The sequence below is a fragment of the Candidatus Viridilinea mediisalina genome (genome assembly GCF_002532535.1).
In the GTDB taxonomy this organism is placed as follows: Bacteria; Chloroflexota; Chloroflexia; order Chloroflexales; family Chloroflexaceae; genus Viridilinea; species Viridilinea mediisalina.
Genome location: NZ_NQWI01000027.1, coordinates 1 through 54,929 on the forward strand (window position 1 = coordinate 1; position 54,929 = coordinate 54,929).

At 57.8% G+C, this 54,929-nt stretch carries 57 protein-coding genes and 3 tRNA genes; 35 read left to right on the forward strand and 25 right to left on the reverse strand.

Annotated elements, in window-relative coordinates; translation table 11 throughout:
* Positions 1 to 122 precede the first annotated feature (122 nt).
* The 4 genes from CJ255_RS08100 to CJ255_RS08115 all read right to left on the reverse strand — a co-directional run bounded on the left by CJ255_RS08100 (position 123) and on the right by CJ255_RS08115 (position 2,888).
* Positions 123 to 1,094, reverse strand: a complete 972-nt coding sequence (locus CJ255_RS08100; protein ID WP_097643581.1) for a PrsW family intramembrane metalloprotease — start codon at positions 1,092 to 1,094, stop codon at positions 123 to 125.
* Positions 1,094 to 1,687, reverse strand: coding sequence for an imidazoleglycerol-phosphate dehydratase HisB (hisB, locus tag CJ255_RS08105; RefSeq protein WP_097643582.1), 594 nt, complete (start codon positions 1,685 to 1,687; stop codon positions 1,094 to 1,096). The genes CJ255_RS08100 and hisB overlap by 1 nt, the downstream gene beginning before the upstream one ends.
* A gap of 104 nt (positions 1,688 to 1,791) precedes the next feature.
* Positions 1,792 to 2,130, reverse strand: a complete 339-nt coding sequence (locus CJ255_RS08110) for a nucleoside triphosphate pyrophosphohydrolase family protein (protein ID WP_245863259.1) — start codon at positions 2,128 to 2,130, stop codon at positions 1,792 to 1,794.
* Positions 2,115 to 2,888 (reverse strand): inositol monophosphatase family protein, encoded by a 774-nt coding sequence (locus CJ255_RS08115; protein ID WP_097643584.1) that lies wholly within the window; start codon positions 2,886 to 2,888, stop codon positions 2,115 to 2,117. Before CJ255_RS08115 ends, CJ255_RS08110 begins: the two co-directional genes overlap by 16 nt.
* 294 nt (positions 2,889 to 3,182) lie before the next feature.
* Here CJ255_RS08115 and CJ255_RS08120 point away from each other — a divergent pair, with 294 nt between their 5' ends.
* On the forward strand, positions 3,183 to 3,836 hold the full coding sequence (locus tag CJ255_RS08120) for an FHA domain-containing protein (protein ID WP_097643585.1): 654 nt from the start codon (positions 3,183 to 3,185) through the stop codon (positions 3,834 to 3,836).
* The gene (locus CJ255_RS08125; RefSeq protein WP_217352426.1) at positions 3,833 to 4,426 is read left to right on the forward strand and encodes a Uma2 family endonuclease; all 594 of its coding nucleotides are present in this window, start codon (positions 3,833 to 3,835) and stop codon (positions 4,424 to 4,426) included. Before CJ255_RS08120 ends, CJ255_RS08125 begins: the two co-directional genes overlap by 4 nt.
* A 147-nt stretch (positions 4,427 to 4,573) precedes the next feature.
* Here CJ255_RS08125 and CJ255_RS08130 read toward each other — a convergent pair.
* A tRNA-Gln gene (locus CJ255_RS08130) sits at positions 4,574 to 4,647 on the reverse strand.
* A 13-nt stretch (positions 4,648 to 4,660) separates the two neighbouring features.
* Positions 4,661 to 4,747: transfer RNA gene (locus CJ255_RS08135), tRNA-Leu, on the reverse strand.
* 192 nt (positions 4,748 to 4,939) lie between these two features.
* Between CJ255_RS08135 and CJ255_RS24650 the strand changes: the two genes are divergently transcribed.
* The 3 genes from CJ255_RS24650 (at position 4,940) to rsgA (ending at position 6,438) form a co-directional block, all read left to right on the forward strand.
* Positions 4,940 to 5,065, forward strand: a complete 126-nt coding sequence (locus tag CJ255_RS24650) for a hypothetical protein (protein ID WP_281257197.1) — start codon at positions 4,940 to 4,942, stop codon at positions 5,063 to 5,065.
* A 139-nt stretch (positions 5,066 to 5,204) separates the two neighbouring features.
* On the forward strand, positions 5,205 to 5,501 hold the full coding sequence (locus CJ255_RS08140; RefSeq protein ID WP_124681860.1) for a hypothetical protein: 297 nt from the start codon (positions 5,205 to 5,207) through the stop codon (positions 5,499 to 5,501).
* A complete protein-coding gene (gene rsgA, locus CJ255_RS08145; protein WP_097643587.1) occupies positions 5,482 to 6,438 on the forward strand; it encodes a ribosome small subunit-dependent GTPase A in 957 nt (318 codons plus the stop codon). Before CJ255_RS08140 ends, rsgA begins: the two co-directional genes overlap by 20 nt.
* A gap of 234 nt (positions 6,439 to 6,672) precedes the next feature.
* Here the strand turns inward: rsgA and CJ255_RS08150 are convergent, their stop codons facing one another.
* Positions 6,673 to 7,515 (reverse strand): MBL fold metallo-hydrolase, encoded by an 843-nt coding sequence (locus tag CJ255_RS08150; protein WP_097643588.1) that lies wholly within the window; start codon positions 7,513 to 7,515, stop codon positions 6,673 to 6,675.
* A 2-nt stretch (positions 7,516 to 7,517) separates the two neighbouring features.
* Positions 7,518 to 8,426 carry an MBL fold metallo-hydrolase gene (locus CJ255_RS08155; RefSeq protein WP_097643589.1) on the reverse strand — a complete coding sequence of 303 codons (909 nt, stop codon included), beginning with the start codon at positions 8,424 to 8,426 and terminating at the stop codon, positions 7,518 to 7,520.
* A gap of 228 nt (positions 8,427 to 8,654) precedes the next feature.
* Here CJ255_RS08155 and CJ255_RS08160 point away from each other — a divergent pair, with 228 nt between their 5' ends.
* Entirely contained in the window at positions 8,655 to 9,419 is a 765-nt protein-coding gene (locus CJ255_RS08160; protein ID WP_097643590.1) for an LLM class F420-dependent oxidoreductase, read from the forward strand.
* Between the two features lie 94 nt (positions 9,420 to 9,513).
* Here CJ255_RS08160 and CJ255_RS08165 read toward each other — a convergent pair whose 3' ends face one another.
* Positions 9,514 to 11,772 (reverse strand): ATP-binding protein, encoded by a 2,259-nt coding sequence (locus tag CJ255_RS08165; protein ID WP_097643591.1) that lies wholly within the window; start codon positions 11,770 to 11,772, stop codon positions 9,514 to 9,516.
* Positions 11,773 to 12,003: 231 nt separating this feature from the next.
* Between CJ255_RS08165 and thrC the strand changes: the two genes are divergently transcribed.
* The 13 genes from thrC to CJ255_RS08225 all read left to right on the forward strand — a co-directional run bounded on the left by thrC (position 12,004) and on the right by CJ255_RS08225 (position 25,003).
* Positions 12,004 to 13,323 carry a threonine synthase gene (thrC, locus tag CJ255_RS08170; protein ID WP_097643592.1) on the forward strand — a complete coding sequence of 440 codons (1,320 nt, stop codon included), beginning with the start codon at positions 12,004 to 12,006 and terminating at the stop codon, positions 13,321 to 13,323.
* Positions 13,324 to 13,562: 239 nt separating this feature from the next.
* The gene (locus CJ255_RS08175; protein WP_097643593.1) at positions 13,563 to 14,759 is read left to right on the forward strand and encodes a class I SAM-dependent RNA methyltransferase; all 1,197 of its coding nucleotides are present in this window, start codon (positions 13,563 to 13,565) and stop codon (positions 14,757 to 14,759) included.
* 70 nt (positions 14,760 to 14,829) lie between these two features.
* The gene (locus tag CJ255_RS08180; RefSeq protein ID WP_097643594.1) at positions 14,830 to 15,336 is read left to right on the forward strand and encodes a hypothetical protein; all 507 of its coding nucleotides are present in this window, start codon (positions 14,830 to 14,832) and stop codon (positions 15,334 to 15,336) included.
* 5 nt (positions 15,337 to 15,341) lie between these two features.
* Positions 15,342 to 16,397 (forward strand): glucosaminidase domain-containing protein, encoded by a 1,056-nt coding sequence (locus CJ255_RS08185; protein WP_245863260.1) that lies wholly within the window; start codon positions 15,342 to 15,344, stop codon positions 16,395 to 16,397.
* Entirely contained in the window at positions 16,397 to 17,071 is a 675-nt protein-coding gene (locus CJ255_RS08190; RefSeq protein WP_165774618.1) for a M23 family metallopeptidase, read from the forward strand. Before CJ255_RS08185 ends, CJ255_RS08190 begins: the two co-directional genes overlap by 1 nt.
* Entirely contained in the window at positions 17,058 to 17,198 is a 141-nt protein-coding gene (locus CJ255_RS23445; RefSeq protein ID WP_165774619.1) for a hypothetical protein, read from the forward strand. Before CJ255_RS08190 ends, CJ255_RS23445 begins: the two co-directional genes overlap by 14 nt.
* Positions 17,199 to 17,468: 270 nt before the next feature.
* The gene (locus CJ255_RS08195) at positions 17,469 to 18,056 is read left to right on the forward strand and encodes a PspC domain-containing protein (RefSeq protein WP_097643595.1); all 588 of its coding nucleotides are present in this window, start codon (positions 17,469 to 17,471) and stop codon (positions 18,054 to 18,056) included.
* 59 nt (positions 18,057 to 18,115) lie between these two features.
* Entirely contained in the window at positions 18,116 to 18,484 is a 369-nt protein-coding gene (rsfS, locus tag CJ255_RS08200; RefSeq protein WP_097643596.1) for a ribosome silencing factor, read from the forward strand.
* 150 nt (positions 18,485 to 18,634) lie between these two features.
* Positions 18,635 to 19,345 carry an SDR family NAD(P)-dependent oxidoreductase gene (locus CJ255_RS08205; RefSeq protein ID WP_097643597.1) on the forward strand — a complete coding sequence of 237 codons (711 nt, stop codon included), beginning with the start codon at positions 18,635 to 18,637 and terminating at the stop codon, positions 19,343 to 19,345.
* A complete protein-coding gene (locus CJ255_RS08210) occupies positions 19,332 to 20,660 on the forward strand; it encodes a tRNA nucleotidyltransferase/poly(A) polymerase family protein (RefSeq protein WP_097643598.1) in 1,329 nt (442 codons plus the stop codon). Before CJ255_RS08205 ends, CJ255_RS08210 begins: the two co-directional genes overlap by 14 nt.
* A complete protein-coding gene (locus tag CJ255_RS08215; protein ID WP_097643599.1) occupies positions 20,623 to 21,693 on the forward strand; it encodes a M42 family metallopeptidase in 1,071 nt (356 codons plus the stop codon). The genes CJ255_RS08210 and CJ255_RS08215 overlap by 38 nt, the downstream gene beginning before the upstream one ends.
* A gap of 3 nt (positions 21,694 to 21,696) precedes the next feature.
* Positions 21,697 to 22,983, forward strand: a complete 1,287-nt coding sequence (locus tag CJ255_RS08220) for a S41 family peptidase (protein WP_097643600.1) — start codon at positions 21,697 to 21,699, stop codon at positions 22,981 to 22,983.
* A gap of 4 nt (positions 22,984 to 22,987) precedes the next feature.
* Positions 22,988 to 25,003: a PP2C family protein-serine/threonine phosphatase gene (locus tag CJ255_RS08225; RefSeq protein ID WP_097643601.1), complete on the forward strand. Its 2,016-nt coding sequence runs from the start codon at positions 22,988 to 22,990 to the stop codon at positions 25,001 to 25,003.
* Between the two features lie 128 nt (positions 25,004 to 25,131).
* On the opposite strand, the gene CJ255_RS08230 is transcribed toward CJ255_RS08225, so the two are convergent.
* The 8 genes from CJ255_RS08230 to mtnA form a co-directional block, all read right to left on the reverse strand.
* Complete coding sequence (locus tag CJ255_RS08230) at positions 25,132 to 25,797, reverse strand: hypothetical protein (RefSeq protein WP_097643602.1); 666 nt, start codon at positions 25,795 to 25,797, stop codon at positions 25,132 to 25,134.
* Complete coding sequence (locus CJ255_RS25070; RefSeq protein WP_124681861.1) at positions 25,794 to 26,183, reverse strand: Eco57I restriction-modification methylase domain-containing protein; 390 nt, start codon at positions 26,181 to 26,183, stop codon at positions 25,794 to 25,796. Before CJ255_RS25070 ends, CJ255_RS08230 begins: the two co-directional genes overlap by 4 nt.
* A complete protein-coding gene (locus tag CJ255_RS08240; protein WP_124681862.1) occupies positions 26,114 to 26,602 on the reverse strand; it encodes a hypothetical protein in 489 nt (162 codons plus the stop codon). Before CJ255_RS08240 ends, CJ255_RS25070 begins: the two co-directional genes overlap by 70 nt.
* A gap of 239 nt (positions 26,603 to 26,841) precedes the next feature.
* Positions 26,842 to 28,056 carry a methionine adenosyltransferase gene (gene metK, locus CJ255_RS08245; RefSeq protein WP_097643605.1) on the reverse strand — a complete coding sequence of 405 codons (1,215 nt, stop codon included), beginning with the start codon at positions 28,054 to 28,056 and terminating at the stop codon, positions 26,842 to 26,844.
* Between the two features lie 3 nt (positions 28,057 to 28,059).
* Positions 28,060 to 29,325, reverse strand: coding sequence for an adenosylhomocysteinase (gene ahcY / locus CJ255_RS08250; RefSeq protein WP_097643606.1), 1,266 nt, complete (start codon positions 29,323 to 29,325; stop codon positions 28,060 to 28,062).
* Positions 29,326 to 29,478: 153 nt separating this feature from the next.
* A complete protein-coding gene (locus CJ255_RS08255; protein ID WP_097643608.1) occupies positions 29,479 to 30,447 on the reverse strand; it encodes a carbohydrate kinase family protein in 969 nt (322 codons plus the stop codon).
* A gap of 2 nt (positions 30,448 to 30,449) precedes the next feature.
* The gene (locus tag CJ255_RS08260; protein ID WP_097643609.1) at positions 30,450 to 31,505 is read right to left on the reverse strand and encodes a uroporphyrinogen decarboxylase/cobalamine-independent methonine synthase family protein; all 1,056 of its coding nucleotides are present in this window, start codon (positions 31,503 to 31,505) and stop codon (positions 30,450 to 30,452) included.
* 20 nt (positions 31,506 to 31,525) lie between these two features.
* On the reverse strand, positions 31,526 to 32,575 hold the full coding sequence (mtnA, locus tag CJ255_RS08265) for an S-methyl-5-thioribose-1-phosphate isomerase (RefSeq protein ID WP_097643610.1): 1,050 nt from the start codon (positions 32,573 to 32,575) through the stop codon (positions 31,526 to 31,528).
* Positions 32,576 to 32,851: 276 nt separating this feature from the next.
* Between mtnA and CJ255_RS08270 the strand changes: the two genes are divergently transcribed.
* Positions 32,852 to 34,090 carry an aminopeptidase gene (locus tag CJ255_RS08270; protein ID WP_097643611.1) on the forward strand — a complete coding sequence of 413 codons (1,239 nt, stop codon included), beginning with the start codon at positions 32,852 to 32,854 and terminating at the stop codon, positions 34,088 to 34,090.
* 224 nt (positions 34,091 to 34,314) lie between these two features.
* The gene (locus CJ255_RS24845) at positions 34,315 to 34,521 is read left to right on the forward strand and encodes a DUF454 family protein (RefSeq protein WP_124681863.1); all 207 of its coding nucleotides are present in this window, start codon (positions 34,315 to 34,317) and stop codon (positions 34,519 to 34,521) included.
* Here the strand turns inward: CJ255_RS24845 and CJ255_RS08275 are convergent.
* Positions 34,490 to 37,021 carry a carboxypeptidase regulatory-like domain-containing protein gene (locus tag CJ255_RS08275; RefSeq protein ID WP_124681864.1) on the reverse strand — a complete coding sequence of 844 codons (2,532 nt, stop codon included), beginning with the start codon at positions 37,019 to 37,021 and terminating at the stop codon, positions 34,490 to 34,492. The genes CJ255_RS24845 and CJ255_RS08275 overlap by 32 nt on opposite strands.
* Positions 37,022 to 37,507: 486 nt before the next feature.
* On the opposite strand from CJ255_RS08275, the gene CJ255_RS08280 reads away from it, so the two are divergent.
* The 4 genes from CJ255_RS08280 to hemW all read left to right on the forward strand — a co-directional run bounded on the left by CJ255_RS08280 (position 37,508) and on the right by hemW (position 41,415).
* Positions 37,508 to 38,209 carry an FHA domain-containing protein gene (locus CJ255_RS08280; RefSeq protein ID WP_097643614.1) on the forward strand — a complete coding sequence of 234 codons (702 nt, stop codon included), beginning with the start codon at positions 37,508 to 37,510 and terminating at the stop codon, positions 38,207 to 38,209.
* The gene (locus CJ255_RS08285) at positions 38,206 to 39,192 is read left to right on the forward strand and encodes a serine/threonine-protein kinase (RefSeq protein ID WP_097643616.1); all 987 of its coding nucleotides are present in this window, start codon (positions 38,206 to 38,208) and stop codon (positions 39,190 to 39,192) included. The genes CJ255_RS08280 and CJ255_RS08285 overlap by 4 nt, the downstream gene beginning before the upstream one ends.
* A gap of 252 nt (positions 39,193 to 39,444) precedes the next feature.
* Positions 39,445 to 40,107: a Crp/Fnr family transcriptional regulator gene (locus CJ255_RS08290; protein WP_097643618.1), complete on the forward strand. Its 663-nt coding sequence runs from the start codon at positions 39,445 to 39,447 to the stop codon at positions 40,105 to 40,107.
* A 42-nt stretch (positions 40,108 to 40,149) separates the two neighbouring features.
* Positions 40,150 to 41,415 carry a radical SAM family heme chaperone HemW gene (hemW, locus tag CJ255_RS08295; protein ID WP_097643620.1) on the forward strand — a complete coding sequence of 422 codons (1,266 nt, stop codon included), beginning with the start codon at positions 40,150 to 40,152 and terminating at the stop codon, positions 41,413 to 41,415.
* Between the two features lie 97 nt (positions 41,416 to 41,512).
* On the opposite strand, the gene htpX is transcribed toward hemW, so the two are convergent.
* The 3 genes from htpX to scpB form a co-directional block, all read right to left on the reverse strand.
* On the reverse strand, positions 41,513 to 42,373 hold the full coding sequence (htpX, locus tag CJ255_RS08300) for a zinc metalloprotease HtpX (protein WP_097643622.1): 861 nt from the start codon (positions 42,371 to 42,373) through the stop codon (positions 41,513 to 41,515).
* Positions 42,374 to 42,554: 181 nt separating this feature from the next.
* Positions 42,555 to 43,214, reverse strand: coding sequence for a response regulator (locus tag CJ255_RS08305; RefSeq protein WP_097643624.1), 660 nt, complete (start codon positions 43,212 to 43,214; stop codon positions 42,555 to 42,557).
* A gap of 99 nt (positions 43,215 to 43,313) precedes the next feature.
* Complete coding sequence (gene scpB, locus CJ255_RS08310) at positions 43,314 to 43,889, reverse strand: SMC-Scp complex subunit ScpB (RefSeq protein WP_245863262.1); 576 nt, start codon at positions 43,887 to 43,889, stop codon at positions 43,314 to 43,316.
* A gap of 307 nt (positions 43,890 to 44,196) precedes the next feature.
* Between scpB and CJ255_RS08315 the strand changes: the two genes are divergently transcribed.
* The gene (locus CJ255_RS08315; RefSeq protein WP_097643628.1) at positions 44,197 to 45,438 is read left to right on the forward strand and encodes an ABC transporter permease; all 1,242 of its coding nucleotides are present in this window, start codon (positions 44,197 to 44,199) and stop codon (positions 45,436 to 45,438) included.
* A 58-nt stretch (positions 45,439 to 45,496) separates the two neighbouring features.
* Here CJ255_RS08315 and CJ255_RS08320 read toward each other — a convergent pair whose 3' ends face one another.
* Positions 45,497 to 45,781, reverse strand: a complete 285-nt coding sequence (locus CJ255_RS08320) for a UPF0158 family protein (protein WP_245863264.1) — start codon at positions 45,779 to 45,781, stop codon at positions 45,497 to 45,499.
* Between the two features lie 141 nt (positions 45,782 to 45,922).
* On the opposite strand from CJ255_RS08320, the gene CJ255_RS08325 reads away from it, so the two are divergent.
* A complete protein-coding gene (locus tag CJ255_RS08325; RefSeq protein WP_097643630.1) occupies positions 45,923 to 46,477 on the forward strand; it encodes an RNA polymerase sigma factor in 555 nt (184 codons plus the stop codon).
* A complete protein-coding gene (locus CJ255_RS08330; protein WP_097643631.1) occupies positions 46,474 to 47,304 on the forward strand; it encodes a hypothetical protein in 831 nt (276 codons plus the stop codon). Before CJ255_RS08325 ends, CJ255_RS08330 begins: the two co-directional genes overlap by 4 nt.
* A gap of 410 nt (positions 47,305 to 47,714) precedes the next feature.
* On the opposite strand, the gene CJ255_RS08335 is transcribed toward CJ255_RS08330, so the two are convergent.
* Both CJ255_RS08335 and CJ255_RS08340 read right to left on the reverse strand, forming a co-directional pair.
* Complete coding sequence (locus CJ255_RS08335; RefSeq protein ID WP_097643632.1) at positions 47,715 to 48,929, reverse strand: acyl-CoA dehydrogenase family protein; 1,215 nt, start codon at positions 48,927 to 48,929, stop codon at positions 47,715 to 47,717.
* Positions 48,930 to 49,032: 103 nt separating this feature from the next.
* Positions 49,033 to 50,796 (reverse strand): CocE/NonD family hydrolase, encoded by a 1,764-nt coding sequence (locus tag CJ255_RS08340; RefSeq protein ID WP_097643633.1) that lies wholly within the window; start codon positions 50,794 to 50,796, stop codon positions 49,033 to 49,035.
* Between the two features lie 354 nt (positions 50,797 to 51,150).
* On the opposite strand from CJ255_RS08340, the gene CJ255_RS08345 reads away from it, so the two are divergent.
* Positions 51,151 to 52,227: a 3-deoxy-7-phosphoheptulonate synthase gene (locus CJ255_RS08345; RefSeq protein WP_097643634.1), complete on the forward strand. Its 1,077-nt coding sequence runs from the start codon at positions 51,151 to 51,153 to the stop codon at positions 52,225 to 52,227.
* Positions 52,228 to 52,545: 318 nt separating this feature from the next.
* Here the strand turns inward: CJ255_RS08345 and CJ255_RS08350 are convergent, their stop codons facing one another.
* Complete coding sequence (locus CJ255_RS08350) at positions 52,546 to 52,986, reverse strand: tetratricopeptide repeat protein (protein WP_097643635.1); 441 nt, start codon at positions 52,984 to 52,986, stop codon at positions 52,546 to 52,548.
* Positions 52,987 to 53,182: 196 nt separating this feature from the next.
* Here CJ255_RS08350 and CJ255_RS08355 point away from each other — a divergent pair.
* The 6 genes from CJ255_RS08355 to CJ255_RS08370 form a co-directional block, all read left to right on the forward strand.
* Positions 53,183 to 53,257, forward strand: a tRNA-Gly gene (locus CJ255_RS08355).
* A gap of 154 nt (positions 53,258 to 53,411) precedes the next feature.
* Complete coding sequence (locus CJ255_RS23450) at positions 53,412 to 53,582, forward strand: hypothetical protein (RefSeq protein ID WP_165774620.1); 171 nt, start codon at positions 53,412 to 53,414, stop codon at positions 53,580 to 53,582.
* A 5-nt stretch (positions 53,583 to 53,587) separates the two neighbouring features.
* Complete coding sequence (locus CJ255_RS23455) at positions 53,588 to 53,767, forward strand: hypothetical protein (RefSeq protein ID WP_165774621.1); 180 nt, start codon at positions 53,588 to 53,590, stop codon at positions 53,765 to 53,767.
* A 61-nt stretch (positions 53,768 to 53,828) separates the two neighbouring features.
* Positions 53,829 to 54,179 carry a helix-turn-helix domain-containing protein gene (locus CJ255_RS08360; RefSeq protein WP_097643637.1) on the forward strand — a complete coding sequence of 117 codons (351 nt, stop codon included), beginning with the start codon at positions 53,829 to 53,831 and terminating at the stop codon, positions 54,177 to 54,179.
* On the forward strand, positions 54,176 to 54,448 hold the full coding sequence (locus CJ255_RS08365; RefSeq protein WP_097643639.1) for a hypothetical protein: 273 nt from the start codon (positions 54,176 to 54,178) through the stop codon (positions 54,446 to 54,448). The genes CJ255_RS08360 and CJ255_RS08365 overlap by 4 nt, the downstream gene beginning before the upstream one ends.
* Before the next feature lie 164 nt (positions 54,449 to 54,612).
* Positions 54,613 to 54,929: hypothetical protein (locus CJ255_RS08370; RefSeq protein WP_133117002.1), on the forward strand; the 317-nt coding region annotated here is incomplete at its 3' end.

Sequence of the window (54,929 nt, forward strand, 5' to 3'; positions counted from 1 at the left end):
GAAGCCAGCTTGTCGAAGCCAGCTTGTCGAAGCCAGCTTGTCGAAGCCAGCTTGTCGAAGCCAGCTTGTCGAAGCCAAGCGGCGCGGCCCAGAACTTCTTCGCGCTAACGAAGTTTTTTTATTTATACTAATGGCGATAACTGAGCTACTTCGTTGCGCCACTTGGCCACACGGGCGCTGTTGCCGCTCTCTTCGCCGAAGCGAGCGAGTTGATGCTTCTTTTGGGCCAGATTGGCGCAGGCATTGTAGAAACGACGGGCGTTGCGCCCCTGCAAGCGCGCACGGGTTTGGCCCATAATTGAGCATGCAGTCTCGTATTGAGCTTGGCTGAGTACCCCCATGGCCACTTCGTCACGCAGTTGATCCTGCATCCAGCGCTGTTCGCGGCGGATCGCCCAAATGGCCACGCCCAGCGCAACAAGCCAGGTAAGCCAGTCCACCAGCATCATCGCAACAAAGCCACTCAACCCAGCAGTCCCCACCAAGAAGACCGCCATGCCATTGTGCAGGGCGTGCAGGAAGATGGCGATGGCTAAACCGATGATGGGAAACATGAATTTGGCAATCGGGTTGGGGTTGAGCCGCGCAGCCGCGAGGCCAATGCCAATAAAGGCCGTGTAGACCGCATGACCCCAGCCGCCCAAAATGACGCGCAGGAAGAAGAGGACGAACATATCGGGGTAGCCGCCAACTTGGTACGCGAGGAAGTAGAGGTAGAGCACGTTTTCAGTAGCGGCAAAGCCCAAGGCGGTAATCGCGGCATAGACCATCCCGTCAAGGATCGAGTCAAACTCATGGGGGAAAATGAGGAAGATGAGGGCAACTGCCAGCCCCTTGAGTACCTCCTCGACAATGGGGGCAACAATTGTCGGACCAGCAAGATCGGCGGCCACGTCGCCAACCAGCAAACCAATGCCCAACTGGAACACAGAGGACCAGATAATTGCCCCCATTGTGGCCACGAAGGCCCCCCAGATGAAGGCTCCCACCAGGAGTTTCAACGGCTCCTTCTCGAAGCGGTCGAGCCAGTAGACAATCGCGGCATAGAAGAAGGCCGGGACGAAACTGATAACCACAGCAATAAAAAAGGCCATTAGAGTACCCCCTTTGTGCTGGGAACACTATCGGCTTGACGTGGATCATGGCGTGTGGCGGCATCGAGGGCGCGCCCAAGGGCTTTGAAGATCGCTTCAACCTTATGGTGATCGTTGCGTCCATAGAGGACTTGGGCGTGCAGATTGAGGCGTCCGTGGAAGGCAAGGCTTTCGAGCAGGTGGAAGATTAGGTCGGTACCCAACTGGCCCAAACGTGGCGTTACAAACTCGGCCTGAACGACACAGTAGGGGCGGCCACCAAGATCAACGGCAACCAGCGCCAGCGCTTCGTCCATCGGCACAAAACTATGGGCCGTCCGCACAATCCCACGACGCTCATCAAGCGCCTGATCGAGGGCGCGGCCCAGGCAGATGCAGACATCTTCGGCGGTGTGGTGTTCATCTACATGCAGGTCACCGTGGGCTTGAACCTCCAGATCAAAGAGGCCATGACGCGCCCACAGAGTGAGCATGTGATCAAGGAAGCCAATGCCGGTACTGATCGAGGCTTGGCCGCTGCCGTCAAGATCGAGGCTAAGCACGATGCTCGTTTCGCCGGTGGTGCGGCTAATAGTGGCTTTGCGATGATTCATAGCGTATTCTACCAATTAGCATTGAGCATGACCAATGGCAATCTAGCGCATTGAGATGCCATGCTCGGCTTTCAGCTATCGGCTATCGGCTATCGGATTTGGTATTACTCAGCACGGTGCAGACTTCGTTCAGCCGAGAAGCCATCGGGGTAGCGTTGGCGTAATTTGGCGATATTCTCGGCCATCACGTCGCTCATCTCCAACTCAAGCGCATCACAGGCGATCGCAACATACCAGAGGATATCGCCCAATTCTTTGCTTAGAGCCGCCGTATCGAGGGGATGATCGTGGAAGACATGCTTTTTGAGCGTATCGGCCCATTCACCCGCTTCACCACAAAGGCCAAGGGCGGCATTGAGCAACCGTTCGTTGCGGGTGCGCTGGGGCGCTTCGCTGCGTAGGGCGAGGCGCTGGTAGTCATTGACATTCATCGGTTGATGCACCTCAATACTTCATCAAATACGAGTCCATTGGTACTCATCCCCTCTTCGTTCTCAATCGTCGCATTGCCCTGCCAATCGGTGAAGGTTCCACCGGCTTCACTGAGGATCGGCAAGAGCGCAGCGGCGTCCCAAACACTCATAATGGGATCGAGTGCAACCTCGGCGCGCCCGGTAGCGACAAGCAGGTGGCCATAGCAATCGCCCCAGGTACGGAAGAGTCCACATGTTGCGATGATGCGCTGGAAGGCATCGGCTCTGTTGTAGCGTTCGTAGCCGTGGGCAATCGTAGCAACCACAAGGCTGGTATTGAGGCTTGTCACGGGTGAGACGCGGCAGGGGCGGCCATTCCACCAGCAACCGAGCCCTTGGGCCGCATAGACGATCTCGTTGAGGGCGGGCATATTGACCACCCCAAGGATGGGTTGGCCCTCACGCAGCAGCCCGATCATGACCCCATAGAGCGGCATACCGCGCACAAAAGTTTTGGTACCATCAATCGGATCAAGAATCCAGCGATAGGTAGCCCCGGCCCCACCACTCAACCCCTCCTCTTCACCAAGGATCGCGTGGTCGGGATAGCGCTCTTGCAGTGCCGCCCGCAAAAAAGCCTCAGCCTCACGGTCGGCAATGGTCACAGGCGAAGCATCGGCTTTATGTTCAATGGCGAGATCGCTCTGAAAGTAGCGCAGGGTAATCTTACCAGCCTGCCATGCAAGTTGATGGGTAAAAGCAAGTAGCGAGGATAACTCTGTAGTCATGGGCACTCCGTATTACCGTTTGCGAGGACGCGAGGACGCGAGAACGCGAGGACGCGAGGACGTGAGGACGCGAGGACGTGAGGACGCGAGGACGCGAGGACGTGAGGACGTGAGGACGCGAGGACGCGAGGACGTGAGGACGCGAGGACGCGAGGACGCGAGGACGCGAGGACGCGAGAACGCGAAGCCTTCGCCTCTTCGCCTCTTCGCCTCTTTATCTGAAACCTTCCTCCAGGGCTATGATACACTACATGCAGTCCGAAAGGAAAACCCAACTCTTCCCATGGTAGCCATATGCAACACGAAGCACCTCTTGCCCGTTTAGTGGCACTCAGCGATGACGTTGTACCGAGCGAGTTTGCGCTGTTGGGCGAGGAACATAGTATTGGGCGGGCAGCGCTCTGCGACATCGTGATCAACCGGCAGACCGTATCGCGCTTGCATGCGCGGGTTCTGCGAGAAGGGCCACGGCATTTGTTGCAGGATGCAGGCAGCGCGAATGGCACCTTCATCAACGGGGTGCAGATCAACGCGCCACACCTCTTGAGCAACCGCGACACGATTGGTTTAGGCGCGGCGGGCGAGCTCTTACGCTTCATTGATCCCGATCCCACCGTGGTGCCCACCACGCGCCTACGGCTTGACGAGCGGATGCAGATCTTTTATCTAGGCAGCCAAGCGCTCGAACTGACGCCGAGTCAACAGCGGCTCTTGACCCATCTTTACCGCCATGTGGGTGAACTGGTGACCCGCGAAGCGTGTGCCGAGGCGATCTGGGGGCGCGACTATGATCCTGGCTTAGACGCGGAGGCGCTCGATCGCGCCATCAGCAACCTACGGGGCGTATTGCGGCGCAGCGAGCATGGGGCAGAGTTGTTGCAGACCCGGCGAGGCTTGGGGTACATCCTGTTGGCACAACCACCACAACGCGAGGGAGAGGCGCAATGAGTGTACCTACCGCAGTCAGCATGAGCGAAGCGGACTACCTTGCCTTTGAGCGGGCTAGTGCCCAGAAGCATGAATACTACAATGGGCAGGTCTATGCAATGACCGGCGCTAAGGCAACCCACAACCTGATTGTAGGCAACACCTTAGCGGCACTCCACCGACAGTTGCGAACCAAACCTTGCCAAGTCTACCCAAGCGACATGCGGGTCAAAATAAGCCAAACCGGCCTGCACACCTACCCTGACATCGTTGTCGTCTGCGGCACACCCATGTTTAGCGACAAGAGCCAAGATACGCTCTTAAACCCCCTCATGATCGTAGAGGTTCTCTCAGCATCTACAGAGCGTTATGATCGAGGCATGAAATTTCAGCACTACCGCACCCTTGAGAGCCTTACCGTATACCTCTTGATTGCCCACGATCACCCTCATCTGGAATATTTTGCACGCCAAGAGCAAGGCTTGTGGATGTTACGAGAAGCAACTGAGTTAACCCAGACCCTAGAGATCGAAGCGCTTGGTTGTAGCCTGAGTGTCGCGGATGTCTATGAAAAAGTGGTCTTTGAGGGCGAGGGATCGGTGCCGTCGTAGTGCCGATTTTAGTCGGCATCTAACGGCAACCTGCGGTCTCAGCCGACTAAAGTCGGCACTCCGTCGGAGACCAAACTGTAAAGTAATCCTAAAACCTTGTCTAAACAAAAAATCCGACGCCTGCATGAGACGTCGGAACAACAAGTTTGGCTGGGGCACAGGGACTCGAACCCCAACTACCTGATCCAGAGTCAGGCGTTCTACCGTTAAACTATGCCCCACTATGATCTGAGTTGGTGCCGAAGGTGGGACTCGAACCCACACGAGGTTGCCCCCACTACGCCCTGAACGTAGCGCGTCTGCCAGTTCCGCCACTTCGGCAGGCACACAGCAACTCAACGGGTTGTATGGTACACCCTTTGGGGTATTTTGTCAAATGCTTTGCCATGGAGGGGTGAATAGGATGATTGACAAGCTTCCTTCTGCGTGGTATGCTGCTCTCGGCTGATGGAGCTATCCATCAGTACGCAGGAAGTGGCCGCTTTGGAACGGATTGGAAAGGAGCGAAGCGCTATGTTCAAGCTATTATGTGTGACTATTGTCGGCTTCGCTACGTTGGATCTGCTGGTTCGGGCCGTTGTTGCTCGTGCTGCCGTTGATCCGCGTCCACCCACGTTCCATCTGCTCAGGGGCGCATAAGGCCCTGCTTCATCCGAGCATATGGCTGTGGGTTGCAAACAGAGCACCCACAGCCTTTTTGATTCTGCAAAGGGTCGTGGTGTGCTGCGCCACGCCCCTTTTTGGGCATGTCGATTTTTTAACTGAAAGGAACCTACCAATGATATCGATGAATCACGCTATTGAGGCTAGACGCACGCTGCCGGATTTGTGTTTACTGCCGCTTGAAGCGGCTCTCAGACCCCAAGGGAGTGCTACAGTGATCATTTTAGAGCGTGATCATTCTTTACATAACTATCCGCCTACCGAGCCTAGTACTCATGTGCAGCAGGCCGCGCTGGAGTTGCCTGAAGCGCAGGTTCAGCCCCATCTTTTGCGTCGTATCATCAAGTTTATTTTTGATCTGCTTGGAATCAACACCATGGAGGTGCGTATTCATGACCATATGCAGCACTGAGGGTGGGCCAATGGGCCAGCCTTCGCGCCCTGATCGGCTGCTTGGTACGGTACTCCGCGCTCAGAGTGGCTTCTTCTGGGTGCAGACGGAGGCGGGCGTGATTGAGTGTCGCCTGCGTGGGCGGTTGAAGCGCGAACGCCTCGCAACCGATATTGCGGTGATTGGCGATCATGTTGAGATTAGCCGCGCTGGTGGTATGACTGGTGCAGTTGAAGCGGTGTTGCCGCGCCGCTCCAAGCTGGCCCGCCGGGGCGCGGGGGCGCGGGGGGCCCACAAAGAGGATGTCTTGGTTGCCAATCTCGACCAAGTGTTGCTCACGTTTGCCTGTGCTGCCCCGTCCTTCGCCCCACGCATGCTCGACCGCTACCTCGTGATCTGTGAATATAGCCAGCTTGATGCGGTGGTGGTGGCTACCAAGACCGACTTGGTGGCTCCTGCTGAAGCGCAGGCGCTCTTTGCGCCCTACGAGCGGATTGGCTACCCGGTGCTCTATGTTTCCAACACGACTGGCGCAGGGCTAGAGGCGCTGCGGCACCAGGTGGCTGGGCGCATCAGCGTGGTTACGGGGAAATCGGGGGTGGGCAAATCGAGCCTCCTCAATGCACTGCAACCCGAACTGCACCTAGCCACTGCGGCGGTCAGTACGGCACTCAACAAGGGCCGTCACACCACCACCGTAGCCGAACTGATCCCCCTGCCTGAAGGCGGATTCCTCGCCGACACCCCCGGCATCCGCGAGATCGGGCTTTGGCAGGTGCCTACCGAAGATTTGGCGTGGTGCTACCGTGAACTGCGCCCCTTCATTGATGACTGCTTCTTCGCAGGTTGCACCCACACCCACGAGCCCAATTGTGCGGTACGGGCGGCATTGCGACAGGGTGCGATTGCCCCTGAACGCTACGAGAGCTATGTGCGGCTGCGTAGTGGTGAGGTGTAGTACTAAATTCGATAGCCGATAGCTGAAAGCCGAACATGGCGTCCCAATATGCTTTCGCGTTCTTGATGATGCGGTATGTTCAACGCCGCAAAGGAACGCAACAAAGCTGCGTTGCCTTCGCCCCTCTCCCACAACGTGGGAGAGGGGTAGGGGGTGAGGGCCATCCTGGGCATCCCAAAGCCCTATTGGTCGCTACAGAAGCAAACGTTTTGTCCGCCCATAAACCCACAACTTCTACACCTCCACCTGCACCCCTTCACGGGCAGCATCGAGGATGAGCGTATGGCCATGGGCGTTCAATTCGGCACCGTAGTGTACAAGCAGTTGGTCAAGTTGGGCATCGGTGCGCGTAGGGGCGTGGTGGAAGAGGTAGAGCCGTTCAACCTTGGATTCGAGTGCCAGTTCAATGGCATCTTCAACCCGACTGTGGCCGTAGTCTTGCACATGCTCTTGGCGGGTGTAGGGCGCACTATGGATAAGCAGATTGGCATGTTTGGCAAAGCCAACCGCCTTGCGCCAGATAATATCGTTACTGTAGCGCACATCAGTGATATAGACCAGCGCTCGCTCGCCCTCTTCGATACGGTAGGCCCAGATGGGTGAATTGAGCCGTTGCGAGAGCGGCATAGCGCGAATGGTCAGGCTGCCAACCTGCACCGGCTCGGTGGTAATGGGCACAAAGTTGTGGGTAGCTCCAATATGTGCTAGGCCATAGACAGGTGAATAGACGGGTGAAAGGATGCCGTCATAGACCATCTCGAGCGAGCCACGGGTGCTATCGGGGCCATAGATGCGTAGTTGGTTGCCGGGCACATGCACCACTCCGGGAAAGGGCAGCCCAAGGATATGATCCCAATAGGTATGGGAGATCAGCAGGGTCAATTGACCCCGGCCCTGCCCAAAATCCCCTCGCATCAGGTGGTCGCCAAACTGACAAAAGCCGGTACCACTATCGAGAGCCAACAGTTCACCATTGGTGCCATGGAGCGCAATACAGCAGGTATTGCCACCATAGCGCAAATAGTCGGCACCGGGCGTTGGCACATAGCCTCGCACCCCCCAGAACGCGATCCTCATGGTTAACTCCCTCGGCGCAACTCAAGACCCTCATAGGCTGCGCGTATCAGCAGTCCGGGGGGGGCCAAGGCTTGTTGATCGGCCACAATGCGATCCAACTCATCATCGCTGCGGTGCGGATCGTGGTGGAAGAGGAGCAGTTCGCGTACCCCGGCTTCCTCAGCAATTTCACGCGCTTGACTAGCGGTACTATGGCCCCAATGGGGAAAGCGGGCATACTGCTCATCGGTGAATTGTGCGTCGTAGAACATCCAATCGGCACCTTGTGCCAGTTTAATGATGCCAGCCCGCATCTCGGCCAAGGTTTGCAATTCAGCCTCACTGTTGGGTTGGGGCGAACCATTCCAGACGATGCGTTCTTCACCAAAGAGGACGGTATGGAATGGCCCGGTATCGGGGATGAAGGCCAGCACCCCTTCGGGAGTTTCGAGGCGGTAGGCGAGGGCGCGGTAGGGGTGGTTGGCGCGAGCAGCACAGACCTTCACGTCACCCAAGTTAAAACTGAGACCCTCGTGGATTTCGTGGAAATGGAGTCGCGCACGTAGGTCTTCAAGATCCATTGGCAAGAGTGGATCACTGAGCGCATTGGCAATTGTGGTACGCAGACTCGATTGGGTACGGCGCAAACCATAGACATCAATCGCACAATTCTTGCGCGCCAAGGGGGCAAAAAACGGAAAGCCGATGATATGATCCCAGTGGGTATGGGTAATCAGCAGATCAAGCGCCTCGGGCGGTTGCGCTTCAGCCTCCAAAGCTGCGCCCAGCAGACGCATGCCGGTGCCTGCATCAAGCACGATGCAACGTTCGCCTGCCCGCACCTCTACGCAGGTAGTATTGCCACCGTAGCGTAGCACATTGGCGCGTGCCACCGGATAGGAGCCACGGGTTCCCCAGATACGTACAATCATTATTCAGCCCAGTGTCACAAAGTAGCTTTTGCCACAGTGTACAAGATAAACGCAACCAAGACCAAATCTAGTTGTGTGTTGCGTTGTGCGACGGCTCCGCCGTCGCACAACGCAACACGGTTTAGGGTTGCGGCTGTTGGGGCTGCGCCCCAAACCCTGCCTTAAAACCGTCTTGTATTACTATAACGTGGTATCATGAGCCGAATCTACAAGTAATAAGGAGTCAACATGAGCCAAATCCGCATAGGAGTACAACTTCACCCTCAGCATACGACCTGGGATTCGTTTGCCGATGCGGTACGTCACGCTGAAGCACTTGGTTGCGATACGATCTGGAATTGGGATCACTTCTTTCCACTGTATGGTGATGCACAAGGGAACCACTTTGAAGGTTGGACGCTCTTGAGTGCGATGGCAACGATCACCAAGCGTGCCGAGATTGGCTGTTTGGTGAGTTGCAATAGCTACCGCAATCCGGCTCTGCTCTCCAATATGGCCAAGACGGTTGACCATATCAGTGGAGGACGGCTGATCTGTGGTTTGGGTGCTGGCTGGTTTGAACGTGATTATAACGAATATGGCTACGAGTTTGGCACTGCTGGTGACCGTCTGCGTGCCCTTGGTGCGGCGCTACCGATCATTCAACAGCGTTGGGCCATTGATGTTCCTGCTCCGCTGCGTCCTATTCCTATTCTGATCGGTGGTGGTGGCGAGAAGGTTACGCTGCGATTGACCGCACAGTATGCGAATATTTGGCACGGCTTTGGTACCGCCGCAATCTTGCGCCATAAGAATACCATTCTTGATGAGTGGTGCGCCAACGTTGGACGCGATCCCCAGGCGATTGAACGGAGTGTCTCGCCCGCGAAGGGCGAGAGCCTTGATGCCTATGTGGAAGTTGGGGTGACCCACTTCATCTTTGGCATTGGTGAACCTTGGGATTTCAGTGCGGTGGAAGCAGCACTGCGCTGGCGTTCGCAGCTTATACCATAGCCGATAGCCGATAGCCGATAGCTGAAAGCCGGACATGGCATCTCAATGCGCTTGAATGTCATGAGGCATGCGGCCTGTTCAATGGTAATTGGTATTACGTGAGTTGATCGAGGGCCACAGCGGCCCGCTCGCCTTCAGCCAGTAGTTGTTCAATCAGGTTGAGGAGATCGCCAGCGTTTTGCTGCGGTGCTTCGAGAGTCAAGCAGATCTGGGCCGCCTGCTGTGCCCCCAAGGTTGCACTTGCGCCACGTAGCCGGTGGGCCAATAGGGCGATGCGTTGCGTATCGCCCGCTTTGGTGGCCTCGCGCATTGCTGCGATATCACTACGCAACTGCTGGCGGTAGGTTTCGATAAGAATGATTAGGTCTTCGGCAAAGAGGGGGCCCAGATCGGTTCGCAGCCGATCAATGGCTGCATAGTCGAGAATGATCTGCTGATCTGGTGATGTTGCTGGGTTTACATGATCATTGCAGGCCCGTTGCAGGGCGGCCAAGAGATCATCGCGTTGTACTGGTTTGCTGATATAGTCATTCATACCAGCAGCCAGGCATGCCTCGCGGTCGCCCACCATAGCCCCTGCGGTCATGGCCACGATATAGGGCTGGCGATCTTCGGGCAGCGTCGTCCGTACATGGCGCGTGGCTTCTAGGCCATCCATTTCAGGCATCTGCACATCCATCAGGACAATATCGTAAGCTTGGTTTTCAAGCGCAGCTAGAGCCTCATAGCCATTGGCTACCACATCGGCCTTCAAGCCAATGCGTTCGAGCATGCGTAATGCCACCTGTTGGTTCACCAAGTTATCCTCGGCCAAGAGAATACGCACATCCTGCGGTAATCCATTGTATGGTGGGGGCGTTGTAGGGCGCTGGCGTGGCGGTAGGTTGGTCGCAGTCACTGGGAGACGCACGCTAAAGACAGAACCCGCACCAACACTACTGGCGACCTCAATGCTGCCGCCCATGAGATCACAGAGCCGCTTACAGATAGCCAAACCGAGGCCAGTACCACCATAGCGCTGCGTCGTGGAAGCGTCCATTTGGCTAAATGGTTGGAACAGACGCATCTGACGATCCTCCGGAATACCCATGCCCGTATCACTGACGATAATATGTAATTCTAACACTCCGGGCGTTATGCTGCTAGTGATATTCATCCTTACTAATACTTCGCCTTGGCTGGTAAACTTGACGGCGTTGCCAATCAGGTTGAGAAGAATCTGGCGTACGCGGGTAACATCACTGATCAATTGTTCTGGAACGGTGAAATCAATCGCAGCGGCTAAACGCAGCCCCTTTTCGCTCGCACGTGGGGCCAGCAAATCAATCACCTCCGCGACGCAGGTGCGGGGATTGAAGGGTTGGTGTTCGAGGTCCATATTGCCCGCTTCGATCTTCGAGAAATCGAGAATATCATTGATGACTGCCAGCAGCATATCACCACTGGTGCGGATTGTCTCGGCATAGCGGTGCTGTTCTTTACTCATCGGGGTGTCGAGTAATAATTCAGCCATCCCAATCACCGCGTTGAGTGGTGTGCGAATCTCGTGGCTCATGGTCGCCAAAAAGGCGCTCTTCGAGCGCGTGGCCGCCTCGGCTTCGTCACGCGCCCGGATCAAAGCTTGGGTCGCTTGCATGCGCTGGGTCACATCCAAGGCGGCACAGAGTGCGCCTCGTGGCACGCCGAGTACATCCATGATGGGCGAGCAGCGCACCTCAAAAACCAGATCCTCCACATAGATGACACTTACCACATGTTCACCTGCTAATGCCTGACGAATGCATGTGAGTAATTCTGGCACATGGCTCAACAGTTCAAAAATAGAACACCCTTGAATGTGATCGGTTTCCATCTGGAGCAGATTGAAACGAGTACCCTCTGCGAGGCTTACTTGACCATGCACATCGGTAGCCAAGAGCAGGATCGGTAGTGCGGCAATCAATGTACGCAGCGAAAGCGCACCATGGCGTAGCTCCATCTCGGCGGCATGGCGTTCGCTCACATCACTGCCAATTCCAATGAAACGACAGATTCGTCCGGTATGATCAAAGACTGGCGAGATCTGCAAGGTGACCCAAAAGGGCGAACCATCCTTGCGGTAATTCAAAATCTCTTCGCTGAAACTGAGGCCAGCCGCTAAACCGGCCCGAATGCGAGCAACCGTCTCGTGATCCGTACCGGCACCCTGGAGAAAACTTCCTGGTTTGCGCCCACGGATCTCATACAGTTCATAACCAGTAATGCGCGTAAAACCTGCATTGACCCATTCAATCAACCCTACGCCATCAGTGATAATGACCGAATTGGTGGTATGCTGGGCAACAAGGGCCAGAATAGCAGCATCGGGTAGCATGCCAAATACCCCTCTCAGACGAGCCTTGGTGCATCATAGAACACCAGACTGGGGGCTGCCCCCGCGAACGCTGGGGACAGGAAGCAGAGACAACCATATCAGGTCGTATCATTGTACGCCAATTCAAGCTTGCATGAATACCTGAACGAAGGCTGTATATCTATCGTAGCACTCAAGTGCAACCTAACTGAATCCTAACCAAGTGGTATACTTGACCCAAGGAGACTCTTTATGAATACCTACAATGCACACTTCGCCGCTCAAGACGATCCCAATGAACGCTACCCCTTGACCGATGTGGTCTACTATTCCCAATTTGGTGGCCTGCTTGAGGTGCGCCACGATATGGAAGCTCTGCGTACCCGTGATGCCGAGGCGTGGAAGCAGCTCTTCGAGAGCCGTTGGATGCGTACCAGTTGGCCCTATGGCTCAGGGGTTTGGGGTAAAAAAGAGTGGGTCTGTCCGACCGTCGCCGATGAGAATGTGGTCAGTATGTTCGAGGGCGGAACCAATCTCTTTTGGGCTGAACGCTTTGGGCGTGAGCTTGGGGTGGAAGACCTTTGGATTAAATTGTGTGGCAATAGTCATACCGGCTCGTTTAAGGACTTGGGCATGACCGTGCTGGTCAGTGTGGTAAAGCAGATGATCAGTGAGGGTAAGCCCATCCGTGCGATTGCTTGTGCTTCCACCGGCGACACTTCAGCGGCGCTGGCGGCCTATGGCGCGGCGGCTGGCATCCCCACGATTGTCTTTCTACCCAAGGGGAAGGTCAGTGTGGCCCAACTGGTGCAGCCGATTGCCCACGGTGCGACGGTGCTTTCGCTCGATAGCGATTTTGATGGCTGTATGCGGATCGTGCGCCAAGTGACCGCTGATCCCAATAGTGGCATCTACCTGGCCAATTCGCTCAATTCACTGCGTGTGGAAGGCCAGAAGACTGTCGGGATCGAGATTGTCCAGCAGCTTGATTGGCAGGTGCCCGATTGGATTATCATTCCTGGGGGCAATTTGGGTAATACCTTTGCCTTGGGCAAGGGTCTGCTGATGATGCATGAGTTGGGCCTGATTACACGGCTACCGCGCATTGTCTGTGCCCAAGCCCAGAACGCCAATCCGCTCTACCGGGCCTTCTGTGACAACTGGCGCTATGAGCCCATCCAGGCCCGCACCACGGCTGCTTCGGCCATCCAGATTGGCGATCCGGTGAGCGTGCGCCGGGCGATTACGATGCTGCAACGCTTCAATGGCATCGTCGAGCAGGCCAGCGAGCAGGAATTGGCCGATGCCGCCGCCCGTGCCGACCGCACCGGTGCCTATGCCTGCCCCCATACTGGGGTTGCGCTCGCCGCCCTGATCAAACTGATCGAACGGGGCGAGATTGCGAAAACCGACCGCGTTGTGGTGGTCTCGACCGCCCATGGGCTCAAATTCAGTCGCTTCAAAGTGGACTACCACGAAGCTACACTCGCTGAAGTCACGAGTCGTTACGCTAACCCTCCCCGCGAACTGCCTGCCGACGTAGATGCTGTGCGCCGGGCGCTAGATTTGTAAGACATGGTTCGTAGCAACGGTATCGTTTGCGAGGACGCGAGGACGCGAGGACGCGAAGACGCGAAGCCCTCGCCGCTTCGCCTCACGCATCCTCGCAAGGACATGGTTCGTAGCAACGGTATCGTTTGCGAGGACGCGAGGATGCGAGGACGCGAAGACGCGAAGCCCTCGCCGCTTCGCCTCACGCATCCTCGCAAGATGGTAAAGCAACCTTCGGCTTTTCTGAAACCTTTCTGCTTATGCGCGCCAAAGAATTTCGTCAATTGGTCACGACCCTAGCCCGCGAGGGCGCACCCGTTGAACCCCGTTGCCCCCACGCGAACGAGTGTGGCGGTTGTGCCTTTCAGGATCGCACCTATGCGGATCAAGTCGCCGCGAAAGCAAGCGCTCTCAGCCGCGTCTTTGCCGCAGCAGGCATACCCCTGCCCACAGGCCCGCAGGTGAGCGTGGTGCCCTCACCTGATCCCTTTAGCTACCGTACACGCATGGATTATGTGGCCACCAAGGGGCGCTTTGGGCTCCGTGCGCGTGGCAAGTTCAATTTTATCATTGAGCTTCAGACCTGCCACCTGATTCCGCCGAGCGCCTTTGCGGTGGCCCACAAACTCTGGCTCACCGCGCAGATCCTTGGCCTGCCCGACTACAATGTGCGGAGCCATGTTGGTTTTTTGCGCTACATTGTAGTACGGCGTAGCCCCAACGAGCGCCTGCTGCTGGCCGCAGTGACCGCCGCTGGTGCCTATGATGAAGCTATGGAACAATTGGCGGCCACTGCCCTTGCCCAGCCCCAAGTAGCCAGCTTCTACTGGTTGCTCAACGATAGCCTCACTGATCTCTCCTTTGGGCAGCCGCTCCGCCACTGGGGCCAGGAACTGCTCACGATGGGTTCTACTCCTGGCCAACTGCTGATTGGCCCCAACACCTTCTTTCAGAACAACATTCACCTGCTGGATCAGCTTTGTGCTGCTGTGCTGGCCGCAACGACCGCAAGCGGCAAGCCGGTGCGCGTAGCCGACCTGTATGGCGGCGTAGGGACGCTGGCGCTGCATCTAGCCCCCCACGTCGGCATGGTAGATTGTGTCGAAGCGGTCGCTGAGAGTGCCGCCCTCGCAGAACGGAATGGCGCTGCGGCTGGCATCACCAACTTCCGCGCCATTGCGCAGGATGTCTTGCCCTTCCTGCGCGAACAGTCGCCCGCCGCCTATCCCGTTGTTGTTGCCGATCCACCACGTACCGGCTTAGGGCCGGAAGTCTGTGCTGAACTGCTGCGCCTAGGGCCCCAGCGCATCATCTATGTTTCATGCAACCCCTTGACCCAGTGTGAAGACCTGCACGTCCTCGCTGCGGCCTATCGCCTCACTGCACTCACGGGCTACGACATGTTTCCCCACACGCCCCACGTTGAAACCTTGGCTATCTTGGAGCGCCATGTTTGAGCTTGACAAAAACATATGTTCTGGTATGCTACGAGAGTGATTCATTGTGTTGCTTCGTAGAGAGGTCGTTATGGCAATACGCAGCCGAACACTAGGCATAACACGCCTCACGCTGGTGCTGCACAATCTGGTCAGCGCGTTGCGCTTCATAACTCTCCTTGTCGCGGCGGTGGCGTTCTACTTGTGCATGAATCTGATTGTCGAATGGGGGCGCGTCTGGAGCGATGATCTCCACTATGGACGACCACGGACGACCCATGTGGAGGGCTTTGTGGGCCATAGTGCTGAGGGTAGCGGCCATCCCACTCGTTTCATTGCAATGAACTTGGATCGCCAAGTGATTATTTTAGAACTACCGGGCGGCGATGCGACACAAGTACGGCATCTACCGGGGCCATACCTCTTTGGCGCACGCGAAGACCTTACTCCAGTCCTACTGACACTCCGCGATGTGGACGGGGATGGACAGGACGATCTGGTTGCAACAATTCGTAATGAAGAGATCGTCTATTTGAATCGAGATGAAGGCTTTCGGCTGCCCCACGCTGCCGAGCAATTGCAATTCCTAGAGGAGTGAGCGTCATGAACAGCACAAATGATCGCAAGCCTTTGGGCGGGCCATCCCACCAACGGGCGCGACCGGCTGGGCCTTCAGGGCGCTCGCCGCGTGACCCCATTTTGCCGCCCGATAGTGATGATCGCGGTATGATCGAGCGCAGACCTGCACCTACCCACTACGAGGGAGCGCAGCGCGGTGATGCGGCCCATCCGCCACAACGGGTGGTACGTGAAACCCCCGCCGCGTACCAAGGGGGGCGCATGTACCGTGCGGGCGTCGAGCGGCGCGGGCGTTCCCCCCATGCCTTCTCTGAACCATGGGACGGTGCGGACGATCTGTACCAAGCGCACCGACGTGCTGATCATGCGACGGGTGACCTGCTACGCGCCGAGCACATGCTGAACATGCAACGTCCACTTGAGCTTGGACGTAGCTTCGAGCGTCACCGCAGTGGTTGGCTGATGCTTATTATCGCCGTTAGCCTCATGATCATTTTCTTTGGACTATCGCGCAATAGTTCTACAATCTTTTATTCCGGCATGGGCTTTGGTGAACAACAGACCACAGCGCTCAATGCTACGCTCCTTGGTGCTATGCGCCCGGCGGGTGACTATGTCCTCCGCGCCCCGCCTAGCCTCACTGCGGATCAGATTGATCGCATTCTGGCCTCGTATCATTCACCCGCCACAGGCACCGGCGAAATCTGGTACAATCTTGGCCTTGAGCGCGGCATTGATCCTGCCTACGCCGTCGCCTTCTTTATCCACGAGAGTACTGCCGGTACGGCCCAGGGTTGGGCCGGGCTCAAGCCCGATGGCAGCACAACGCACAACGTAGGCAACATCATCTGCGCTGGCTATGCCACCTGCTTTGGCCGTTTCCGCGACTATCCCTCTTGGGAGGTGGGCATTGCCGATTGGTACCGCCTCATTGATGTCGAGTACCTCAATGGGCGTGGCCACCAGACGGTGGCTGACATTATTCCTGTCTATGCACCTGCCTTCGAGAATGATGTTGATGGCTACGTTCATGTGGTGCAACGCCTCGTTGATCAGTGGCGTACCTATGGGGTGCCGTGATGTTCCACCAAGGGCATGGCCCTGGCCCAACCATGGTCATCTTCCTCGTGATCATTAGTCTGGGGCTATTCGTGCTGCTGGCCAACGCTGGCAATAACGAGGTACGAACGAGTCGCTGGCTCGGCCCGAACGATGCCATGCAACCCATGCACCCTCTGGATGAGCCAGGGCTGCGCGGCGAAGCGCTGGCCCAACCCGGCCTGCGTGGGCGTGGTCTGCCCGGGACTGAACGGCCCAATGGCAACCCGCTACGCTCACCCCATACCGTCATGACCCAAGGCTATGGTGTGGGCACCCACGCCCCTGCCGAGGTTTGGGGGGCGATTGATCTTGCTATTGATAGCACTGGCGATGGCCGCGCCGACCCTGAAGGAACCTGGAACCATCCCATCTATGCCACCCACCACGGCATCGTGAAGGTCACCCCCAATAGCTACCCCGCCGGTAACCACGTTTGGGTCACCAATGATGCCTATCGCACAGGTTACGCCCATCTTGCCGAATTTGCCGTCACTACCGGCCAATTTGTTGAGGCGGGCGACCTAATAGGCTTCATCGGCTCTACGGGCATGTCCTCTGGCCCTCATCTGGACTACCAGGTCTGGGTTTGGGAGCATGGCCGCTGGGTCAATGTGAATCCTTTAGGCTTTGGTGCGCTTGATGGGGTGCCTTAAACTCAATGTTGGCGCGAAGAAGCTTTGGGTTGGCGGGCGGCTGTACCGTCGTAGTGCCGACTTTAGTCGGCATCCGGGGGTTGTCGGCGACCTCAGCCGACTAAAGTCGGCACTACCTATGGCGTAGACTGTAAAGTGGCCTGAAACCATCCCTAAACTGCAACAACTCAGCATTACTCACCGTCAAATGGTGTATAGGCAACGGAAATGCGTGAGGCGAAGCGGCGGGGTTCTCGCGTCCTCGCAAACTGCAACATGTGCTGAAACCTTCCCACAACATAAGATGCTATCTGAAAAGTCTATAAACTGGCACTGGAGTGCCGGCTTCAGCCGGCTAAAGCCGGCACTCCAGCGCGTACCCACTAGCTTTTCAGACAACTTCATAAGGAGCAACCAGATGCAACCGCGACTTTCACGCAGCAACCATGAGCGCATGCTTGGCGGTGTGTGCGGCGGTATCGCTGAATACTTCAATATTGACCCAGTGATCGTGCGGCTCATCTTTGTGCTGATCACGCTCTCGTATGGCTTTGGTTTGCTGGCCTACCTGCTCTTCTGGTTCATTATGCCCACTGCACCTACGTTGCACTACCAGGGCCGGAGCGATCACGTTGATGCCCAGCAAGATCTGTTTGGCCAACAGGCGCAACAACGCAACCAAGAGGTCTTTGTTGGGCAACGCAGCGCCCAAGCCGGACGGACAGGGCCCGATCAGCACTTCGATCCGGTCTCTGGCCTACCCCTCAACCCCGATAGGCCCGCCACAGGCCGCACCGTCAATCTCGGTACCCCGCCTGATGATCACATGAGCCCCTATGCCCAATCCGCCCCTCAGCCAGTACGCCGCTGGAAGAGCTTAGGGGTTATCCTGGTCGGGATTGGTGGCGTGATTCTGCTTGAACAGCTTGGCATCAATCTGTCGCTGCTCTTCCCGGTGTTGCTGATTGTCGCTGGGGTTGTCTTGATGCGCCGTCGGCCCTCGTAACAAACTATTTACACTATGCCCCATGTGTGCTACTATTTTGGACATGGCCCTGGAGAAGTATGCAAACCATAGGAGTACCTACCATCGAACCTGGAACGATTGCTCGGCGTCTCGTTGATCTTGCCGAAGATAAACAAGCCCACGAGATAGTGCTGCTTGATATTCGTAGCCAGAGTACTATCGCTGACTACTTTGTGATCTGTTCGGCTGATAGCGATCGCCAAATTAAGGCTATTATCGATCATATTGACCTCAAGGTGCAGCAGGAGTTTGGTCTCAATCCGCGCATTGAGGGAACCGCCGACACGGGTTGGATTGTGCTTGATTATGGCGATATTGTGGTGCATATCTTTAGTCCGACCCAGCGCGACTACTATCGCCTCGAACGCCTCTGGGATCAGTCACCGCCAGTTGTGGTGGTGCAGTGATGAGCAGCGAGCATATGAGGAGCTAGGCGGTAGTGTGCTACGGGTTCGCTACTGTAGAATCTATAAACTCTGTGTCCTCTGTGCCTCTGTGGTTCAAACCCTCTGCGTCCTCTTCCTGACTCTCTCATCTGCTCAAATACTCTCAAGCCTATGCAAAATCACATTGCTCTTGTTACTGGCGGCACCGGCGCACTTGGAGGGGCTGTTGTTGCGGCCTTGCTTGAGGCTGGCGCTCATGTGGTGGTGCCCTACCACCGCGCAGGCGATCTAAGTGCCTTGCGTAGCCGTTTGCAGCTTGATGCTGCGGCGGCGCTGAGTGGCGAACAACTTGATCTTACTGATGAACAAGCGGTACAGACCTACTACCAGGCTGTTGCCCAGCAACACGGCGGGCTTGATGTGCTCGTCAATGTTGCTGGGGGCTTCGCTGGTGGCCAGCCAGTCCACGAAGCTGGTTGGGAGGTCTGGCAGCAGCAGTTTGACATGAACCTCAAGACGGCGGTACTCTCGTGCGCTGCTGCGGTGCCCCATATGATCCGCCGTGGTGGTGGCGCGATTGTGAATGTTGGCACCCGCACCGCCACCCAGCCTGGCGCGAACCTTGCTGCCTATGCCGCATCCAAACGCGCTCTGCTGCAACTCACTGAGGCCCTTGCGGCAGAATTGCGCGATCACGAGATCACGGTCAATAGCGTGCTGCCGAGTGTCATTGACACACCCGCGAATCGTGGTGCGATGCCCCAAGCCGACCATAGCGCCTGGGTTAGCCCCGCCGCAATTGCGCGGGTCATTCTCTTCCTTGTTGGCCCCGATGCGCGGATCATCAGCGGTGCCCACCTGCCGGTCTATGGCAAAGCCTAACTCTGCGCTGCTGCTCACCCGCCTGCCCGCCGAGTTTCAGGCTGCACTGCAACTCGTGGCGGCGCAGGCGGCACGGCTGGGGGCGCGGGTCTGGTTGGTGGGCGGTGTAGTGCGTGATCTGCTGGCCGAGTTGCCGTTGAGCCGCGATCTTGATCTTGCCGTTGAGGGCGATGTCGCCGCACTGGCCCAAGCGTTGGCAAGCACCGCTGGCGCACGCATGGTTGCCCACCATGCGCCTTTTGGCACGGCCAGCATTGAACTACGGAGTGCCGCCCAAGCCGAGCCGCTGCTGCTCGATCTGGCCCGCACCCGCTGCGAAACCTACCCCCAGCCCGCTGCGTTGCCGCATGTGAGCCCCGCGCCAATTGAACATGATCTGCTGCGCCGTGATGTTAGCCTCAATGCAATGGCCTATGAGCTGCAACTGGTTGACGGCAGGTTGCACGGTGGCCCCTTGCTCGATCCCTTTGACGGCCAGGCCGATCTCGTGGCGCGTCGTTTGCGCTTGCTTCATCCCCAGAGTTTGCGTGATGATCCGACCCGCATCTTACGCGGCGTGCGCCTCGCGGCCCGCATGGCGCTTGATTTGACGCCTGCAACCGCGCAGCAGCTTGGGGCAGCTTTGCAGGCCCGCTACTTGGCCATGCTTTCGCCTGAACGGGTACTCAACGAACTCTGCCTTGCCCTGAGCGAACCGCGCCCCGATCATGTGCTGCACTACGCCGATGCTTGGCAGGTCACCCCACAGATCCTGCCTGGCCTCGCATGGAACGATGCACTCGCGGCGCGTTGCGCCCGCTGTGCTGCGGCCAGTGAACCACAGCCTGCCCTCGTTTGGGCTGGCCTGTTGCTCTATGGCTGCTCGCCTGCAACGCTGGCCCAGGTGCAGCAGCGCTACCCCCTGCCGAGTGTGGCTACCACCCTGCTCCAGCAACTTGAGCAGTTGCGCTGTGTAGCTCCTCAACTCGCCAGGTTAGCCAATAGTGCCCTCGATCAAACCCTGAATCCATTTAGCGTTACGGCATGCATTGTGCTACACTTTGCAGAACCAGATGCTGCTGCACCGATTCTGCACTATCTGCACCACCTGCGCCACCGCCGTGCGCCCCTTGACGGCAATGATCTGCGTCGGCTCGGGGTTCCCCCTGGCCCACACCTGGGCCAGTTGTTGGCGCAGTTGCGTTATCGTAGCCTCGATGGCCAGATTAGTGACCGCGAGCAGGCCGCAGCATGGGTGCGTACCCAGATCGCAAATGATGATGCAAAGGAGCGCATCAATGGATACAACCCTCCAGATGCTGAAGGAACTCGCTGAAGCCCCTGGTGTCCCCGGTCAAGAACGCGCTGTGCGCCAGGTGATGCGTCGCTACCTTGAACCATTAGGTTCGCTGATGGCGGATAACCTTGGTAGTATCATTGGGTGTAAGATCGGCGATGAAGCTGGCCCGAAAATCATGCTTGCTGGCCACCTTGATGAGATTGGCTTTATGGTGACGCGCATTACCGATGAGGGTTTCCTTAAGTTTCAAACCCTAGGTGGCTGGTGGGAACAGGTCATGCTGGCCCAGCGTGTAGAAGTCTATACCCGCCAAGGGCCGATTGTGGGGCTGATTGGCTCTAAGCCGCCCCATATTCTTAGCCCTGAAGAGCGCAAAAAAGTGGTTGATAAGCAGACCATGTTCATTGATATTGGGGCTAGTTCGCGGAGCGAAGCCGAGGAGTGGGGGGTGCGCCCCGGCGATCCGATTGTGCCCGTTGGTCCCTTTGCACAGATGCGTAATCCCGATCTGCTGATGGCGAAAGCCTGGGATAATCGCTTTGGCTGTGCCCTCGCGATTGAAACGCTGCGTTTGCTGCAACACCAAACCCATCCCAATCGGGTCTATGCCGTTGGTACCGTCCAAGAAGAGGTTGGCCTGCGCGGTGCCCTCACCACCAGTAATGTTATTCAGCCTGATATTGGAATTGCACTCGATACCGGCATCGCGGGCGATATGCCTGGCGTCAATGCCGACCAAGCTGCCAGTAAACTTGGTGGTGGGCCGGTGCTGTTACTCTACGATGGATCGATGATTGCTCACACTGGCTTGCGTGATCTCGTGATTGATGTTGCCGCCGCCGCCGAGTTGCCCCTCCAGTTTGATACCATGGCTGGTGGTGGCACCGATGCTGGACGGATTCACATTGTAGGTGCGGGCGTGCCCTCGGTGGTCATTGGTGTGCCGGTGCGCTACATTCATACCCATACTGCCATGATGCACCGCCGTGATTTTGAACAGGCCGCCCAACTGCTTGTTGGCCTCATCCAGCGCCTTGATGCCGCCACAGTTGCTAATCTGAAAGCGTAGGCTATGAGCGATACTTCATCACCGTTTGACATTCTGCGCCTCCGTATGCCTCTCTGGTTGGTGGCGGTGCTCCTTGGTGTAGCCCTTGTGGGCGGGCTGTTCGGCGGGCTGTTGGGTGGCTTCCTCTTGGTACGAGCCCCCGTCGCCGATTGTCCCGAAAGCGAGGAGGTCTGCGCCGAGTTTGGGGTCTTCTGGGAAGCTTGGTCGCTTGCTCGTAATCGCTATGTTGATGCCGAAGCCGCCGATCCGTCAGTCATGATCGTCGGAGCGATCAATGGCATGATTAATAGCCTAGGCGACCGCGGCCATACGCGCTATCTGACCGCTGCCGAAGCGCAGGAGTGGGAAGATTCGTTGAGCGGTGCCAGATTTGAGGGGATTGGGGCCTTCATTGATGTGCGTAATGGCCAGACGATGATTGTCGCTCCGATTGAGCAATCGCCCGCCGAAGAGGCTGGCCTGCGCCCCGGTGATCTGATCCTTGCGGTTGATGGCGTCTCAACTGAGGGCTGGACAGTTGAACAATTGCAAGCGAATGTGCGGGGCCCGCGTGGGACGCCGGTGACCCTGCTCATTCTGCATCTTGGCGAGTCAGAGCCGGTTGAGATTACGATTGTGCGGGCTGCCGTCAATGTGCCAAGCGTCAGTTGGCGCATGTTGCCCGACAACATTGCCCTGGTGCGCCTCTCCTCCTTCGACCGCGACTCCGGCTCACAGCTTCGCAATGCTCTCAGATCGGCCCAGAGCCAAGGGGCGCGCGCCGTCATCTTTGATCTACGCAACAACCCTGGTGGTCTGGTTGACCAAGCGATTGAGGTTGCCAGCCAGTTCCTGCCGCGTGGCACCACGGTGCTGATTGAAGAGAGCCGTGATGGCCGCAGAACGGAAAATAGGGCCAATCGGGGCGGTGTGGCCCTCGACATTCCCCTGGTTGTGCTGATCAACGGTGGCTCGGCTAGTTCCGCCGAGATTGTCTCTGCGGCGCTCCAAGCGGCAGAGCGGGCTCTGCTTGTGGGCGAAACGACCTTTGGCACCGGAACGGTGCTGAAGCCCTTCCGCCTGCGTGATGGTAGCCGCCTGTTCTTAGGTACGCAGCAGTGGCTTACGCCCGAAGGTGAACTGATCCGAGGCCAAGGCATTAGCCCCGACGAGGAGGTCATCCTACCCTTCGAGATCCGCCCGCTCTCGCCCGCCGAGGCTGCCGAACTGGATAGCGTTGAGCTACGCGAGAGCCGCGATGCCCAATTGGTGCGGGCCTTAGAGTTGGCTGCGGCAGCCGCGAGCCGGTGAGGCGATGCTCGTTCAGCTTCAACACTACATCGCACGGCGTTGGCCCGACCATGCGCCACAGGATGAGACGCAGCAGCAGTGGTTGCTCACTGATCTGTTAGGCATTCTGATCCTCTTGCCTTTCTGTCTGGTGGGTGGCGTATGGTTGCTGCTGGTGACCGATCTGGCGCTGTTGGCTACTGCTTGGTTGCCGTTGGTAACCATTCTGATTTTTAGCCTACTCTTGACCCATCGGCCCTTCCATTGGATCATTGATTGGGAGGCGACAAGCCCCAATAGTGCGAGTGCAACCCTCAGTAGCTTGGCCCACCTTTCGGCGGTGCTGATCTTTGGGGTAAGTGCAATCTGGATCTATGTCATCACGCTGGTTGTCTTAGCGCTCACCCACTGGTGGAACATGCGCACACTGATCCATCGGGTCAGTGTGATCAACAATATGCTGCGTAACCTTGGCGGCTATCTGCTGGGGTGTATGCTTGGCTTGCAACTCTACGCCATGCTGGGCGGCAGCCACCCGCCATTAGCCGAAACTCTGGAAGCGCTCAAGGCCTTTGTGCTAATTGGTTCGGTCGTGCTGATGCGCTGGTGCTGGTTGGCCCTCATGGTTGCCCTACCCCATTGGTTGGGCCTGCGTACCTTTAATCCTAAGGCTCTGCGCCGCTATATGCTCTTTGCGAGTTCGATTGCGCTCCCCGATAGCTTCGCGGTACTCATGGCCATTATCTATAGCCAGAGTGGCTTTGCGATCTATGTTGTCCTGCTCTGTGGTGTGCTGCTCGTGAGCCAGATTACCTACCGCCTGAGCCAAGCGGTAGAAGAGCGAACCCAGCGTTCACGTGAGTTGACCCAGCTTGAGCAGTTGAGCCTTGCGTTGCTCGAAGCCCCGCCCGAAGTTGCCAGTCTGCCGTCGATCCTCAAGACCCATGTGCCCGCCATGTTTCGCCATGAGGTCATCGAGATTCGTTTAGGTAGCGAGATGCTGCTACACACCCCCGTCGAAGCAGCGCCGCTTCCAGCGGAGGCGTGGGCTTGGTTGCAAACACAGCGCCAGCCGCAGATCTTTCGCATCGGCCAAGTGCCGCCATGGAGCAAAACGCCCTTGGCGTCGCCGCTCATTCTCGTGCCCCTAGATCTGCCCGAAACAGGTGGCATTGCGTTGAGCCTCTTGCAGGCTTCCAGCAACGACCAATCGATTCTACCGGCAATCCATTCACTGGCCACCCAGATTATGGCAGCGGTACGCCAAGCCGAGTTGTACAGCCAAGCGGTAGCGCGTCAGCGCATGGCCCAAGAGCTTGAACTAGCAGGGCAGATCCAGCAGAGCTTCCTGCCGCGCCACTTGCCGACGCTGCCTGGCTGGCAGCTCAGTGCCACCTTACGCCCTGCCCGCGAGACTTCGGGCGACTTCTATGATCTCTTGACGCTCCCCAATGGCCGTTTGGGTCTGCTCATTGCCGATGTGGCCGATAAGGGCACCGGCGCGGCGCTGATTATGGCCCTCAGCCGCACCCTGTTGCGAACCTACGCCCAAGAGTATCCAGAGCGCCCCGATCTAGTACTCAATGCGACCAATCAACGCCTGATTGCCGAGACTGATGGTACCATGTTCATCACCCTCTTCTACGCCGTACTAGAGCCAGAGAGCGGGCAACTCTGCTATAGCAATGCGGGCCACAATCCACCGCTGCTATTGCGCCAGAACCAACCGCTGCCACCGGAGCGCCTGATGCGCACAGGGATTCCGCTGGGCGTCGAGCTAGAACAGCACTGGAGCGCCAAAACAATCACCCTGGAGCATGGTGATCGGCTCATCCTCTACACTGACGGCATCACCGAAGCACAAGACAACCGCACAGCCATGTTCGGCTTCGAGGGGCTGATCGAAACCGTCAGCACCTGCACCAGTTGCTCGGCTGCGACCCTGGCCCAAACGATTCTGGCGGCGGTTGCAGCCTTTGTGGGTGACGCGCCGCAATCGGACGACCTCACGCTTGTAGTGGTGACGCGGGGGCCGGGGTGATTTTGCTCGTAGTGCCGACTTTAGTCGGCATCCGGGGGTTATCGGCGACCTCAGCCGGCTAAAGCCGGCACTCCTACGCCATGGCGCAAACGGTAAAGGAGCCTGAAACCATCACTAACAACTATTCTCTATTTGCTCGTTGCTGTATCTTCACAAAGCATCAGCGCCACCTCCTCTGGGGTGAGCCCGTAGAGTTGGTAGACCACTTGGTCAATCAGGTGATCAGTGGTGGTGATACGTGCATCAAGCTTGGCGATAGCGGGCTGGCGGGTGCGAAAGACGTGCACGAGTTCGGCCATGCTGCCCACTTTTTGCTTGAGGCGCGCTTTGAGCAACCACTTCCACTGCGCCTCATTGAGCAACCCAACTGCGGCACGCAGTTCGATCCGCTGGGTTGCCATCGCCCCCAACACCGCTTGGGCATCGGTCAATGCGGCGTGATAGGCAGCCTGTTTGGTGGCATCAGCGGTCTGAGCGGGCGGGCGCGGCGGTGTATAGAGGCGTCCAAGCTGCGCCAATTGCCCCGCAGGCAGCACCCCTTCTAGATCGAGCAAGAAAGCTTCTAGCGCCGCTTGGCGTCCTTGGTGCAGTGCGATCATCTGCTCGGCAAGGTGGGCCAGCAGATCATGCACCACATCACTCTCTTCAGGAATCGCCTCTAAACGCGCTGCTACAAAAGCCAGCAATTCAGCATGCCGCTCGGCAGCATAGTATGCACGCGCCTCGTCTGCCAGCGTTGCACGGACTGCCTGTGGCGTCGTGAAAGCGATGCGGCGTATGGGAAGGTGTTTCAACTGTGGTGCTTGAAATTGATAGTAGCCACTGCATTAACATAGGGGGGATTGCCTACCACGGCGTGGAAACCCGCCTGCTCGCCAAGCGCATGGCCATGCTGATCAAAAAAGACCTCCGGGAACTCCAACTCCCAGTGAAAGAAGTGGTACTCGGTGGCATGGGCATCGGCCTGATCGAGCAGGGTAACCACTTGAGGGATGGCGCTAATGCCGCGACCGCTGGCGAAATCGGTGAGGGGTTGTTGCAGATCGGGCGGTAGCGTGAGTCCGAAGTGGCGCGCAAGTGCGAGGTTGGCCAAACGACCATACTTGCGCGTCAACTCGGCCCGCAAGGCGTTGTAGATCGCCTCCTGCTCCTTAGGCGACCATTGGTTAAGATGCCCCATTCTGCACCACTATGCAGCATATAGAAGTGTATTTGGAACAGAGGATTCTTGTTGCTAAAGGGATCGCTACTTTTAGCTTTCAAGGTACTGTCGAGCGAGCGATCCCAATGTTTCGCATCACCAACCGCCAACCCGCCGCGGCTCGGCAGATCATCTGCTAGCACATGCCCCTTCTGAGCTAATTGAGCCGCCTGATCGCGGTAGAAGATATAATCGGGCTTTTTGATCCCATCGGGTGTCTTGAGCGCGGCTTGCACCTCAAACGTATGCCCAAGGGCTCGTAACACCGGCCTAATCCAATCTTCCTCAGTTTGCGCCTCATTCGCACTTGGCGTATAGCGTGCAAAGTGCGCCCGCAATACCTGAAGAACCTGTTCAGCCGCAGGTAGCAACTGCTGCCACTCAGAACGCTGAGGCAAAATCATGTCAAATAATAATCGGAGAAGAGTTGTTGATTACGATGTGAGGGAAGTACCAGAGGGAGTTGTGGAGACATTACATTATTTCAGATTGGAGATTGGAGATTGGAGATTGGAGATTGGAGATTGGAGATTGCAGATTAATGTACAGGCTGTATGCTGCTCACATTGTAGCAGCAAAGCGGGTAGGGGAGAACCTGGTTCTCCCCTACCCGCTTGTACTGTACGCGCCGAAGACCCTACAAGCCTGCGGCTTTGCGGAGATCCTCAACGCGGTTGGTGCGCTCCCAGGGCAGGTCTACGTCGGTGCGCCCGAAGTGGCCGCCCGCAGCCGTCTGGCGGTAGATGGCGCTGCGTAGCCCCAAGTCGCGGATGATCGCGCCCGGACGCAGGTCGAAGACCTCGTTCACGGCTTTGAGGATCACCTCGTCGGCCACCTTGCCGGTGCCAAAGGTCTCGACGTTGAGCGAGAGCGGGCGGGCGACGCCGATGGCGTAGCTCACCTGCAACTCAACGCGCTCGGCGAGTCCGGCGGCGACGATGTTCTTGGCCACCCAGCGCGAAGCGTAGGCCGCGCTGCGATCCACTTTGCTCGGGTCTTTGCCCGAGAAGGCCCCGCCACCGTGGCGCGCCACGCCACCGTAGGTATCCACAATGATCTTGCGCCCGGTCAGGCCCGAGTCGCCCATGGGCCCACCCACCACGAAGCGCCCGGTCGGGTTGACAAAGTAGTGGGTCTTGTCGTCGAGCCACTCGCTCGGAATCTCGGCCTTGATCACATGCTCAATAATATCGGCGCGGATCTGCTCTTGGCTCACCTCGGGGGCGTGCTGTGTACTGATCAGCACCGTGTCTACGCGCACCGGCTTGCCATAGCTATACTCCACCGTCACCTGGCTCTTGGCATCGGGGCGTAGGTAGCTCAAGGTACCCTCTTTGCGCACCTTCTCGATGCGGCGGATCAGGCGGTGGGCCAGTGCGATACTGGCAGGCATCAACTCCGGCGTCTCGTTGCAGGCAAAGCCGAACATCATACCCTGATCGCCGGCACCAACGGCCTCAACTTCATCCTCAGTCATCGCGCCGGTCTTGGCCTCAAGGGCCTTATCCACGCCCATGGCAATGTCGGGCGACTGGCCATGCACGGCGACCAACACGCCACAGGTATCGGCATCGAAGCCAAACTCGGCACTGGTATAGCCAATCTCAGTGACGGTCTTGCGCACGATCTCTTCAATCGGGATGTAACCCTTCTCATAGGTCACCTCACCGAGAACCACAATCAAGCCGGTGGTCGTGGCCGTCTCGACCGCCACACGCGCTTTGGGGTCATGCGCGAGGAACGCATCAAGGATCGCGTCGCTAATCTGGTCGCACATCTTGTCGGGGTGCCCACTGCTCACGCTCTCGCTGGTGAAGTAGAAGCGCGGCGAACTGGTGAAGGTATTGGACATTGTTTAGGTTCCTTCCTGCCAACTATTCAAATACGCCTCCTGCTCGGCGGTCAGCACATCAATCTCCACACCCATCGCCCGCAGCTTCAACGCGGCGATCTCCTTGTCCAGATCCTTGGGCAAGGCGTGGACACCCACCGCAAGCTGGCCCTGGTTCTTCAGCAGGAACTCGGCGGCCAAGGCTTGGTTGGCGAAGCTCATATCCATCACGGCGGAGGGGTGGCCTTCGGCGCTCGCTAGGTTGATCAGGCGGCCTTCGCCCAACAGATTGACCTGGCGGCCATCGGGGAGGATGTACTGGTCAATGAAGGCGCGCGGCTGCTTCTTCTCGACCGCCAGCTCCTCAAGGGCGGGGATGTTGATCTCGACGTTGAAGTGGCCACTGTTGGCGACCACACAACCATTCTTGATCACGGCGAAGGTGTTGCTATCAATAACGTGCTTGTTGCCGGTTGCAGTCACAATAAAATCGGCCATTGGCGCGGCCTGCTCCATGGGCATCACGCGGTAGCCATCCATTGCCGCCTCGAGCGCCTTGATCGGGTCAATCTCGGTGACAATGATATTGGCGCCCAGGCCCGCAGCACGCTCGGCGATACCACGCGAACACCAGCCATAGCCGGCCACCACAAAGGTCTTGCCCGCGAGCAGCACGTTGGTAGCGCGGATCACGCCGTCAAGCGTACTCTGGCCGGTACCATAGCGATTATCAAACATATGCTTGGTCTCGCTGTCGTTGACCGCGAGCACCGGGAAGGGCAACACCCCCTGGGCCGCCATTGCCTTGAGGCGAATCACGCCGGTGGTGGTCTCTTCGGTACTCCCCACCATGTTCTTAATCAGATCGGGGCGATCCTGCAGAATCCCGCTCACTAGGTCGGCCCCATCGTCCATCGTCATCTGCGGATTGTGATCGAGGGCGGCCTTGATATGCTGGTAGTAGATCTCGTTGCTCTCGCCCTTAATCGCATAGACCGGAATCTCTTCATAGGCTACCAGCGCAGCGGCCACATCGTCCTGGGTACTCAACGGATTGGATGCGCAGAGCACCACATCGGCCCCACCGGCGGCGAGGGCCCGCATCAGATTGCCCGTCTCGGTGGTGACGTGCAGACATGCACTCACGCGAATGCCCGCCAGCGGGCGCTCTTTCTCAAAGCGCTCACGGATCAGGCGCAGCACCGGCATCTCTTGCTCGGCCCACTCCATACGCTTGCGGCCCTGCTCGGCCAGGTTGAGGTCTTTAATGTCGTACGCTGTGGTGGTCATGGATTCGTTTACTCCTTGAGTATGAGGAACAGAGGAACAGGAGAACAGAGGAACAGGGGAACAGGAGAACAGAGGAACAGGAGAACAGAGGAACAGGAGAACCTATCGATTAGAAATCTGTTCCTCTGTTCATTTGTTCCTCTGTTCATCTATTCACCCGTTCATCTGTTCTTCCTTAACAGGCAGCGCAGTACCAAAGGCTGCGCGGTAGCGTTCAGCGAACTGCTGGCTAGTATAGGCATGCTCTTGGCAGCCGCGCTGCTCAATCGCATAGGTGGCAGCAAGGGCCGCCAAGCGTCCAGTCACGTCTAGGGGCAATGCGTGGGCGACGCCGAAGGCAATGCCAGCGAGGTAGGCATCACCGGCCCCGGTCGGATCAACCACCTCACTCACTGGCGCAATCGGGATCGTCGTGGCCAGTTTGCCATCGGTATAGATGAGCGACCCCTGTTCGCCCTTGGTAATCACCGTGAGGGGCGTCTTCGCAATCAACTCCTCTTCACTCATTTCAAGCTTCCGGGCCATCATGCCAAACTCATAGTCATTGCCCACCAGCACACGGGCCCCACGCAGGCCCACGGCAATATGCTCGGCATCAAGGCGCGGGGACTGCTTACCGGGATCAAAGATGTAGGGCACGCCCAATTCCTGACACTCCAGCGCAAAGCGACTAATCGCCTCAGGCGTTGTGGGCGAGATCAGCACCAGATCTTGCTTGCCCAACCCACGCTCGCTGAGCGAACTCTGGTGGTCGTGGCCCATCGCCCCGGCGTAGAAGGCCACAATCTGATTATTGGCGCGGTCGGTATTGATAAAACAGGAGGAGGTAAACTCGTGGCTAATCTCCTTGATGCCGGAGGTATCCACTCCTTGGGCTTCAAGCCAAGCGCGATAATCGCCAAAATCGTGGCCAGCAACTCCGACAAGCAGTGGGCGCTCGCCGAGCAGCGTCAAATTGTAGGCAATATTGCCTGAAACACCACCACGCATTTTCCGCATCGAATCGACCAAAAAGCTAACCGAAAGCATATGTGCCTTCTCCATCAGCATATGGTCTTTGAAATAGCCAGGAAAATCCATGATGTAATCGAAAGCGAGCGAACCAGTCACAACGATACGCACAGTTACTTCTCCTCCAGGTGGTAATGTTGACGCAGCCAGGCAGCGACATCGGTGCAGCAATTGGCCGCATAGCTCGCAACATCCGGGGGTAGGTGGCCAAGGCGGCTACTCGTACTAATCAAAGCGTTGGATAGCACCTTTTCAACGGCAAGCTCGCCCGCAGCCGCCAGATACTCAACGCTACTCATGAAGCGATGGGCGAGCGTTTCGACCCGTTCGTGGGCAAGGATCTGAGCATCGGCGGGAACGATACCCCAGCCCAGCAGCCCCCCGCGATCCAGGTAATCAGCGACAGCAGGTGCAGCCTGGATCAGGGTGGCACTCTGGGCATAGGCATCGAAGAAGACACAATCCACCGGCAGGGCCAACAGCGCAGCCCAATCGGGTTCGCCCGCAACACAGAGGCCACGCGGGGCGGGGAGTTCTACGAGGGCACGTGCCAACATTGCCCCACCCTCTTCCCAATCGAGCGGGCAGAAGGGGGAAGCGAGCGCTTCAAGAAAAGGTTCATCAAAGCAGATCAGGGTGCTACCAAGCTTCAGATTGATCTGCTGTTGCAGCCAGAGGCTACGCAGCGCCAGATATTGGGCTAACGCTTCACGCAGGGGGGCATCGTAGGCCAGTGGGCGTTCGTGTTCATCCACAAACTGCAAGCCCAACCCCACCGGCCCACTCAACTCAATGCGCACCCCGCGTACATGATGTTGTTCAGCCTGGCGCACGAGATCGTCAAGCACCGAGAGTTGCTCAGGGGGCAAGGCACCCCTTGCGCTATCATTACGCAAATAGGCCAAACTCAGCTCATCAAGGTGGCGCTCGGCCTGTTTCGTCTGCACCACCCCACGCTCATGCGCCAGATCGAGGCTCAAACCAGGAAAGCCCATGGACGCAAAGGCCAGCGCTTCACCATGGCCAGCCTGCTGAGGCAAGGCCGTCAAACCCTCCAAGAGCAGCGGTTGCCGACCCAAGGGCGCACCGACACGCGGTGCTGCCCGACACGCAGGGCGTACCGGTAGGGCCATGCGCTCACTCGGCGCGGAGGGACTCACTGTCATCATAGGAGCATCTAGGCTGTTGGTTACGACCTACGCACGGCGGTACTCAGGCCCTCAGTGAAGGGTGGATAGACAACCCCACGTTCGGTAATGATCGCCGTAATCAAACGATTGGGCGTCACATCGAAGGCCGGATGGGCGGCATTCACTCCAAGTGGGGCAATCAACTGCCCGCCGAGGTGGGTCACCTCATCGGAGGAACGTTGTTCAATGGGAATCAGATCGCCCGTAGCCAGCGAGAGATCAATCGTTGAAGAGGGGGCGGCCACATAGAAGGGGATGTTGTGGAAATTGGCCAGCACTGCGAGGCTATAGGTGCCAATCTTGTTAGCCACATCACCATTAGCTACAATCCGATCCGCGCCCACGATAATGCAATCCACTTCACCAGACTGCATCATATAGCCCGCCATATTATCGGTAATCAGCGTCAGCGGAATACCGGCCTCACGCAGTTCCCAAGCGGTCAGGCGCGCCCCCTGCAAGAATGGCCGCGTCTCGTCCACCCAGACGTGGAGCGTGCGCCCCTGGCTTGCAGCGGTACGCATAGGGGCCAACGCGGTACCATAGCCTGCCGTCGCCAAGCCACCCGCATTGCAATGGGTAAGCACATGGCCACGTTCCGGAATAAGAGGCGCACCATAGTCGCCAATCGCGTGGCACATGGCCAAATCTTCATGCAGAACCGCGTGGGCCTCCTCAAGCATACCGGTGCGTAGCGCCTCTAGGCCAGAGGGTGCCAGCGCACGGGCCTGGTTGAGCATACGGGTTGTTGCCCAAGCCAAATTGACCGCCGTAGGGCGTTGGGCATCGAGCGTAGCTTTTGCCGCCTCAAGTTCACGCAGCAGCGCAGGCGCATCGGTTGCAGTACTCTGCGTTGCGACCAACGCGATCCCATAGGCCGCAGTACAACCAATTGCGGGCGCACCGCGCACCACCATCGTCTTAATCGCCGCCGCCACCGCCGCCAACTCGGTGCAACGCACCGTCACCTCTTCATGCGGGAGGCGAAGCTGGTCAATCAAACAGACCGCCCCCGGCTCCCACCAGACTGTCCGTAGTTCTTGGCTCATGCACCATTACCATTGAGGGGCGCGTAGCGCACCCAGAGCAATTCTTACCATAAGGGAAGAATACAGAAATGAGAAAATAGAAAATAGGTTTGTGGCATCAGGATGCACAACATGCCCCCAAACCGTAAAGTGGCCTGAAATCATCCCTAACGGGCGCGATTATAGCATGGCTAGGCATGTGGGGCAACCTTAAAAGTATATTGGTATAATGCCAAGGATGTCGTGCCGACGTTCATCGGCTGAGATCGTCGGATGCCAACAACCATGGAGTTCCCTATGCCCCCCTTTCACAGTGCCAGCGAGCTACAGCACTACGCAGATGTCATTGTTCGGGTCGGAGTGAATTTGCAGCCTGGTCAACGTTTGCTGGTGCGGGCCGATCTGCAGACGGTTGAATTGGTACGAGCGGTGGTGCGTAGCGCCTACCGCGTTGGGGCGAGGTTTGTTGATGTGGTCTGGAGCGACGAGCAGCTCAATGTGGTGCGGCTTGAGGAGGCAGCGCGTGACTCGCTCAATCATGTTGCCGCGTGGCAGCCTGCGGTGAGTGTAGACTACCTTGAGGCTGGTGATGCATTGGTGTCAATCTATGCGGCTACGCCAACCCTACTTGCAGGCCAAGACCCCGAAGCGGTGAGTAGGATGATGCGGGCGGTGGCCCAGGCGGCCAAGCCAGTGAGCGACTTGGTGCAGCGCAATGCGGCAGCCTGGGTTGTGGTGAGCTACCCCACGCCTGGATGGGCTGCCGCTGTGCTGCCTGAAGCGCCTCCCGAAGCCCAACTGATGCGGCTCTGGCAGGCGATTGCCAGCACCTGCCGCCTCGATCAGCCCGATCCGGTGGCGGCTTGGCAAGCCCATGTGCGCGAATTAGCGACCCGCGCTGATTATATGAACCAACGGCGCTACGATGCGCTCCACTTTCGCGGCCCTGGCACCGATCTGACCGTCGGCCTCGTGGCTGAACATCTCTGGACAGGTGGTGGAGCGATCAGTGAAGCTGGGCTACCGTTTGTGCCCAACCTGCCCACCGAGGAGATCTTCACCCTACCGCACCACGGGCGAGCCGAAGGCGTCATCCACTCCAGCCGCCCACTCAACTATGGCGGCACCCTGATTGATGACTTTAGCCTCACCTTCAGTCATGGGCGTGTCAGTGCTGTAAGCGCTGCACAGGGCGAAGCAACGCTACAACGCCTGATCGAGAGCGACGAAGGTGCGGCACGCTTAGGTGAGGTTGCGCTTGTGGCGGCCAGTTCTCCAGTGGGACGCACCGGCCTGCTTTTTGCCAACACGCTCTTCGACGAAAACGCAGCGAGCCACTTGGCACTCGGCAACGGCTACCGTGGTTGTGTGCGCGACGGCAACGCAATGGACGATGAACGTTTTGCTGCCATTGGGGGCAACCTCAGCATTATCCATGTAGATTTTATGATCGGGAGTGCCAGCATGGATGTGGACGGCATCTACCCTGATGGGCGTAGCGAAGCGGTGATGCGGAACGGCGAGTGGGCGTTTTGACTTGTTCCCAACCCCTTCTCCCGCTTGTGTTTAAGGACGAAAAAACATGTGTTCATTGCCACAAAAGAGCGCAAAGGAATGCAATAGAACCGCGTTGCCTTCGCCCCTCTCCCACAACGTGGGAGAGGCGGTGCCCTGAGCTTGTCGAAGGGGGTAGGGGGTGAGAGCCATTCTGGGTATTCCAAAATCCTATCGGTTGATGACAAAAAACACCTGAGCATACTATGTCACACTGCGAAGTCCCGATTGACACACCAGAAACAGTCCAGCCCCACCGCTCCCGCATTGTGCGTTGGCTGCTGATTGGGGCTGGATCGTTCGCATTGGCACTTGGCGCTCTGGGCGTGCTCCTACCTGGTCTGCCGACGACGCCCTTTGTGTGGTGCAATCCTCGGTACTTTAGCGTCGAATCAACGGTAAGTAGACATTGACACTGTTACTCACATCACTGCTAATCGCTGCACCAGCGCTTATCTTGTAGATACCTGTGGCAGCACTAGAATCGGTGTGCGACACTTCGGCATAGATGGTGCCGCCCTCTTCGACAGATACTTCGGCCCAGAGGTAGCCTATACCCGACCATGTGACGTTGGCCCGTTCGGTAGTACCATCGGCGGCGAGGATGCGCAGACGAGGAAGCATACCAAAGGCAAGGTCACTGACGCGCACGACAACGCGCCCCGCCTGTGTGGCCTCAATACGGAAGAGATCGCGGTCGCCAGCCCGATCAATCTTGCCCACAAGATCGTGGTTGTTATGTTCAAGCAACGTCGCGCTCTGCGGCGTATCACCATGGTCATCGGCTTGGGTGCCACTGACGATAATCACCATCTCGGCTATCACCGCGAAGTCATCGCTGATGGGGATTGGGGCGGGCAGTTGGGGCGCATCTACACCGGGCGGCGGTGGGGCAAACTGGCCACTATCGAAGACCTCCTTGGCATTGCCGTTGGGGTTGCTGAAGTAGACGCGCAGGGTATGGGGGCCATCCTGCGTATAGTTGACGAGCGCCGCATAGATACCATCGTCGGCGGTGGGATCGGGGGCAAGCCCATCGTCGCGCAGCGTAAAGGTAGTGTATGAGCCATCGGGGGCAAGCAACTCCCCCTGAGCCAGCGCGCCCGCAACCATCCTGGTGCGCTGGAGGGTCGCCAAGAGACGGATGGGGTTGGGGTAGCTCACTATGCCGCCATCAAGAACATTAAGGTTGGCGACAAAGCCGTCATCTTCGTCGCTTAGGTTGGCGGTGTTCGCCGTCCAGACAATGTTCAGTTCGCTGCGAGCAGTGTGGCCCGCAACCAGATCGATGCGCGGGGCTTGGCCCGCCGCCGGAGCAACATCCACCAATGCCGGGAAGTAGGGCCGCGCCGGGTAGTTATGCAACACGCCATCACGCGGATCCAACGCCGGTGAACGCACCAGCGTCTCCCAGCCGCTCGCCTGGTAGACGCGGTGCTGGGCGGTGTTGCGCGTATTGTTGAGCGCCGTTGAGAAGTTGAGCCAAGCAAAGTGACCACCCCTCGCCCGCAACGAGTTGTTCATAATCGATTCTTGCACCGGTGTATCGTTAGGGCATGGATCGCCTGGATCGCCTGGATCACAGGCGCCACTGCTTTTTCGATATTCGTCGTAGAGCGCATAGAAGTAGTGGCCCCACTCGTGGGCGAGGATGTAGCCGCCACCTTCATGATCTTCAAGGAGGAAGTTGATCTGAGAAAACTCGTCACACATCTCAATGTGTGGCCCATCAAACCCGTAGCCCGAAATAGCGGCACTGGGCCGACAACTAGCCACCCACCGCACATCAGCCCGTCCATGCCGCCCATTGTTGGGGTAGATGGTCACCGTGCCTACTTTATGGACACCGTTGGACATCTCAAAGACCGCGTCGGCAAAGTAGCCAATAATCTCCTCGTAGGGTCTGCGTTGGTTTCCCTGCGGGTTGTTGTAGAGTGAGATAGTGAGATCAAAAGCATCGCTTGTCGTCAGCGGAGTAGCCACAAAATTCTGACCCTGTACGTCGCCCGCTACGATGGCATTGTGGCTTGAGGGGCTAAAGCTGTAGCCGCTGTGCGACGCGGTAAGCTGGTAGTTGCCGGCGGGTAGCCCGCTGATGCGGTAAGCACCTGTCGTATCGGTGGTTGCGCTACGCCCCCCCGCCGAGACCGTCACCCCGGCAACGCCCCGGTTATGAGGATCGATGACCCGCCCGTTCACGCTGTAGGCACCCAACGTGATGGTGGGAATACGCGGCACCACGGTGGGCGACGCACGCGGAGCAACGGTAGGCGACGCACGCGGAGCAACGGTGGGCGACGCACTCGGTGCAACGGTCGGCGAAGCACTCGGTGCAACGGTCGGCGAAGCACTCGGTGCAACGGTCGGCGAAGCACTCGGTACGACGGTGGGTGTCGTCGGATTGGGCGAAGTGCCATTATTGACGTTAATAGTGCGCTCTAAGTAACTCCACAGGCCGGTGACACTGCTGCGGAATCTTACGGTTATGGTATTGAGACCATTGGGCAGCCTAGTGGTGTCTAATAGGAACGTGAAACCAGAAGGGAGGAAGCGCGAGTCGCTCATGAGCCAAGCGACATCGGGACGTGAAAAACCATACAATGACTGGCCAAGCAGTGTATTGCCCAGATAGAACTCAACCCGATTCATGCCCGGACCATCCCACGAGGCGGCATCAACGGCCCAGCCAGAAAAGATGACGGTTCCCTGAACAACCGCACCAGCGGCGGGCGCCTCGATCACGCCTCTAGGGTGTGTAGAAGGAAAATACTGAATGTAGGGAAGAAAGCCTGGCGTATTGATCTGGATACGGGACACCCAAGCCCGTTGGTCAAACTCAACAGCCGACAAGGGGGTCTCGCTTGCCCACACATAGATGTAGTAGATCTCACCCGGTAGGGCATTGTATTGCACAGGCCACAAGCCCAAGGGGGAACAGTTTGATGGAAAGAGGGCCACCTGAGATGGACTAAAGCCAGCCTTTTGTACACTTATCTGAAAGTAGGGTGTACTCGTACAACCACGAATCCAGATAGTGCTTCTGCCAAAGCTGTCTAGCGAAGTACTAGCCAGAAAATGATGAAACGTGGAGGCAAGTTCATTGCCATTCGTTGTTGGCTCATCCGCTTCCTGCTGCGGTGGATGAGCATAGGCTACGCTCTGAAGAAGGGCCAAAAGCGTAATAGGGATAACCAACAATACGAGATGGCGAATGCGACGCGACATAGCATACCTCCTCACTTCTGCTTCGTCTTAGGGTCGCCGCCCTAAAACCCGTTTTGGGGTTCTCCTCCCATTCTACGTAGTACATCCTTCGCTAAAGCTTCGTTTAACTCCTCTATTTGCCGAAGTTTTTAGAAAAGGCTATAATTCCACCCACGAGGAGGTGTCAGTAGAGATATGACAAAGGACGGCGAGAGCCTAACGCCCTACCTGGTCGCTCTTGATGCCCATCCTATCCAGCCAGCCAGTTACATACTCAGCCATGATCCATGCCTGATTGGTCGCGGATCTTGTTGTGCGGTGCGCGTACAGCGCGACGGTGTTTCACGGCAACATGCGATCATTTCGCGTTGCTTGGATGTCTATCAGATTGCCGATCAGCAGAGCTCTTTTGGGACATTCCTCAACGGTGAGCGCCTCGCTCCCTTAACTTCCTATCGCTTATCGGGTAACGCGCTGATTGGTTTGGGGAGTCCTGTACCGTTACTCCGTTTCTGTGATCCCGATCCAACCGGCCCGCCCCATAGCTTGCCGCCAATGCCAGCAGTGCCGTTGAGCGAAGATATATCCCGTCAGTGCTTTATCCTTCACGGTGCGACTCTCGATCTTCCCTTTTCGGCGTACTTGCTCCTTTCTTACCTCTATAAACATCGTGATGCGATCTGTCGCACTGCCGATTGCGTTCGGGCAGTGTGGGAAATAGATACGCAGAGTGCCGATGAATTGGTTGATCGCCTCTATCGTCTGATCAGTGAATTGCGCGTGGCGCTTGAAGCCCATCAAGCGCTGCTGCATCCAAACCAGCGCATTCGCATCGTGAGCCACCGCCGCCGCGGCTATACCCTTGTTGTGCCTGATCCGGAATCGGGTGACGCATGAGCCATGTACACGATGATGCATCAACACAACCACCTTCATCTGCGTTAGCGCCCGACGTTAGCACACTACCTCTGCAGCCTGCGCTTGCATGTGTCGGCTCATTGCCCCCCGGTACGACACTTGGCCCCGGTGGGCGCTACCGTATTGGCCAACTGCTTGGTCAAGGTGGCTTCGCTGAAACCTTCAGTGCCTACGATACGCAACTCTTTGATGCGCTCTGTGTGATTAAGCGCCTGCACCTACACACTGGTAATTCCGTGCGGGTGCAAAAGCTGCACGCGGCGGGCCTCGTGCGCGAAGCAGAGCTCTTAGCCGCCCTCAAGACGCCTGGCCATCCCCACATTCCCGAGATCTACGCCTATCTTGAAGATGAGGGCTGCCTTGTGATGAAGTATGTGGAGGGCGTGAGTCTCCAAACCGTGCTAGAGCAGCGCAGCACTGGTCTGCCTGAAGAGAGGGCGTTGACCTACGCTTATGCTGCTTGCTCCGCTCTCGCCTACATCCACGCTCGCGCTACGCTCCACCTCGATCTGAAGCCCGCTAATCTGCTGGTTGATAGCACCGACTGGCTCTGGCTGATCGATTTTGGTATTGGCCGCACCTTCACAGACGCCACCCAGCCCACCATCCTCGGCACCCCCGGCTATATGCCCCACGAACAGCAGCAGGGTCAGCCAACGCCCGCTTCCGATATCTACGCCCTTGGCATGACCCTCTACGTGCTCTTGAGCAACTACTCTCCCGCCATGCCGTGCCTCCCGCCAGTGCGCCAATTGGTACCCGACGTGCGCCCCGAGGTTGATGCGTTGATTTGTGCCGCTACCCATGCCGATGCAGCCAAGCGACCCAGTGCCCATGCCTTGCTGCACCAATTGAGGTTGCTGCGGGCAGAATCTACACCCTCCCCGCGCCCCAGAAGTCTCAACTCCAACCCGCGTTCCTCCACGCCGATGCCACCGATTACTCACAATGTACTAGTGTAGGATTAGGCTTCGCATACGCATTACGTTTATGGCTGCCGCCCTAAAACCCGCTTTGGGGCTACGCTCCAAACCCCCCTTTTTGTTCCGTGTTGGCAGCGAAGCCGCCAAACAGCAACAAAAAGTTTTATGGTATGCTACAATATTTACAGCATGCGCTTTACGGAGCATAAGACTGGAGCGGCAGTCTCTAAAGCCCAGGTACTTTAGCTCTGGGAAGCGTCACGGAACAACGAAGCTGGTTGGAGGGCTATTATGGTCGCGTCAGCGAGCGATGCTTCACCGCAGCATGTGCTGCATGCCGCAATCGAACGTCTGGGTAGCGGGCAGAATTTTCGACGTCATAGCTATGTCTATACGCCGAACCAACCAGCCCACGCCCTCTACCTGCTCCTGAGTGGTCAGATTGGTCTGCAGATGTTCTCAAGCGAAGGGCGTACCTTGACGATCAAGGTGGTTGAACCGGGCCAAGTCTTTGGCCATAGTGCCCTTGCTGGTGGCAACACCTACGATACCTACGCCCAAGCGTTGCAATCGGCCCGCGTCGTGGCGGTAGCACGAGGGGCATTACTAGCTGCGAGTGCGACTACGCCTGGTCTCAGTATGGCTTTGCTGGAATTGCTCGGTCAACAGCGCCAGACTCTTAGTCGTCGCATCGAGGAAGTGGCCTTCAAATCGGTGCCCGCTCGGCTCGCCTCGGTTCTCTTGGAGATGTCGGGTGACCAAGCGCACCATCCGCAACCGCAACAGCACGTTGGGCGACGCACGCACCAACAGCTCGCCGAGATGGTCAATGCCTACCGCGAGACGGTGACCAAGGTGCTTAATCAGTTCCGCGATGCCCATCTGCTTGATGTGGATCGTACTGGCATTACGCTGCTCAATCTTTCCCGTTTGCGCGAATTGGCCCAGGGTTAAATACATCTGTTCCTCTGTTCCTCTGTTCCTCTGTTCTCCCCAGTGACTCACCTCTATATCCATATCCCCTTTTGCCAGCGCCGCTGTGCATATTGCGACTTTACTACCTACGCGCAACTTGAAGATCGCATAGATGCCTATGTGACGGCGCTTTGCGCTGAGTTGCGGATGTTGGCTGCCACGTACCAGCCGTCGCCCCCGGCCTCGCCTGAGGCTGCCGCAGTGGGCCCGACGCTCTTTTTTGGCGGCGGTACGCCAACCATGTTGAACCTCAAGCAGTTTGAGCGCATCCTCAACGCTGCGGCAGCCCTTGTCTGTGTGGAGCAGGCTGAGATTAGCAGTGAGGCCAATCCGGGGACGCTGCTCAACCACGAGTATCTCTGCGGCTTACGCAGCCTCGGAGTCAATCGGCTCAGCCTTGGCGTGCAGAGTCTCAATGATGCCACGCTACGGCGGATTGGGCGGATCCACGATGCGGCCCAAGCGTTCCAAAGCTACCAAGCGGCCCGTGAGGCTGGCTTTGCGCAGATTAACCTCGATCTGATCTTTGGTCTGCCTGGGCAGAGCCTTGCTGAGTGGCAAGCAACCCTTGCAGCGGTGATGACGTGGGCCCCGGAACACCTCGCGCTCTACGCGCTGATTGTTGAAACAACAACGCCACTCTATACCCAAGTCACCAGCGGGCAGATCACTATTCCCGATGATGATACATCTGCCGCGATGTATGAAATGGCCATGGAGCAGTTGGCAGCGGCTGGGTATGTGCAGTATGAGATTAGTAATTGGGCTAGGTCAGGGGGGAGAGGAACAGAGGAACAGGGGAACAGGGGAACAGAGATGCTTCCGATAGGAGCCGCGTATCCTATGCTGCCGCATGCCTCTTCTTGCCACATGCCCCTCACCTCACTGCCCGTATGCCGCCACAACTTGGCCTATTGGCTCAACAGCGACTATACAGGCGCGGGGGCGGGGGCGCATGGGCACAGCCACCCGCGTCGCTACGCCAATCTATGCGGCGTAGACGAATACATTGCGGCAGTGGGTGCAGGCCGCTTGCCCATTGCCGAAGAGGTGCTGTTAACGCCCCAAGAGTGGTGTGCCGAGACAATGATCATGGGCATGCGCCTCAACAGCGGGGTGAGTGCAGCCCACTTCGCGGCGCGTTGCGGTCGCAGCCTTGAGGCGACCTACGGCCCCATTCTGGCGCAGCTTGCCGCCGAGGGGCTGATCGAGCGCAACGCCGAGCGGGTCTGGTTAAGCCCACGGGGGCGCATGTTAGGCAACCAGGTCTGTATGCGCTTTGTGTAGCTAGGGGAAGAATACAGGAACGAGAAAATAGAAAATAGGTTCACTGTTGACGGCGAAGCCGTCAACAGTGAACCACATACTTGAAGCAGTATAAACCTTACGATGCCATAGCGCGCAGGCGCGCAATGCGCTCCTCGGTCTGCGGGTGGGTGCGGAAGAGGCTGCTGAAGCCACCGACGAGCGGGTTAATGATGTAGAGATGCGAGGTCGCGGGGCTGGCCTGCATCGGCACGCGCCCAGCCGCCCATTCCAACTTCTCAAGGGCACTGGCGAGGGGCAGCGGATCGCCGAGGATTTGGGCCCCACCAGCATCGGCGAGGTACTCACGCGAGCGCGAGATCGCCATCTGGATAATCATCGCCGCAATGGGCGCAAGGATCATCATCAGCACACCACTGACCATCTCGCCAAGCCCGCCGCCCTCTTCTTCATCATTGCCGCCAGTGAAGCTCGAGAAGATCATGCTCCACATGGCCATATCAGCAATCATGGTGACCGCACCAGCAATAGTGGCTGCAATGCTGGAGATGAGCGTATCGCGGTGCTTGATGTGGGCCAACTCGTGGGCAACGACGCCAGCCAACTCGTCGCGGGTGAGCAGCCGGGCGATACCTGTGGTAACCGCGACAGCACCCTTCTCGGGGCTACGTCCGGTCGCAAAAGCGTTGGGCGTCTCGCTCTCAATGATGTAGACGCGAGGCTTGGGCAGTTCGGCACGCACCGAGAGTACCTCGACCATCTCGTGCAGTTCCGGAGCCTCTTCGGGTGTCACTTCGCGCGCACCGCTCATGCGTAGGGCCAACGAGTCGGAGAACCACCACGCGCCCATGTTCATGACCAAGGCGAAGACGATAGCAATGATCATCCCGATTTGACCACCAAGGGCACCGCCGATAAAGACGAAGAGGGCTGTAAGCCCTGCGAGCAGCATCGTTGTTTTAACGGTGTTCATGATCATATGTTTGCTTTGCCCCCAGATATTCTATTGCTATGAGCCTGTAGTATAACGCAGTTGACGTGTCGTGCTTAGGGCGGTGCTACCCGCTGGCAGGCGGGGAGAATTCCATACTATAGGGAGGAGATAGAAAGTAGGGAAGATAATAGAGCTATTTTCTATTTTCTCGTTTCTGTATCCTTTCCTAGATGACCTCAGGCGGGGGCACAAGGCCGCGTTGAACCGCCACAATGGCGGCTTGGGTGCGATTGTTGACCCCAAGTTTTTGGAAGATCTCGCTGAGACGATTACCAACAGTCTTTTCGGAGAGGCTGAGTTTGAGCGCAATCGCACGGTTGTCGTCGCCTTGCGCTACCAGGGCGAGGATGTCGCGCTCACGCGGGGTAAGCAGGTCGGCGCTGACGGGGGCGCTATCACCACGGCGCAGCATGTCGAGCACCCGCGCAGCGGCGCTCCCGGCGAGGGCGGCTTCGCCGCGATGAACCACTTGGATGGCTTCGATCAGTTCACTTGCATCAGCATCTTTGAGCAGGTAGGCATTGGCCCCGGCACGGAGCGCCTCAAGCACGGTGCGTTCGTCGCGGTGCATGGTCAGCACAACAGTCCGGGTGTCGGGACTAACATTGGCAATCTGGCGTGCAGCCTCGATGCCGGTCAAGCCAGGCATTGAGATGTCGAGCAGCGCAATGTGGGGGCGTTGCTCACGCGCCTGAGCGACCGCAGCAAGACCATCGCTCACTTCAGCAACAACATGGAAGCCACCTTTGCGCTCAAGCAATTCACGCAGCCCTTGGCGGAATATAGTGTGATCGTCGGCAATCAGAATGGTAATTGGTGTTTGCATTGTTCAATCCAAAAAATCTTTTTGTTCGATGTTGGTGGTGTAGCCACCAACATCGAACAGAAAACGGTAAAGTTGAAAGGCCGTTTCTGAAACCATCCCTTACGAGTCATCCCCAACTACTTGGAGTGGCAGTTCGAGGGGAGGGAGTTCGGTAAGGCTTGCGAGGCCAAATTGTTGCAAGAATGTGGGCGTCGTCGCATAGAGAATGGGGCGGCCAATTGTTTCAAGGCGTCCAGCTTCAGCGATCAGGTCACGGGCGAGCAGGGCACGTATGGTTCCACTGCTATCCACCCCGCGAATCGCATCCACTTGGGCGCGGGTGATCGGTTGGCGGTAGGCGATAATCGCAAGCACTTCAAGGGCCGCATTGGAGAGACGCCCACTCGCTTGAAGGCCCAGGAAGCGTGCAATGGTTGGGGCGGATTCGGGCGCACTTACGAGTTGTATCTGGTCGTTGTGGCGTTGCATGCGCACCCCCCGCCCTTGGTAGAGCTGGGTTAACTCATCAAGGGCACTCTGAATAGCCTCCTCTGCCACCTCAAGCGTCTTTGCCAACTGGCTGCGCGTTACCGGCTCACCCGCAACAAAGAGCAGACTTTCAACCAACTGCACCAGGCTGGGCGTCGGCAGAGGCTGCGGCATCGCAGGCAGCGTAGGTTGATCGGATAGGGTCATGGGTGATTCCTTCATCACAGACGCTCAATACATATAATACAAGAAAAGCAACCGAGTGCGTGAAGAAACGTGGGCGCAGCCCCTTGGTGGGGGTTTGGGGGAGGCAAAGCCTCCCACTTAAGTTAACCCTCCGGCGGGGGGGTGGGGCGTAGCCCCACAGCGGGTTTCAGGGCGGCAGCCCTAAACGTAATGCGAACGGGGCGTAGCCCCAAACCCCTGCCGCAAGGCGTAACGCAATACCCAACGCAAAAATCGAATATGGTATGATAGAGACCGCGCCAATGCAGCAGGGAAAGGACATCTGACCATGACAGAGCGTCGTCGTGGCGTTACCCGACGTCAGGTCATCGCTGGGTTTTTTGCGCTCTTGGGTCTGCTCTTAATTGTTAATTATGTAGCAGAAATTGATCTTGCTGATCCGGTAACGACCCGACTCCTTTTTGGCGTGGGCGGTTTCGTTCTTCCCACACCTACGGCGCTCACCTTGACCCTGATCGGGGGCTTTTGGTTCGTTGCGGGGGTAGTGAGCTTTGTGCCGCGCATCGCATCCATTGGTACCGCCATGCTGTGGGCCGGTGCGTTGTTGATCATTCCGGCCCTGCTCATCTGGGCGGCAGCGGGGAAACAGATCAACGTCGTAAGTTTGGCGTCGGTCTCGTTGCGCCTTTCGACGCCCATTGCCTTGGGTGCCTTGGCGGGCATCTATGCGGAACGGGCCGGGATTATCAACATCGGGATTGAGGGCATGATGCTCACCGGAGCCGCATTTGGCTTCGCGGTATTTGCCTTTACCGACAACATCTGGTTGGGTGTCGTCATGGCGGTCGTGTCGGGCTCATTGATGGCCTTGCTGCACGGAACGCTTTCGATCACCTTCAAGACCGATCAGATCGTTAGTGGTACGGTGATCAACATTTTGGCGATTGGGGTGACCGGCTATCTACGTCGCCAGTTTTTTGTTGATGGGGGCGGCGGGCGGGTCACGCTCCCGCAATTTTCGCTCCCGCTCCTCAGCGACATCCCCGTTCTTGGCCCGATTCTCTTTGTGGGCAAGCCGATTTTCTTTGCGATGATTTTACTGGTTATTTTTACACATATTCTGCTCTTCACAACCCGTTATGGTCTGCGCTTACGAGCGGTAGGCGAGAACCCAAAAGCGGCTGCAACAGTAGGCATCAACGTAACGCGCACACGCTACCTCAACATCATCATTAGCGGCGCGATGGCGGGGCTTGCTGGCGCGTGGTTTTCATTAGAGACGGTTGGGCGTTTTGATGATGGCATGACCGCAGGCAAGGGCTTCATTGCCCTTGCCGCGATGATCTTTGGCAAGTGGATGCCCTTTGGCGCCTTTGGTGGTGCGGCCCTCTTTGGCTTCTCGGAAGCACTAGGCAGCAACTTCCAGATCCTACAAGTGCAAGCCTTTGGACTGCCGGTACCCGTGCAATTCCTGCAACTGCTGCCCTACCTCGTCACAATGGTGGTACTAGCCGGGCTGATTGGACGCGCAGTAGGACCTGCCGCTGCCGGCAAGCCCTATCAGGGATGAGGGATTGAGGATGAGGGATAAGCCACTCTGCAGTGCTCATCCTTCATCCCGCCCCTCCCTAGAGACCCTCAGCCTCCATCCAAGTCTGTACGTCAGCGTCGGAAGGGGATGGATTACCACCCGGAATGTAGCGATAGCGATCGCCGTACCCTTCCATGACCTGGTTACGCAACGCATCGGCCTCAGGGCTCTGTTCCGTATCAGGCACCTTTAGCACCTCGCCCGACTGGAGATCGAGGTAGTAGCTATAAGCCGGGTCCGTTGCGGCCAGGGCGGTCAAAATCTGCTCGCGGTTGTAGCTGCCTGCCACGGCAACCTCCCGATCCGCCCGGGGTTGGGGCATATCTACTCATGGAGTTCCCCCGGGTCTTGTTCAAACCCCTAATGATGGTACACGAAGGTGCTTAGTAATGCAAGCCGTTGTATCATTGTAACATTTACCGAAGTTTTACGTATCTCTATTACGTAGCCATGGGAGTCGCTGATGGATCAAACGGACGAGGAGGAGGTGAACCTGATTCGGCAAGCGCAGTCCGGTGATCAGGCGGCCTTTGCGCTGCTGGTACAGCGTTACACTGGGGCTCTTTTCAACCAGGCGTATCGTATGCTCAATGATGCTCAGGAGGCGGAAGATGCGGTGCAAGAGGTCTTTCTGCGTGTCTACCATCGCCTCGATAGCTTTGATCCAGAGCGGCGTCTGTTGGCCTGGTTGCTCACCATTGGCTCCAACTACTGCATTGACCGTCTGCGGCGTCGCCGGATGCGCTGGCTGACCCTTGATGATGTAGCTTTTTGGCTGAAGAGTGATCGCCCAGGGCCTGAAAGCCATGCTCTCTTGGATGAGCAGCGTGCCACCGTACAACAGGCGCTCCAGACGCTCCCTGATACATACCGCAGCGCGATGGTGTTGCGCTACTGGCACGATTTATCCTACCTAGAGATTGCAGAGGCCCTTGGGGTGAGTGAGTCTACCGTGAAGACCCGCCTGCACCGTGGGCGCAAGATGTTGGCTGATGCGTTAGATCATGGTGTTCTATGAAACATGAAGTATCCTCAGATGAAGCGTTAGCTGCCGCCGAAACGGCAACCAAACGCCTCTTGAATCGGTTTGCTGAACCACAAGCTATTGCTGCCCCCCCCGATTTGGCGGCGCGGGTGTTAGCGGCCCTCCCAGAACGTACTCCCACCCCACAGGCTCGTCCATGGCCCCGTTTCAGCTTTGCTATGGGCCTGGTGGCTGCATTGCTGCTGCTCATGCTGAGTGGCATGGGGCTCTATGCAGGTACCCACTTCGTTGTAGGCGAGTCTGATATGCTTGCAGAAGTGGCACCAACAAGTAGGTTAAGTACCAGCTTGGCTGTAGTTTGGGGGAACCTCCCGCTTCAGCAGACGCTCACTCCCAACCAGCCCGCCATCATCGGCGTGGCAAGCCTTGCCACCCTTGCGTTCAGCAGCGCCATTGCGCTCGTCTGGCCCTGCCGCACCCGAGGGGTTGCCCTAACGCTGCATCAAGCGCCACACCAGACGTTGCGCCTGGGCCTGCTCGTGAGCCTGCCCATGGGCTTGGCGATGCTCCTGTTGTCCCTCAGCCCCCTGTGGCTCGTGCTGCTCTTATTGCCGCTCGCCTTCCTGCTGCATCTGCCCTACCTGATGGGCTTGGCGGCCCTGGGAGATGCCTTGAGCATCAAAGTGGGTTGGGCCAGCATGCCCCCAAGTTCGGCAATTGTGGGCAGTGGCATCATTCTGTTTGGCCTGCTCATGCTTGGCCTGGTTGTCCCCCTGATCAGCGTGCTGCTCTTCTACCTCTTGGCAGGCTATGGCCTTGGTGCCCTGCTCCTGAGTCGTGGGGGCGTTGAGGGGAGCTAGAGGTACGGAGATTTGCACCACAGAGGCACCGAGGACACAGAGGTTTTGATGTTTAAGGGCAAACAGAACATAGGTTCATTTCTGCAAAAGAGCGCAAAGGAATGCAACAAAACTGTGTTGCCTTCGCCCCTCTCCCACAACGTGGGAGAGGGGTAGGGGGTGAGGGCCATCCTGGGCATCCCAAAGCCCTAGCGGTCGCTACCGAAGCAAAGGTTTTGATGGGGGTTTGCCAAGCAAGATGGTTGCTTAGAGTCTGTCTGAAAAGCTAGTGGGTACGCGTTGGAGTGCCGGCTTTAGCCGGCTGAAGCCGGCACTCCAACGCCAGTTCATAAACTTTTTAGACAGACGCTTAACATCCATCTCTCTGTGTCTCTGTGGTGCAAACCTCTGCTGCTCTTCAATCCCTCTCCCTACTCCGGGTTCTTCTTGGCGGTGGTGTAGACCCCCTCGTGGCGGTGGATGCGGTAGCCAATCTGCTTGAGCAGCTCGGTGGCGATGACGCTCTTCTGGATCTCGTTGGTGCCCTCGAAGATGCGCGTCACGCGGGCGTCGCGGTACATGCGCTCCAACGGTAGCTCGCGTGAGAAGCCCATGCCACCGTGGATCTGGATGGCTTCATCAATGATTTCGCTCGCCATCTCGGTGCAGTAGAGCTTGCAGATGCTGCTCTCGATGGTGGACTTCTTGCCCGCGTCTACCCGCGTGGAGCAGTCGTAGACAATCTGCTCCATGGTGTAGATCTTGACCGCCATGTCGGCCAGTTTGAACTGGATGGCTTGGAATTCGGCAATGGGACGCCCAAACTGTTGGCGCTCAACTGCGTACTTGCGGCTCAACTCGAAAGCCTCTTTGGCCGAACCGAGCGCACCCGCACCCAACCCAACCCGTCCGATGTCGAGGGTCATCATGGCAATCGGGAAGCCTTTGCCAATCCCCTCTTCGCCGCCAAGGATGTTCTCGGCGGGTACGCGCAGATCTTCAAAGAAGAGGCTACAGGTGTGCGACGCCTTCAGGCCCATCTTCTCTTCGATCTTGCCTACCTTGAAACCGGGAAAGTCCTTCTCGACAATAAAGGCGGTCACGCCACCACGCGCCCCCTTGCTCTTGTCGGTCACAGCGTGAACCACAATCACATCGGCGAAGTTGCCATTGGTAATCCACATCTTCTGGCCATTGAGTACCCACTCGTCGCCGCGCAGCTCGGCGGTGGTGGTGATACGGGCTGCATCGCTGCCCGCATTGGGCTCAGTGAGCGCCCAAGCCCCAATCAGGCGGCCCTCCATCATCCCCTTGAGGTACTTATCCTTCTGCGCCTCGGTGCCACCAATCCAGATGCTCGCCGCAGCAAGCTGGGTGTGGGCACCCACAATCGTCGCGGTGCTGGCGCAAACCCGGTTCAACTCTTCCATCAGCACGCAGTAGCCAGTGATGCCCAGGCCCAAGCCGCCGTCCGCTTCGGGGAAGGGCACACTCAGCAGCCCCAGTTCGCCCGCCTGCTTGACCACTTCAATAGGCACGCGCTCCTCTTCGTCGAGCTGACGCGCAATCGGACGAATCTCCTTGTCCACAAAGTCACGCACGGTCTGGCGAAGCATCTTAATCTCGTCGCTGTGCTCGTACTCCATTGTCGAGTCCTCCTGCTATGCGAGGGCTTCATGCCCTTGGTGGTTGGTGCAGCACGATCAATGGGCTGCACCTTGCTGCAACGCGACCATATTCGCGCCGCCTTTAGCGTTCCCCGGCCATAGCCCGCCGCGTCTCTGGCGAGACAACGGGCAGGATGAGGGCTGAGGGGTGGTTAGGATCGTGGAAGATGTTCTGTTCGAGGCGTAGGCCGACGGGTGCGCCTTCATGGAGCAGCCGGCCATCGCCACTATTGACACTCCAGCGCGGGTGGGCGGCACTACAGATGTGCAAGCGCAGCCGCTGGCCTGCCCGGAAGCGCTGGGCGGTTGGGTTCAAGGTGAGTTCAAACAGGCGACTACCATCGGGTTGTTGTTCATCCAGATCTGGCTCAACCCGCAGCAGCCCCTCGCAGACATTGATGCTGCGCCCATGGGCATCAACCTGACAGAGACGAGCCACAAGATCATAGTGGCGCAAATTGGCTTGGGCAAAGAGTTCCAAGCGCACATAGCCAATCACATCCAAATCGTGTTCCAAAGGTTCAGTGGTAAAGATCAACAGATCCTTACGGCGCTCAAGCGGGCGTTGGTCACACGGGCCAGCGAAGGAACTGAGGACGGGCCCACCGATGGAAGGTGTAGGATCACCAGGATCGCAGCAGTAGAAAGAGGGCTGGGTATAGGCTGGAGGCTGCTCGCTGAGCCCACCGCCAGCGTGGAGGAAGAGGCGCTGATGGTTCGCCGGTGGCGGCCAGAAGTCCATCTCGTGCCACTCATTGGAACCCATGAGCGCAAGCCGCACCGCCCGGCGCTTGAGCAACTCACGCTGGCCCTTGAGGTGGGCATCGAACCACCAGAGCCCCTCGCGTATCGCCGCCAAGAGGACACTATTCTCGGTATGGTGCGCGGGCAAAACCGTCAGGCACGGGCTCTGCCCGGCAGCCAAGAGGTCGGTATAATCATCCAGTTGCTCACTGAGGAAGATGTCGTACCACGCGGCCACCAGATGAACAGCGGCGGAGACATGATTCATGCGGCGGTGGTGATCCACCTGACGCCAATAGTACCCATCGGGGTCGGGCTCATTGAGCCATTGTTGAAAGAAGGGGATCGGCGCACCGACGGCATGACGGTCGGCCTCAGCAAACGGTTGGGTCGCCCAGGCCTCATGGAGCCGACGTTCAAGGCGAGGATCGAGGGTACGGCGCAGCACTTGGAGATCGAGATCAGCGCCGGGATTCGCTGTACTCTGCACAAGGCTAGCCCAACGCAGAGCCGTCTCATAGGCAAAGCTACCGCCGGAATTAAAGGCGGCACCAAAGCGCGAGGTGGTAATCACCGGCACGAGGGCTTTCAGGAAGGGCGGAGCATCGGCAGCCACCGCCCATTGGGTGTAGCCCAGATAACTCAGCCCCCACATGCCCACGTTGCCCTCAAACCAGGGTTGTTCCGCGATCCATGCGAGGGTTGCATGGCCATCGGATGCCTCATGGCTGAAAGGCTCAAAGTGCCCTTCAGAGCGATAGCGCCCGCGCGTCCCCTGGTAGATCACATGGTAGCCCCGTTCGGCAAAGAGCCGTGCCGCTAGAGTGGGTGCAAAGCCAAGCAAGCCCGCCTCAGAGGGGCGGCCATAGGGCGAACGGATCAGAATAGTAGGAAAAGAACCTGCTCCCACTGGGGCAAAATGGTCGGCATAGAGCGTCACCCCATCGGGCATAACGATTGGCAAATTGCGCTCAAGGCGTACCGCATACTGCGGCGGGCGCAGGCCCAAGGCGCGGGCCATGAGCTGGTGGCGGGCCGCAAAGAGGCCAGCCCCCAACAAACCCGCAGCAGCCAGAAGCGTCACACGACCACGACGATTCATCGCATCGTCTCCTTAGGGCAAGGATGCTGAAACTAGGGAACAGGAATTGCGTACTGGTGGTGAGATAGACCGCCAGCATATAACCCAGGAAGACTATAACGTTTCATTACACAGTGCGTTATAAAAAGTATACCAAGGAATTATCAGTGTTGTCAAGGTGACGCAGTGCATTATTTGGTGTGGATTGGGAATTTGTGGTGTACTATAGGGGTGGCGCAGCCCCATAGCCATGATGTTCCCCCCCGGCGGGGGTTTGGGGCGTAGCCCCAAAGCGGGTTTTAGGGCGGCAGCCCTAAACGTCATGCGTATGGGGCATCGCCCCAAAAGCAGATTTGAAGACGATGAGGAGCAGAGATGAACCATACAGATGAACGAAGTCAATCAGTTGCCAACCTGCATGTACGGGCGATGCAGCCGCTGATTGCGCCCTTGGAATTGAAGAATCGCATGCCATTGACAGCCGAAGCGACTCGGACGGTGACGGGGGCCCGTGAGGCGATCCGCAATGTGTTGCGGGGCGAAGATCGGCGTTTGGTGATTGTGATTGGCCCCTGTTCTATTCATGATCCCGAGGCTGCACTCGATTATGCCCGCCGCTTGGCGCAGCTCCAGCAGAATTTGAGCAACCAACTGCTCATTCTGATGCGCGTCTATCTGGAGAAGCCACGTACCACTATCGGCTGGCGCGGGTTGATCAATGACCCTCAGCTTAATGGCAGCTTTGATATGGGCGAAGGCTTGCGGATCGCCCGTGATCTGCTGCTGGAGATCAACACGATGGGCCTGCCAGTAGCAACCGAGATGCTTGATCCAATTAGTCCACAATACTTAGATGATCAGATCAGCCTTGCAACCATCGGGGCACGCACCACTGAAGCACAGACCCACCGTGCCCTAGCGAGTGGTATTTCGATGCCGGTGGGCTTTAAGAATGGCACCGACGGCGGGATTCAAGTAGCGGTCAATGCCTGCGTGGCCGCCGCTGGTCAACATAGTTTTCTAGGCATCACCGAGGAGGGCCAGAGCGCCGTGGTGAAAACCACAGGCAACCCCGATAGCTTCGTCATCCTACGGGGCGGGCGACACGGCCCCAACTACCAAGAGGAGCATGTTGTGCAAGCGACCCGGCTCATGCGCGAAGCCAATCTCCAGCCCGCCGTCATGATTGATTGCAGCCACGCCAACGCCGAGAACGACTTCCGGCGTCAAGAGACCGTCTGGTACAAAGTCATCGAACAGATTGTCGCTCAGCCCACTCCCATCATCGGGCTGATGGTCGAGAGCAATATTGCCGAAGGCAAGCAACCGCTGTTAGCCGACCGCAGCGCCCTCCGTTATGGTGTTTCACTCACCGATGGCTGCATTAGCTGGGAGACAACCGAACGGCTTTTGGTCGAGACGCACCATGCGTTGGAGATGCGGCAGCGGTGAGAGGGAAGGAAATAGGGAATAGGGAATAGGAAACAGGAAATAGGAAATAGGGCGAAGGCTTCAGAATGCCTTAAATGCCTCATGGTAGCGCCGCCCCGGCGGGGCGGATGGCTCTACCATGAGACATCGGGGCGGCGCTCCTCCGCTTTACCGTTCTCCCGCTTTACCGTTCTATCGTTCTCCCGCTTCCCGCTTCCCGCTTTACCGTTCTATCGTTCTCCCGCTTCCCGCTTCCCGCTTTACCGTTCTATCGTTCTCCCGCTTCTCGCTTTACCGTTCTATCGTTCTCCCGCTTTACCGTTCTATCGTTCTCCCGCTTTACCGTTCTACCGTTCTCCCGCTTCCTGCTAACCGCTCCAGATTCGCCCGTGCATTTGCAGCGGATTCAGGCTGACGCAGGCGGGTATAGGTAGTGACAGCAGCGGATACGAGGGCGCAGGCGCGTTGATGTCGCCCTTCGCCAGCGGCGACGAGGCCCAAGTTGTGGAGCGATGAAGCGATGCCGATACCGAAGCCCATGGCCCGGCTGTTACGTAGGGCTGCACGGTGGTGCCGACGTGCCACCGTGAGTTCACCACGCACATGGGCTACATGGCCCAAGAGTTGATGCGCTTGGAGGCACGCAGTATGGTTCTGTTCTGCCTCGGCTAAGGCCAAGGCACGCTGAAGGAGCCGTCGGGCATCCAACAAATCGCCACGTTGCCAAGCACGAAAAGCGACGTCGAGCAGGTGAACGAGCAAGGGGTCTTGTTGAAACATCGTCTGCTCCTGTAGACTGTAGTTTGTAGTCTGGCATTTGGTTGAAGCGGCTATCGCCTGTTCCTACTTCACTGTAGCAAAACGACTCGTCGCAAATGTGCATAGCTGCGGGACAAAAAGCGGGACAATTGAGCCGCCCACGCAAAAATTTAGAGTTGACAGTGCCTACAGCGAGTGCTATACTTAGCTGCGATATGCGGGAGTAGCTCAGTGGTAGAGCTTCTGCTTCCCAAGCAGAAGGCCGCGGGTTCAAGTCCCGTCTCCCGCTCCACAGCAGAACGCGGAATCTCACGAGTGAGGTTCCGCGTTTTCTGTTGGGCTGTGAGTTGTTTTGAGAGTCGTTTGATTCTATTCGTCACTCAGCAGGGCATGGGTGGCAATTGCTATCGCTTGCCAACGCTCTTCTACAGTAGGCATTCGCTACGGTGGTTTCGCTCAATCCGCTGGCCCTGAGCTTTGTCATCCATTACCCCAAGATGCTGGTGGCGACGTGCGGCTTTGGTGGCGTCACGGTGTTGCGCCGCGCCCCAGACACGATCAGTATGGTGCGCCTCGCACCCCCCGAACCCTTCTGCAGCCCCCTACCACGTCGGTGACGTCTTTGCCCACGGCGAACGCCACGTTGCGCGCCTATCGACGCCGGATGTGGCTGGAAGAACTGTTTGGCGATCTGAAAGGACATGGCTTTGACCTCGAACGATCCCATCTGCGACATTTCGCTCGTCTCTCGCGCCTCACCTTGGCCGTCGTGCTGCTCTATACATGGATGATCTCGCCGTGATCGTAATGGTATACTGCCAGCAAGCCATGATGCTGACCAGACGCGCAGGAAGGAGCGATTGATGACACAAGAGCTTGACATCCCCGTCACGCGCTCGTTGGAAGATTACCGTCACGAGCAACTGCTCACGATTGAAGAGTTTGCCCACTTCTTGGGTATGACCGACCAGACCTACCGCCGCCTCTTGGCCAACCCGGCGAGCGTGCGCATGCCAACCAAGCGCAAAGCCCGCGCGAAGCTTGGCGTTTCGCCCTACTTGATCAAAGAGTTCTACCCGCCTACACCGGCGGGGGTGATCGAACGCGCTCACGCGGCCATCGCGGAGGCGGATCTCCAAGGATGGATCGCCGTAGACCCTGAGACCCTCGAACCAACCGGCGAACGGTTTGATGGTGAAGGGAAACCCATGTGAAACCGCTCGTCTGGGCTCGCGTCGTCTTCAGCCCGGCAGCCGACCGGGTACGCCAACGCCTTGCGCGCGTCATCAGCGTGATCAAAAACGGGCCAGAAGATGGTCACTTCGCAGGCTACGATGCCAATGGGCATGTCTTGCGCCAGATGACCGGCGCGGACACCCATGTGATCTACCGCGTCAACTTCTGGCCCATTGGCAGAGTTCTGCTTATCGTTTGGATCGAAATTCGTGATTGGGCGCCATTGGAGAGCGGGAGTACGTTGTAGGGTCTGTGTGCATCTTCACATGTTATACTACGGACAGCACAAAGCCCACCCCATACCAGTGATGAGTTATGAGTGACGAGTGACAAGCAGGGTATACCGCAGAGCTATATCACTCGTCACTCGTCACTCGTCACTCGTCACTCGTCACTCGTCACTTACCCCATATGGCACCCTTCTCGACCACTGCGCTCGCACCCGACAGCCCGCTCTTTTGTGGAAGACAGGCTGAGTTGGATTGGCTGCTTCGTCGTTGCCACGCCGAGGTGACCGCCTACATCGCCCTCTATGGCGGGCGGCAGAATGGCAAGACCAGTTTGCTGTTGCGCCTCGAGGCATCGCTCCGTCCAGCCATGCCGGTCTGCCGGTTGGACTTTCAACTGATCAAGGGGGCCAGTGCTACGCAAGCCTTCGCCTTTGTGGCTGAGCGCATTGCCGAAAGCGTACCCCCCGCGTCCGATCCGCGAACCGTAGCCGATGGCCC

What these genes read in the sequence shown, in the direction of transcription:
- CJ255_RS08100 (WP_097643581.1), bottom strand. Translation starts at nt 1,094, where the DNA reads ATGGCCTTTTTTATTGCTGTGGTTATCAGTTTCGTCCCGGCCTTCTTC.
- hisB (WP_097643582.1), bottom strand. Translation starts at nt 1,687, where the DNA reads ATGAATCATCGCAAAGCCACTATTAGCCGCACCACCGGCGAAACGAGC.
- CJ255_RS08115 (WP_097643584.1), bottom strand. Translation starts at nt 2,888, where the DNA reads ATGACTACAGAGTTATCCTCGCTACTTGCTTTTACCCATCAACTTGCA.
- CJ255_RS08120 (WP_097643585.1), top strand. Translation starts at nt 3,183, where the DNA reads ATGCAACACGAAGCACCTCTTGCCCGTTTAGTGGCACTCAGCGATGAC.
- CJ255_RS08125 (WP_217352426.1), top strand. Translation starts at nt 3,833, where the DNA reads ATGAGTGTACCTACCGCAGTCAGCATGAGCGAAGCGGACTACCTTGCC.
- CJ255_RS24650 (WP_281257197.1), top strand. Translation starts at nt 4,940, where the DNA reads ATGTTCAAGCTATTATGTGTGACTATTGTCGGCTTCGCTACGTTGGAT.
- CJ255_RS08140 (WP_124681860.1), top strand. Translation starts at nt 5,205, where the DNA reads ATGATATCGATGAATCACGCTATTGAGGCTAGACGCACGCTGCCGGAT.
- rsgA (WP_097643587.1), top strand. Translation starts at nt 5,482, where the DNA reads ATGACCATATGCAGCACTGAGGGTGGGCCAATGGGCCAGCCTTCGCGC.
- CJ255_RS08150 (WP_097643588.1), bottom strand. Translation starts at nt 7,515, where the DNA reads ATGAGGATCGCGTTCTGGGGGGTGCGAGGCTATGTGCCAACGCCCGGT.
- CJ255_RS08155 (WP_097643589.1), bottom strand. Translation starts at nt 8,426, where the DNA reads ATGATTGTACGTATCTGGGGAACCCGTGGCTCCTATCCGGTGGCACGC.
- CJ255_RS08160 (WP_097643590.1), top strand. Translation starts at nt 8,655, where the DNA reads ATGAGCCAAATCCGCATAGGAGTACAACTTCACCCTCAGCATACGACC.
- CJ255_RS08165 (WP_097643591.1), bottom strand. Translation starts at nt 11,772, where the DNA reads ATGCTACCCGATGCTGCTATTCTGGCCCTTGTTGCCCAGCATACCACC.
- thrC (WP_097643592.1), top strand. Translation starts at nt 12,004, where the DNA reads ATGAATACCTACAATGCACACTTCGCCGCTCAAGACGATCCCAATGAA.
- CJ255_RS08175 (WP_097643593.1), top strand. Translation starts at nt 13,563, where the DNA reads ATGCGCGCCAAAGAATTTCGTCAATTGGTCACGACCCTAGCCCGCGAG.
- CJ255_RS08180 (WP_097643594.1), top strand. Translation starts at nt 14,830, where the DNA reads ATGGCAATACGCAGCCGAACACTAGGCATAACACGCCTCACGCTGGTG.
- CJ255_RS08185 (WP_245863260.1), top strand. Translation starts at nt 15,342, where the DNA reads ATGAACAGCACAAATGATCGCAAGCCTTTGGGCGGGCCATCCCACCAA.
- CJ255_RS08190 (WP_165774618.1), top strand. Translation starts at nt 16,397, where the DNA reads ATGTTCCACCAAGGGCATGGCCCTGGCCCAACCATGGTCATCTTCCTC.
- CJ255_RS23445 (WP_165774619.1), top strand. Translation starts at nt 17,058, where the DNA reads ATGGGGTGCCTTAAACTCAATGTTGGCGCGAAGAAGCTTTGGGTTGGC.
- CJ255_RS08195 (WP_097643595.1), top strand. Translation starts at nt 17,469, where the DNA reads ATGCAACCGCGACTTTCACGCAGCAACCATGAGCGCATGCTTGGCGGT.
- rsfS (WP_097643596.1), top strand. Translation starts at nt 18,116, where the DNA reads ATGCAAACCATAGGAGTACCTACCATCGAACCTGGAACGATTGCTCGG.
- CJ255_RS08205 (WP_097643597.1), top strand. Translation starts at nt 18,635, where the DNA reads ATGCAAAATCACATTGCTCTTGTTACTGGCGGCACCGGCGCACTTGGA.
- CJ255_RS08210 (WP_097643598.1), top strand. Translation starts at nt 19,332, where the DNA reads ATGGCAAAGCCTAACTCTGCGCTGCTGCTCACCCGCCTGCCCGCCGAG.
- CJ255_RS08215 (WP_097643599.1), top strand. Translation starts at nt 20,623, where the DNA reads ATGGATACAACCCTCCAGATGCTGAAGGAACTCGCTGAAGCCCCTGGT.
- CJ255_RS08220 (WP_097643600.1), top strand. Translation starts at nt 21,697, where the DNA reads ATGAGCGATACTTCATCACCGTTTGACATTCTGCGCCTCCGTATGCCT.
- CJ255_RS08225 (WP_097643601.1), top strand. Translation starts at nt 22,988, where the DNA reads ATGCTCGTTCAGCTTCAACACTACATCGCACGGCGTTGGCCCGACCAT.
- CJ255_RS25070 (WP_124681861.1), bottom strand. Translation starts at nt 26,183, where the DNA reads ATGGGGCATCTTAACCAATGGTCGCCTAAGGAGCAGGAGGCGATCTAC.
- metK (WP_097643605.1), bottom strand. Translation starts at nt 28,056, where the DNA reads ATGTCCAATACCTTCACCAGTTCGCCGCGCTTCTACTTCACCAGCGAG.
- ahcY (WP_097643606.1), bottom strand. Translation starts at nt 29,325, where the DNA reads ATGACCACCACAGCGTACGACATTAAAGACCTCAACCTGGCCGAGCAG.
- CJ255_RS08260 (WP_097643609.1), bottom strand. Translation starts at nt 31,505, where the DNA reads ATGATGACAGTGAGTCCCTCCGCGCCGAGTGAGCGCATGGCCCTACCG.
- mtnA (WP_097643610.1), bottom strand. Translation starts at nt 32,575, where the DNA reads ATGAGCCAAGAACTACGGACAGTCTGGTGGGAGCCGGGGGCGGTCTGT.
- CJ255_RS08270 (WP_097643611.1), top strand. Translation starts at nt 32,852, where the DNA reads ATGCCCCCCTTTCACAGTGCCAGCGAGCTACAGCACTACGCAGATGTC.
- CJ255_RS24845 (WP_124681863.1), top strand. Translation starts at nt 34,315, where the DNA reads ATGTCACACTGCGAAGTCCCGATTGACACACCAGAAACAGTCCAGCCC.
- CJ255_RS08280 (WP_097643614.1), top strand. Translation starts at nt 37,508, where the DNA reads ATGACAAAGGACGGCGAGAGCCTAACGCCCTACCTGGTCGCTCTTGAT.
- CJ255_RS08285 (WP_097643616.1), top strand. Translation starts at nt 38,206, where the DNA reads ATGAGCCATGTACACGATGATGCATCAACACAACCACCTTCATCTGCG.
- CJ255_RS08290 (WP_097643618.1), top strand. Translation starts at nt 39,445, where the DNA reads ATGGTCGCGTCAGCGAGCGATGCTTCACCGCAGCATGTGCTGCATGCC.
- htpX (WP_097643622.1), bottom strand. Translation starts at nt 42,373, where the DNA reads ATGATCATGAACACCGTTAAAACAACGATGCTGCTCGCAGGGCTTACA.
- CJ255_RS08305 (WP_097643624.1), bottom strand. Translation starts at nt 43,214, where the DNA reads ATGCAAACACCAATTACCATTCTGATTGCCGACGATCACACTATATTC.
- scpB (WP_245863262.1), bottom strand. Translation starts at nt 43,889, where the DNA reads ATGACCCTATCCGATCAACCTACGCTGCCTGCGATGCCGCAGCCTCTG.
- CJ255_RS08315 (WP_097643628.1), top strand. Translation starts at nt 44,197, where the DNA reads ATGACAGAGCGTCGTCGTGGCGTTACCCGACGTCAGGTCATCGCTGGG.
- CJ255_RS08320 (WP_245863264.1), bottom strand. Translation starts at nt 45,781, where the DNA reads ATGCCCCAACCCCGGGCGGATCGGGAGGTTGCCGTGGCAGGCAGCTAC.
- CJ255_RS08325 (WP_097643630.1), top strand. Translation starts at nt 45,923, where the DNA reads ATGGATCAAACGGACGAGGAGGAGGTGAACCTGATTCGGCAAGCGCAG.
- CJ255_RS08330 (WP_097643631.1), top strand. Translation starts at nt 46,474, where the DNA reads ATGAAACATGAAGTATCCTCAGATGAAGCGTTAGCTGCCGCCGAAACG.
- CJ255_RS08335 (WP_097643632.1), bottom strand. Translation starts at nt 48,929, where the DNA reads ATGGAGTACGAGCACAGCGACGAGATTAAGATGCTTCGCCAGACCGTG.
- CJ255_RS08340 (WP_097643633.1), bottom strand. Translation starts at nt 50,796, where the DNA reads ATGAATCGTCGTGGTCGTGTGACGCTTCTGGCTGCTGCGGGTTTGTTG.
- CJ255_RS08345 (WP_097643634.1), top strand. Translation starts at nt 51,151, where the DNA reads ATGAACCATACAGATGAACGAAGTCAATCAGTTGCCAACCTGCATGTA.
- CJ255_RS08350 (WP_097643635.1), bottom strand. Translation starts at nt 52,986, where the DNA reads ATGTTTCAACAAGACCCCTTGCTCGTTCACCTGCTCGACGTCGCTTTT.
- CJ255_RS08360 (WP_097643637.1), top strand. Translation starts at nt 53,829, where the DNA reads ATGACACAAGAGCTTGACATCCCCGTCACGCGCTCGTTGGAAGATTAC.